The sequence below is a fragment of the Bacteroides ilei genome, from assembly GCF_900128495.1.
Classification (GTDB): domain Bacteria; phylum Bacteroidota; class Bacteroidia; order Bacteroidales; family Bacteroidaceae; genus Phocaeicola; species Phocaeicola ilei.
On sequence record NZ_LT635801.1, the window covers coordinates 1,438,014 to 1,495,684 of the forward strand.

Sequence of the window (57,671 nt, forward strand, 5' to 3'; positions counted from 1 at the left end):
ATTCACAGGATAATATTCCTTACGGTTATTCCAGTACACCGCAGAATACATATAACGCTTCTATCGGTTTCGAATGGAAAGGATTCAGTGCATTTGTACAGTTCTATGGAGTAACGAATGTGACCCGTGATGTTACATTGACCAGTTTTGCCAACCGTTTGAATACCGTATACGATCAAGGTACATGGTGGTCGAAGGATAATACCAATCCGGATGTCGTGGTACCACGTTTTACAACTACTCCAAGTTATAACACGGGTACACAGAACCTGTATGACGGTTCATATATCCGTCTGAAAAATGCGGAAATAGCCTATACATTTGATGGCGGATGGGTTAAGAAACTGGGGATCCGTAATTTGAGAGTGTTCTTGAACGGCAATAACTTGTGGGTATGGACCCGTATGCCTGATGACCGTGAATCCAATTTCTCCGGAGCCAGCAATCAAGGTGCCTATCCTACAATGAAACGTTTCAATTTGGGTATTAAATTCACATTATAATATAGAAGGCCATGAAAAATATATATAAGACATTGTTGTACAGTAGCCTGTTTGTATTTGCCTTGGGTATGTCGTCTTGTGAAGATTATCTGGACAAAGATCCGGACACCGTTGTGGCTGAAGGTGATGCATTCAAGACTTTTACGAACTTCCAGGGGTTTGTAGAAGAAATATACAACTGTATTCCAGACAAGACCAATTGTTACTGGACAACTTCTTTTAACTGGGGAGATGATGAAATCATGAATACTGAAGCCGACTGGCACATGGTTCATCAAGTTGATATAGGTAATTTCTGGGCATGGCAAGGTGGAATGATGGGACAGGACGGATGCTGGCTGGATGCGGCACGTACTTGTAATCCTACATCAAGTGACCGTATGGACCATCGCTTGTGGGCGCATGCCTGGTATTGCATACGTAAAGCCAATATGGGACTGGCGAACCTGAATCAGTTGACCGATGGAACTCAGGAAGAACGTGACCTGATAGCCGGACAACTTTATTTCTTCCGTGCATGGTGGCATTTTGAAGTGATGCAGTATCTGGGAGGAATGCCATATATAGACCAGGTGCTGGAATCTGACGGTTTGAATCTGCCTCGCCTGAGCTTTCAGGAGGCTGCCGTAAAAGCTGCCGCCGATTTTCGTCAGGCTGCTGATTTGTTGCCTATAAATTGGGATAATACGACGGTAGGTGCACAGACATCCGGACAGAATGACTTGCGTATCAATAAGATAATGGCTCTTGGCTATTTGGGAAAATGCTATTTGTGGGCAGGTAGCCCGTTGATGGAGAACGGTGCCCAGACGGGTGGTTCAAATACATATAACTATAATAATGAATATTGTAAGGAAGCGGCAGAAGCTTTCGGCGAATTGCTGACATTGGTGGAAAGCGGCCAGACACAATATGGATTGGCCGAATTCAAGTATGACGATGTCTATGACCATAAACGTTCCAGCAGTGCTTCCTCCTGCTATAGCGATATTTTCTATACATCCGGACAGGGATGGTTACAGCCGGGATCTATTGAAGCCATATTCCGTGGGCCGGCATTCGGAATCAACATAAGCCCGTATCAGGCTGCGAAAACTTACGGACCTAAAATGAATAATGTTGTGCCGGATGATAATGTGATTCATCAGCCGACTGCCAATTATGTGAATCTTTATGGTATGGCTAACGGTTACCGTCTGGATGATCCGAGGGGCGGTTTTGACAACACTCATCCTTTCCGTGACCGTGACCCGCGTTTTTATCATGATATCGTTTTTGACGGGTTTGAATACATCAACGCTTCTGTAGGTAATGATATGAGTGCCTATAAGTACAGCCAACTTTATACAGGAGGTAATGTCAGGGCTGAACTGAATGGTAGCCGTACCGGATATTTTACCCAGAAACTGGCACCTCATACGGTAAACAGTTATGATAAGCTTCAGGACTACAGCAATAACCTGCAGATGTATGTACCCTATATGCGTTTGGCTGATATCTATCTGATGTATGCTGAAGCATGCGCTGCGTTCGGAGGGGCTACCGGTAAGGCATCGAATTTCCCGAAGACAGCAGAAGATGCTATCAATACATTACGCGACCGCGTCGGTATGTCGCATGTACCCGCTGATTATACCGGCAATAGAGAAACCTTTATGGATGAAGTACGTCGTGAACGGGCGGTGGAGCTGGCTTTTGAAGGCTTCCGCTTCAATGACCTGCAGCGCTGGCTGCTCTTGACAGAAGCTCCTTATACAGTGAAGACATCCCAGGAGTTTGACCGTGTATATGACGACGCATGGTACGAAACCAACGATCCTAAAGATGCTGAGGTAAGAAACTGGAGGGAAGAGGTTATACTGACCCGTGAGTTCCAGGCTAAGCATTACTGGTTCCCGCTGAAAACATCTGATACATATCTGTATGAAGGTTTTGATCAGAATCCGGGATGGTAAGCGAAAGCAGAAAATGTATAATTTAAAAGATTGGAGAAATGAAACATATACATATAAGATTCATCCTTTCGGCAGCCATTGTAGCTTTTTCCCAAAATTATATGGGAGCACAGGAGGTTGCTGAACTGGAAACGGATTCGTTGAATGCTGCAGACCCGTCGGTTCAGATTGCTTTTCGCAAAGTAGCAGAAAGTGATTTGACAGGTGGTGTTTCGGTAATCAATATGCAGGAATTGAATGATAAGAATTACAGCACTTACAGCCTTGATAATCTGCAAGGATATGTAGGAGGATGGAATGGAAACTCTTTGTGGGGTATGGACGGTGACAATGCCGGATATCTGGTACTGGTAGACGGGGTTCCCCGTGATGCGGACAATGTACTTCCAAGCGAAATAGAACAGATAACTTTCCTGAAAAGTGCCTCTGCCGTAGTGCTTTACGGAAGCCGGGCTTCAAAGGGGGTTATCTATATTACTACCAAACGGGGCAAGGAGCAGGAAAAGCTGCAGATTGACGTACGTGCCAATACCGGTTTTTATGTACCGAAAAGTTATCCGAAGTATTTGGGATCGGCCGAATATATGACTCTTTATAATGAGGCTCTGGCAAATGACGGACTGGACCCGCTGTACAGTGATACTGAGATCTATAATTATGCTTCCGGTGCCAATCCGTACCGTTATCCGAATGTAGACTATTATTCTTCCGATTATTTGAAGAAGGCTTATAACCGCAGTGACGTTACAGCAGAATTTTCGGGTGGGAACAAGAGGGCACGTTTCTATTCGAATATCGGCTATTATCGTCAGAGTGATATCTTTAATTTCGGAGAAGTAGCCAATAATTATACAGGACGTCTGAACATACGTGGTAATGTGGATGTGACAATCAATGATGATATCACAGCTTTTGCCAATGCAAATGCCACTTTTTATGATACCCGGTCGGGAAGAACTACCTATGAAACGGAAGATGGTGAGACATATGATTATTGGACAGAAGCAGCCAGTATGCGACCTAACCGTTTCGCTCCTCTGATCCCGTTGAGCTATATTGATCCGAATTCATTGGCAGCACAGACTTTGATGGGGACGAACAGCAATATTTTTAATGGGTATTTCCTGGGAGGAAGTCAGGTAGACCAACGTAATATCTTTGCCGATTATTATGCTGCCGGTTATAATAAATATACCAGCCGTCAATTCCAGTTCGATACCGGACTTGATTTTAAGTTGGACAAGTTATTGAAAGGGTTGTCTTTCCACTTCCTGTTTGCTGTCGACTATGCAACATCCTATAATACATCATATGATAATGAGTATAGGATATATACTCCGACGTGGTCGAATTATAACGGTTCCGATTTGATTACAGATTTTACTTATGAAGGGACGGATAAGAAAACCGGTCAGCAGACTATCAGTGGAAGTACGGATAACCAGACTATAGCCTTGTCGGCGTATTTTGATTATAAGACAACGGTCAACAAGGTTCATAACTTGTCGGCTATGTTTATTGTGAACGGATTCCAACAAACCTATTCCGGCGTTTATCACCGTACAAGTAATGCCAATCTGGGTATTCAGTTAGGGTATAATTATAAAGGAAAGTATTATGCCGACTTCAGCGGTGCCGCCGTTCATTCGGCAAAGCTGGCTGAAGGACATCGTAACGCTTTCTCTCCGGCATTGACTTTGGCTTGGAAATTACATGAAGAAGATTTTTTGAAAGATTCTCCGGTAGTGGATGAATTGATGCTGAATGTTTCCGGAAGTATCCTGCATCAGGATATCGACCTTTCGGATTATTATATGTACGCTGCCAATTATACACAGGCCGATGGTGCCTGGTGGGGATGGCATGATGGAACTTCATTGCAATCAACCAATTCCATACATGGTGCCAATGAGGATCTGACTTTTGTAAAGCGTAAAGAATTTACTGCAGGTCTCAGAACATCTTTGTGGAACCGGCTGGTAACTGCTGATGCGAACTTCTTTATCAATTCGGTTGAGGGATTACCTATTCAGTCAACTTCTTTGTTTCCAAGCTATTTCTCTACTTATTATCCGGAAGCGTCGTTTGTTCCTTATGTAAACTATAACAACAACAAACGTATAGGTTTTGATTTTGCCGTAAACTTCAATAAAAAAGTGGGTGAAGCTGATCTGTCGCTTGGCGTTACAGGGACATATTATAATACGGAAATCACCCAACGGGACGAAAACAATGAATACGAATACCAGAATCGGGTTGGAAAACCGATTGACGGAATTTGGGGATTGGAGTGTCTGGGCTTTTTTGAAAGTGATGAAGACGTAGCCAATTCACCTACACAAAATTTCGGAGGTACGGTCCGTAAGGGAGATCTGAAATATAAGGATCAGAATGGAGACGGTGTAATCGACAGTAAGGATGAGGTTTATCTGGGTCGTGGGGCCTGGTATGGTTCTCCATTTACTTTGGGCCTTAATTTCACTGCAAAATGGAAGAATTTCACTTTCTTTGCACTTGGAACAGGTGGTTTCGGAGGGTATGGAATGAAGAGTAGTTCTTATTACTGGGTTTATGGTGACGGTAAATATTCGGAAGTGGTACGTGGCCGATGGACTGAAGAAACGGCTGCTACGGCTACTTATCCACGGTTGACCACACAGACCGGTGACAATAACTTCCGTAATTCAACCTTCTGGCTGTATAAGACCAATCGTTTCGATCTTGCGAAAGTACAACTGACTTATGATTTTCCGAAGAGACTGCTTCAAAAGACATTCTTGAAAGAAGCGGCTGTGTATGTGAGCGGTTCTAATCTGTTGACTATTGCGAAAGAACGTGAATTACTGGAAATGAATGTAGGTTCTGCACCACAGACACGTTTCTACAATTTGGGTGTTAAGATAGCTTTCTAATCATAATAAAGGAATGTAATATGAAAAATATAATCAGACTATTCATGTTTCTATTGTTGTTTACCGCCTGTGACGATTTGTTCGAACCGGCGATAGAGAACAACCGGGATTTGGATGCAATGTATGGTGAACCGGATTATGCGCAAGGAATCATAGCGAATGCCTATATATTGCTTCCGTATAATACGTCGCCTACCAGTGACGTCGCTACCGATGATGCTGTATCCAATGACAATACCAATACGTGGCGCAGTATGGCTACCGGTTCATGGACTGCCCAGAACGATCCTACTTCACAGTGGAAGAACTGTTTTAATGCGATTCAGTATCTGAATATGTTTCTTGAAAGAGTTGACAGAGTAGAGTGGTCGAGTGTGGAAAATGTCCAGACCTTGTTTGTAGACCGCTTTAAAGGAGAAGCTTACGGATTACGCGCCATTTATATGTACTATCTTCTGAGAGCGCATGGTGGTTGGTCGGCCGACGGGCAGTTGCTTGGAGTTCCCATCAAGACCGTATCTGAAGATGCCAGTTCGGATTTCTCTTTGCCGCGCGATACTTATGCAGATTGTATGCAGCAGATTCTGGATGATTGTGCAATGGCCATTGATCTGCTTCCATTGGATTACAAGTCGCACGCTGACAGTGAAATTCCTCAGAAATATATAGCAATGGGGGTGACCGCTACACAGTATGATCGTGTGAACGGAAGTTTTATGGCTGGTCGTCTAAGCGGACGTATTGTAGAAGCTGTCCGTGCACAGGCTACTTTGATGGCTGCCAGTCCGGCCTTTAACGAAGCTTCTTCCGTTTCATGGGAAAATGCTGCCAACTATGCGGCTACCGTATTGGACCGTATCGGTGGAGTCAGTGGTCTGGATGCTGACGGATATACCTGGTATACCAATACTACAGAAATCGCAAGCCTGAGCGGTGGTGCAGTTCCTGCTGAGATTATCTGGAGAGGTGACATCGACGAAACGAATACCTTGGAGAGTGATAATTATCCTCCTTCTTTGTATGGAAACGGACGTATTAATCCGACGCAGAATCTGGTGGATGCATTCCCGATGGCAAACGGTTATCCGATTACCGATACGAATTCCGGATATGATGCTGCCAATCCGTACGCAGACCGTGACCCGCGTTTGGGTACCTATATTCTATATAATGAAGGTGTTCAAGGGCCGAATAATACGGAAATCATTACTGGTTCCTATGGAACGAATAACGATGCCTTGAACCGTGAATCGGGATATTCAACCCGAACTGGTTATTATTTGCGTAAGCTTTTGCGCAGTGACTGTAATCCGAACCCTGTTTATAATACCGAGCAAAAACATTATACAGCCCGTATCCGTTATACGGAAATATTCTTGTCCTATGCCGAAGCTGCGAATGAAGCTTGGGGCCCACAGGGAAAGGGTAACCATGCATACAGTGCGTACGAGGTTATCAAGGCTATCCGTGCCAGAGCGGGAGTAGGGGCCGATAATGGTGATGCTTATCTGGAAAGTATCAAGAATGACCAGGCTAGAATGCGCGAACTGATCCGTAATGAACGCCGTTTGGAACTTTGTTTCGAAAATATCCGTTTCTATGATTTACGTCGTTGGGAAAGTAATCTGACTGAGAGCGCTAAAGGGGTGAATATTACGCAATCCAATAATGTACAGCAGTATACTCCGATTGAAGTGGAAGAACGCGCTTATCAGCCTTTTATGAACTATGGACCTATTCCTTATGATCAGGTATTGAATTTCGGTTTTGTGCAGAATCAGGGATGGTAAAATGTTTGATTGATTAAATGATTGAAATATGAGAAAAGCTAATTTACTTTCTATACTTGTAGCGGGAGCTTCTGCTTTTTTAGTCTCATCTTGCCATAATGGAGATGTGGAGTTCTCGAATTACGATTATTCTACCGTTTATTTTGCTTATCAGTCGCCTGTGCGTACCTTGGTGATGGGAGAAGATACCTACGATACCTCGCTTGACAACGAGCATAAATGTAAGATTTATGCTACAATGGGAGGTGCTTATAGCGGAACCGGTTCTACGGTGATTGATGTTATGGTCGATGAATCGTTATGTGATAACCTTTATTTCGAGGATGGAACAACGCCGGTCATGCCCATGCCTTCAAACTATTATTCATTGGCTTCTGAACAGATTGTACTGAATGAAAATGAAAATCTGATGGGAGGGGTGGAAGTGCAGTTTACCGATGCCTTCTTCAATGATGAGAAGGCTTTGGATAATACATATGTCATTCCACTCCGTATGACAGGTGTAGTCAATGCCGATTCAATTCTGTCGGGAGTTCCGAAAGTCAGTGGTGCACCTTGGACTAACTCGGAAATGTGGGATACCGCTCCGAAGAACTATGTGCTTTATTGTGTGAAATACATTAACAAATGGGATGCAGAATATCTGCGTCGTGGAGTTGATGTGATAACTGAAGGAGGAACGACTACCACAGTCAATCGTCATGAGGAATATGTAGAGGATGATGAGATATGTAGTGTCTCTACCCGTAATCTGACCACTGCTGTTTTTCCTGTATCGACAACGGTAGGTACAAACACGTTGACTTGTGATTTGTTGCTGACATTCAATGATGCTGATGAATGTACCATTACTTCGGGTACCGATGGATATATGGCTAGCGGTTCCGGTAAGTTTGTAGAGAAAGGAGAGAAGAACAGCTGGGGAAATAAGGACCGGAATGCATTGTACCTGGAATATACAATTGATTTCGGAACAAAACAGTATCAGACAAAAGATACTTTAGTTGTCCAGACACGTGGCGTTGCGTTCGAGACTTTTTCACCTGTATATAAATAACCTAAATCTAACTGATTGAACTATGAAACATTATAATAAGTTATTGTTGGGAGCGGTTGCTCTAGGCATGCTGACGGCTTGCGCAGACGAAAGTCTGCTGCAACCCGGAGCGATACAGATGCCTGAGGAAATGGCTCAGTTGGCATATCTGAATGATTATGGAGTGCTGAAGAGTTATGTGGACCGTGGAAACAATCCCGATTTCAAGTTAGGCATTGCATTGGCGGTAGACGATTATTTGAAACAGAGTATGGTTTATGGCTTGGCTGTATCCAATTTTGATGAAATGACGGCCGGAAATGCAATGAAGTATGCTTCGATTGTGGCAAACGACGGTACAATGGACTTTTCGAAGGTTACTGATTTTGTACAGACTGCGAAAGAGGCGGGAATGACTGTCTATGGTCATACGTTGTGTTGGCATTCACAGCAGAACAAGACCTATCTGGAGAGCTTGATTGCTCCGACGGTTATTCCGGGTGAGGCTACCGATGGAGGATATTGTCTTAAGCTGAAAAACTTGGCGGCTTCGGCCAATGTCTGGGATGCCCAGACCTGGTATCAGTTGAGTACCCCTTTGCAGGCCGGACAGACTTATACCCTGAAGTTTATGGCAAAGGCTTCGGAAGCTTATTCTCCTGAAATCTATCTGCAGTGTTCCGATGGCGGTAACCAGGAATATCCGGGAGGATTTTCTGTGGGGACTGCTTGGCAGGAATGTACTGTATCCTTGACTCCTTCGGGAAGTAGTGTGGATAAGATTGCCTTTAATTTCGGTACTTTTGCCGGTGAAATTTATATTGATGATGTTTCACTTACAGTATCCGGTTCAGATGCGAATCTTATTCCAAACGGTGATTTTGAAGATGAGACGATTACGGGATGGACTGGTTGGACTCCGGGTGCTTATGAAACCATTTCGGAAGATGGAGAAGGATATGTGTCTGGGTCGGCAGTATCCGGTGGAGCCGGATATAGTCTGGTTCTGAAGAATTCGGCCGTTTCGGCTAATATCTGGGATGCACAGACCTGGTATCAGTTGAGTACGCCTTTGCAGGCCGGACAGACTTATACCTTGAATTTTATGGTGAAAGCCTCTGCAGCTTATTCTCCTGAAATTTACCTGCAATGTTCCGATGGTGGTAACCAGGAATATCCGGGAGGATTTTCGGCTGAGACAACATGGCAGGAACGTACTGTCTCGTTGACTCCTTCGGGAAGCAGTGTGGATAAGATTGCCTTCAATTTCGGAACATTTGCCGGTGAAATCTATATTGACAATGTTTCACTTGTTGCTTCCGGTTCGGAAACCAATCTGATTCCAAACGGTGATTTTGAAGACGGTACGATAACGGGATGGACAGGTTGGACTCCGGGGGCTTTTGAATCAATTTCTGAAGAAGGTGAAGGCTATTCCAAAAATGCAGGTGGAGGTCAGATTATAGAAAAGACTCCTGAAGAGAAGGAAGCTATATTGACTGACGCTTTGGAAAGATGGATTGAAGGTATGATGAAAGCCTGCAAGGAGAATCCGACTGCCGCTGAAGGAGAAGATGCCGGAGCTACGTTAGTGAAGGCATGGGATGCTGTAAATGAACCGATGGATGATTCCGGATCTCCAAGCTTGAAATATTCATGGACACAAGGTGATACTGAAAATTTCTATTGGCAGGATTATTTGGGTGAAAATTATGTGAGGAAAGTGGTTGAGTTCGCCCGTAAATATGGTGGGGAAGATCTCAAACTGTTCATCAATGACTATAACCTGGAAGCTGCTTATAACAATAATGCAAAATGCAAGGCCTTGATTGACTGGATTGCCAAATGGGAATCAGACGGTGTGACCAGAATTGATGGTATCGGAACCCAGATGCACGTATCCTATTCATTGAATGCTGAAACTCAGAAAAAGAATGAAGAATGTGTTGTTCAGATGTTTGAGATGCTGGCTGCAAGCGGTAAATTAGTCAAGATTTCAGAACTTGATATGGGAATTCTGGATGAAAATGGAGAAGAGATGGAGACTGAAAAGGTTACATTCGAACAGCAGGAACTGATGGCTGACTATTATCGGTTTATCATTTCGAAGTACTTTGAAATTATTCCTGCCGCCCAGCGTTATGGTATTACGCAATGGAGTGCAACGGATAGTCCGACCGGTTCGGGCTGGCGTGCCGGAATGCCTATCGGCTTGTGGGACTTGAATTATAATCGTAAACCTACTTATGCCGGATTTGCTGATGGACTGGCTGGAAAAACCAGTTCCACATCGCAAGTGACAGAGTGATAGATGAACCTGTATAGAGATATTCAATAAATATCCTTACAACCTAAGATGGCATATGAAGATGGTGGCTTATCATCATCTCATATGCCATTTTTATGTTATCACAAAACATTGTATTCCGGAACATGTATGGTGGGGCCGTTAAAAACGAAAGTAGGAGATAAATACCTATAATATTTATCTCCTACTCGCTTGTAAATGTAGTCAAGAATCCGAATATTATTCTCGTTAAAAAAGATTCTTGACGAACATTTTGTCTGACAAAGTTTTTTTTATTTAAGTTTTATATCGTTGGCACTGGTTGCATAAAGTCCAATCATATTTCCTGTAAATCCTCCGGCAACGTTAGTTGACAGAATGTCTCCGGAAACAGTTCCACCCAAATTCTGGAACTTTTTATTTCCTATGGCATAATTAAACTGGAACTGGTCTCCTTTTGCTTGAACTTGCAGTTTGATTGCTTTTTTTGTATCAACTGGAGTGTTTGCTATCATCTTGGAGGTGCCTTTTTCTGTACGTTGCAGAATGAGATAGTCTTTACCATCTATTCGGGTAATACCGAATACATAATTGAATCTTTCACTTTGGTAACATACGATACCCGCCAAATCTTTTTCTGATTGAGGTTGATATTTCAATGTGGTTGTAGCTGTAAAGTTCAGATGTTGCTGGCGATAGAATAAGGTTGATGTAGGAGCAACGGCCTTGATTGTTTCGTTATAAGGAGTGATTTCCAATCCCTTTTTAGTAGTTGTTGCAAATCCTTCTTTTGCACCTCTTATACCTACCCAACGTTGGTCCAAGGTTCCTTTGAATGAATCTGTAAATGTAAAGTTTCCATTAGGAAGGAAGCCGTTCTTGCCTGTTTGGTTCTGGACTCCTTCCGGCATTTTCAACTTGGCTTTCAATGGTTCCATGCCGCCTTCAAATACCGGAAATTCACCTGTCCAGTCTACTGGAAGGATAAAGGTCTCACGGCCGGTAATTACTTGATTCTTTTCATTCGGGCGGATTGCCAGAAATACGCCATAGTATTTGTTGTCGGGACCTTTTACAAGATCGGCATGTCCAGCCCAATCCACTTTGTCCGCACGGTCTGATGGTAAATGTCTCTGTGATAGTATAGGGTTTACTGGAGCAGGTTTGAAAGGACCTTTAGGGCTCTTGCTGATGAATATCACTTCCGAGTGGTTGCCTCCAGTACCGCCTTCGGCACACATCAAATAGTAGTTCCCGTCTTTTTTGTATAAGTGAGGAGCCTCGATCCATACAGGTTTTTTGGTAATGTCAACGCCACCTGTTACTAGAACTTTGTCAGTTCCCGGAATAACTTGATCTTTTTCTACATCATAATCCCATATCTTGATGACACGGTGTCCTTCATAAAGTGCGTATTCCGGAGCATCATTATGTACGATATAGGCTTTTCCGTTTTCATCAAAGAAAATGGACGGATCTATTCCTTCAAAGTTCAGTTTGATAGGATCACTCCATCCTTTTGCCGGATCTTTAGTCTTTACGATAATGTTTCCGAATCCACCGGAAAACTGAGTGGTGATCATATAAAATGTATCATTGTGTGGGTTATAACGGATAACAGGTGCGTATACTCCGGCACTGATACCGCAATCTTCCACTTTGAGCTGACTTGGACGTTCTAATACATGTCCGATCTGCTTCCAGTTTACCAGATCGGTTGAATGAAAGATAGGCACACCCGGATAGATAGCGAAGGAAGAGCATACCAGATAGTAGTCATTCCCTTTCCGGCAGATACTTGGGTCCGGGTAACATCCTTGTAATATCGGAGTATAGAATTCATCTTTATCCAAAGGATATTTATTATATATGTCGTCATTCCCTACATAGGTGAAGTTGGTGAACAATGGCTTTTCCGGCGAGGCTCCTTGCATAGACAGACTTCCCAGAAAACAGCAGGCGGTCAGAGCAAATGTCTTAATTGTATTTTTCATGATAATAAATTGATTAGTTAATTAATTTTTTCTTTATCTATGCAAATTTATAGGTTATTTGATATATTGGTTTGCTTAAATGTTTCAGGTATATTCGGTTTTGTTACAAAGTGGAATTTACATATTAATTTGTCTGAAAACATATATATAAAGGAATAATGTATCATTTGTGATAACGGATGTACGTTTCTTGGAATGTAAGGAGAAATGCTGTAACCTTTTTGAATAAAAACGATTCGTTGAGGCTTGGTGATAAATATAGTGTATATTAATTTTGTTGAGAACTTAAAAATACTTATATTATGAGAAACCGATTTGTCGTATTCCTGCTAGGAATATTTTGTCTGATGTCGGCAGATGCCATTAATGTCGGCGATAAAACAGGCGATAATGGTGACGGGACTTTTACCAATCCGATGTTATGGACCGATGTCCCTGATCCGGATGTTATCCGTGTTGGTGACTATTATTATATGGTGACAACTACTATGCATCTGATGCCGGGAGCTCCCATTATGCGTTCAAAAGATTTGGTGAATTGGGAAATTGTAAGTTACCTGTTTGACCGTCTGAACGAGACTCCCAATTATGATTTGAAGGGTGGTACCGTTTATGGACGTGGCCAGTGGGCTACTTCCTTAAGATATCATGACGGTCGTTTCTATGCTTATTTCTCTCCTAATGACCAACCTTATAAAGGTTTTGTCTATACGACAACCGACCCTTCCCAAGGATGGACTTTATGGAGCCGTCTTCCTCATTTCCATGATGCATCCTTATTTTTCGATGATGATAACAAAGCTTATGTCTTTTATGGTACCGGACAGTTGCGTGAACTGAAACCTGATTTGAGTGATGTGCAACCGGGGGGAATCGATATGCGTATTTTTGAACGTGACAGTACGGAAACGGGACTTTTGGAAGGGAGTCGTTTCATTAAATACAAAGGTAAATACTATTTGCTTATGATTTCCTGGCCTGCAGGTGGAAAACGTCGTCAGGTTTGTTACCGTGCCGACCATATAACTGGGCCATATGAAAAGAAAGTCATTCTGGAAGATAGTTTCGGTGGTTTTGGCTATGTGGGACAAGGAACTATTGTAAATGACCCGCAAGACAACTGGTATGGTATTATTTTTCAGGATAGGGGTGGAGTAGGCCGTGTGCTTACGTTGATGCCTTGTCGTTGGATTGACGGATGGCCTATGCTGGGGGATTCGGAAGGTAGAGTCCCGACTGTCATGAAAAAGCCGGTTGATGGTGAAACTGCCACTTCTTTGGTTGTAAGTGATGACTTTTCTGAAAGTAAATTGAAGTTGAATTGGCAGTGGAACCATAATCCGATTGATGATGCCTGGTCGTTGACAGAACGTCCCGGTTATCTGCGCTTGAAGACAAATCGGATTGTCGATAATATTTATGCGGCTCCCAATACAATAACCCAGCGTACGACCGGTCCTTCGTGTTCGGGTATTGTATCAATGGATATTTCGGCTATGAAGGACGGTGATGTAGCTGGGTTGAGTGCCTTCAATGGTAATTCAGGAATACTGTCGGTTAATTGCAATGCAGGGAAATATAGTTTGTGTATGTCTACGAATATAGTTGAGTTGGCCGATTCCAATAAGGCGATTCTGTCGGTTCAAAAGAACACGCTGGAACAAGTGGATATACCGGCTGGAATTACTAGCATATTTTTACGTCTGGATTGTGATTTCCGTGTCGGTCGGGATATTGCAAAATTTTATTATAGTTTTGATAAGGAGAATTGGACTCGTCTCGGTTCTGATTACAAGATGATTTTTGATTATCGTAAACTTTTTATGGGAACAAAGTTTGCAATATTCAATTATGCTACTAAGAGTATTGGCGGTTACATTGATGTAGATGAATTTTCCTATTCTTCCAAGTCATTAGGGGAATAATTCCTCTAGGCTGATAATTGTCGTTAATGTGAAATGTATAGAATCTTATATTTAGTTGTAAGAATCAGCCGGGTTTCCCGGCTGATTTTGTATATACAAAATTACAGAATCAACGGACGTTTTTATGGTGTAAATTTTGGATTCATATGATTGTATAGAGTTCAGATATTTAAAATGGCTTAACATTCCATTCCTTTTTTATTATGGCCTTACACATATTATAATAAGGGCTATGTACGTTTATTGTATATGTTATGTAATATTTTTATAGGCTTTGCGTAACATGAATTTAAATATGAGAAACGTTACTTAACCATTTCTTTATAAAATTTGAATATTTTTGTCATGATGTTTTGGGTTGGCCTTAAGTCTGGTCTATTCATTAATGTCGGTGAGTAAATAAAAAATAATTTGAGTGAAACGATCAAGCAAGGTGATAAAGATGTAAAGCGTCTGAAAGAAGAAAATTATGAGGCTTACGCCGATCATCTGATCCGTTATATCGAATTCATGAAGCAGAACGGTGTCAACCTGTATGCCATTTCCATGCAGAATGAACCTGATATGGATTTTACCTACTGGACTCCTCAGGAAGTTGTGAATTTCATGAAGCAGTGTGGTAGCAAGATTCGTCAGACGGGAGTTAAACTGATGTCGCCGGAATCATGTGGTATGAGCCCTGACTATACCGACCTTGTGCTGAATGATGCGGAAGCATTTGCTCAGACAGATATTGTTGCAGGACATCTGTACCAGGGATTCATTGATTTGAGCTCCAGCTATGCTAAAGATCGTCATGATTATATATGTGGACTTTATCCCCGCCTTCAAGGCAAGACATGGTGGATGACAGAACATTTGTTCAATGACGGAGAATCTTCGGAAAATCCGGATGAATGGGAGTTCAGGGATTGGACTTATTGTTTGAACCACCTTGGAAAGGAAATCCACATGTGTATGGAAGGATACTGCAGTGCTTATGTATATTGGTATTTGAAGCGTTTCTATGGATTGATGGGCGATAACGACCAGCGTAGTCCGGTGGCTGAAGGGGAAATTGCGAAGAATGGATATATCATGGCTCATTATGCGCAGTATGCAACCGGTATGACCCGGATCAATGCGGGTACAGACAATGCGGATGTATATGCAACAGCTTATATCAATGAGGCTGGAAATGAAGTGACTGTTGTTTTGTTGAACTTGGGTAAATCTACCCAATGCGTAGAAATTCCTGTAGGTCATGATGCAACTGCAGTTATCACAGACGCCGACAGAAATCTGGAGCCGCTAACGACGGAACCTGTCGAATCTGGAACAGGAGCTTATGTTCTGCTGTCGGGTAACAGTATCGTTTCTGTCCGTCTGTCTCTGTAAAAGTGACTGATGTTTTATAATCTGATAAATGAAAAACTCATGGTGAGAAAGAGATTTATATTACTTGCTTCTTTTGTCGCGCTTTTTGCAAACTCGTTTGCACAGGATAAACTGTATCATAACGAGTTTCCGCTTGGTGACGTGAAGTTACTCGACGGACCGTTCAAGCATGCGCAGGATTTGAATGTCAATGTTTTGTTGCAGTATGATGTAGACCGTCTGCTGGCTCCTTATCTGAAGCAGGCCGGACTGCCTCCTAAAGCAGAAAGTTTTGAGAACTGGATTGATCTGGACGGCCATGTGGGCGGACATTACCTTTCGGCACTTGCCATCCATTATGCCTCTACCGGTAATGAGGAATGTAAAAAACGCATGGAATACATGATTTCGGAGCTGAAACGCTGCCAGGACAAGAACGGTGACGGCTATGTAGGCGGAGCACCGGGAAGCAGGACACTCTGGAATGAAATCCGTAAGGGAAACGTAGGCATTATCTGGAAATACTGGGTGCCATGGTATAACGTGCATAAGATGTATGCCGGTTTGCGTGACGCCTGGTTGTATGCCGGTAATGAAGATGCGAAGAATATGTTCCTGAAGTTCTGTGACTGGGGGATGGGGGTAATATCTTCACTCTCTGATGAACAGATGGAACAGATGTTGGGGAATGAGTTCGGCGGGATGGATGAGGTCTTTGCCGACGCTTACCAGATGACAGGTGATGTGAAGTATCTGGATACGGCCAAGCGCTTCTCTCACCATTGGCTCCTGGACAGCATGGCGAAGAGAGTCGACAATCTAGACAACAAGCATGCCAATACACAGGTCCCTAAGGTAGTCGGTTACCAGCGTATTGCCGAAAACAGTCTGGCTGCCGGACGTGATGCAGATGCTGCCCTCTACGAGGGAGCAGCCGATTTCTTCTGGCATACGGTGACCGGAAACCGTACATTGGCTTTCGGAGGCAACAGCCGTCGTGAGCATTTTGCTCCGGCAGATGACTGCAAGAGTTATGTGGATGACCGTGAAGGACCTGAGTCTTGTAATACCAATAACATGCTCAAACTTACGGAAGGTCTGTTCCGTATGAATACGGATGCCCATTACGCCGATTTCTACGAACGCGCCCTGTATAACCATATTCTGTCCACACAGCATCCGCAGCATGGAGGATATGTGTATTTTACTTCAGCACGTCCGGCACATTACCGTGTCTATTCGGCTCCGAACAGTGCCATGTGGTGCTGTGTAGGAACAGGTATGGAGAATCATGGTAAATATGGAGAGTTTATCTATACCCATCATTCCGACAGCTTGTTTGTCAATCTTTTCATTGCATCCGAACTGAATTGGAAGGAAAAAGGGATGATTATCCGGCAGGAAACCAGTTTCCCTGATGAGGAAACGGTCCGCCTGACAGTCCATACCAAGAAAAAAGTCAGGGCACAGCTGATGATCCGTCATCCGTGGTGGTGCAAGGAGGGTAAGATGAAGGTCTTGTGTAACGGAAAAGATTATGCGGCAGGTTCTGCCCCGTCTTCATATATTGCTGTGGACCGTACATGGAAAGACGGTGACCGCATTGAAATCACCATGCCTATGGATGTTACGGTTGAAGAACTTCCTAATGTTCCTGAATACGTGGCTATTCTCCGTGGTCCGATTGTTCTGAGTGCCCGGATGGGGACAGAGCATTTGGACGGGCTGGTAGCCGATAACAGCCGTTGGGGCCACATTGCTCACGGGCCGTTGGTTTCTGTATTCGATACTCCGTTGCTTATAGGTACACGTGCGGAAATTCAGGCGAAACTGGATGCCATGCAACCGGTTCCCGGAAAACCGATGTGTTATACCGTGCCTGGATTGTTTAAGGCACCTTATGAGAATCTGCAACTGGAGCCCTTCTTCCGTATACACGACTGTCGTTATATGATGTATTGGCTTTCCATGACTCCCGACGAGTTTGCCGATTACCAGAAGGCCGCCAAAGAAGAAGAGGAACAGAAACTCCTGCTTGACAAGCGGACTGTGGATGCGATAGCACCCGGTGAACAGCAACCCGAAGCCGATCATGGTATGAAGTTCGAGAACTCCCAGAAAGGAAACTTCCAAGGTGAAAACTGGCGCGATGCCCGTAACGGCGGTTATTTCGAGTATGAAATGGACACAAAAGGTGAAACGGGACTTTCCTTGATGCTCCGTTATTGGGGAAATGAAACGGGTAACCGTACTTTTGATATCCTGATAGACGGAAAGGTGCTTGCTACAGAGAATCTTGCTGGCAAATGGAATAGTCAGAAGATGGTCAATGTAACTTACCCGATTCCGGCAGCTATGCTGGAAGGCAAGACTTCCGTAAAGGTGACTTTCAAAAGTAAACCCGAATCTGTGGCCGGAGGCATATTCTATATCCGACTGTTGAAGAATGAATGACGGATTGTAAGACATCAGTAAGTATTCGGCCAACTACAGGTATTAAACCTTTATATACAACAATAGCGACTGTCACTATGAACCTAATAGTATCAGCCGCTATTGTTTTGTTGAACCCATATGTTACAATTTATATCAGTTACAAGATTCCTCCTTTTGCCTTGTCAGTACACATTCCGGATGTTTCAACTTCCATTTATGTGGAAGTAGATTCAAAAGTTCTTCTTGGGTTGCCTTTTTGTGATAAGGCATTTGTGCGATAACATCGTTCAGGTATACCCTGGGATTTACCCCGTGCGCCTTACATGTGGCCAGCAGAGAACATATGACAGACATATTAACCGCAGCTTCGTGATTACCACAGAAGAGAAAATTTTTTCTGCTCAGAGTGATGGGCCGTTGGACATTTTCCGCCAGATTGTTGTCCCAGTACAGGCGGCCATCGTCCAGACATCTCATAATATTATCCCATTTGGTATAGGCATATGTTATGGCCTTGCCTGTCAAAGAACTTGGACTGTATTTAATTCCTTCTGTCTCCATCCATACCTTCATTGCCTCCATGATTGGCCTGGACAGTTCCTGACGCGTCTGTCTGCGCTCATCATATGACAGGCCGGCTTCGTCACACTGGCGTTCTATTTTATAGATATGCTGTATCTGAGTCAGTGCATGTTGCGCCATCTCCCTGTTTTCATCCAAAGCCTGCTCAAAATGACGGCGTATATGCACCAGGCAGTTGAGTAGCCGCACGTCGGGGTTGGTCTTGAAGGCTGTTTCATAACCTGCAAAACCGTCACATTGAAGATATCCCTTGAAGTGATAGTGATTTGCCAGGGATTCGATGACCGCTCCGGCCCGTGATCCCCCGTCGTAATGGAAGATGACCAGTTTCTCCATGACTGATCTTACCATCCAGAGATATTCCTTGTCGGCTCTGTGTTTTTCTCTGTTAATGACCGGAACTGTAGTTTCATCCGCCTGTACATAGTCACAGGAGAAGACTTCCCATTTGAGTTCTTCATACAGAGGCTTAAGCAGTTCCACGGTTTTCTTGAACCAGCCGTCCAGTGTACTTTCGGTAAGGCCTTTCATTCCAAGATGGCGGTATTGCTGTATCTGACGGTAGAACGGGACATGATATTCATACTTCTGAAGCAGTATCTCGGCAAGCAGGCTGGTGTCAGCAATGCACTTGTCGACCGGCATCAGCGGCATGGGAGCTATCTCTACGCCTTTCTGTCCGGCCGGAGGAAGCAGGGTACTATCCTTGAGAGCATATTTGGGACGGATGATCACCTTGACGTAAAGCATTCCCGGCTTGTGTTTGACGACTTTTGTTATCTCTTCGCCTATTCTACGGTATAAAGACAAGTCTACGCCTTTCGGTTCTATTGTATCGGTTTCCAATACGGGCAAGTCCTCTATCATTTTGCGGTTCTGACGATTTCGTTTTACGTCTTCCACCGATTCCTTCTCAATCTTTTCCACAGCCTCGTCCCGCTTTTCTTCCGCCTGCTGCCGGAGTCCGGAAAACTCGTCGGCAAAGAGATCTGGCATATTAGGATCATATACGCGAAGTTTCTCCGATTTACGACCAAAGAGCTGACGGTTCAGCCATGCGACCTGAGCCGTCAACTCCTTGATACGTTCCTGCAGATTTTTTATCTGTTCGGATTGATTCTTATTAGTAGTAGACAATGAGGCTATAGAGGCATTCAGCCCTTCTATCGTCTTGAGTAAAATTTCTTTTTCTTCCATTGTCTATACTTCTTTTAATGATGTAAATATACTAATTAACAGTGAATTATGCAACAATATCCAAAGTTTACTCACATAAAAACATGTTATACATGGTATTCCTTACGTTCGGCTCTTAACCGCCGGAGCCTCTGTTCCGGGTTTTCCTGTATTCCTTCAACCATCATCACCAGATCGCGCCACTCCATGGGATAGCTGTTTGATTTGGGATCATACTCCGGCAACTTGAAGCGACCGGCCTCCAGACGTTTTACATACATTACCATACCTCCGTCTTCGGCATGAAGGAGTTTCATTAGCCTGCGGCTGGAACCGATGAAGATGAAGACATCACCGTTCCTCACTTCACTGTTCATTTTCTCATGTACCACTCCGCATAGCGAACTGATACCCTTGCGCATATCTGTCCTGCCAGGACACAGGAAGTAGCGCATCGTGTCGTTCAGGTTAAACATGACCGTTTCGAAGACTTTGGGTAAATATTTCCTTCAGCAAATCTTCAGAACCGCTCCCGAAGTGGGCACGAAGTCCATTGGGAAACAGCAGCGCAACACCATGCGGCAATTGTTCTTCTTGGGAAGACTCCGTAAATGCCTGTTTAAAACTGATAGGAGCCAACTCGTGTTTGATACTGCTCCTGTCAACGGAACATTTTCTACGCCAGTAGTGATAGGTTGAATAACTTACACCTATCTGTTGAAGGTACGACTTCAACGGCAGCTCGCTTTGTTGCACCTGCAATTCTAATTCTTCAAATTCTTGTCTGTTCATAATAATTGAGGTTTGATTGTATTCACTGCCGCAAAGCTACAACCAAACCTCAAAATGTAAAAGGTGCATTTCTTCGAATGCTTACAATCTTTGTATCACCTTAATATAAACGAACTATGAGTCTCGAAAAAACATTAGTGATTCTAAAACCAAGTACCGTACAACGCGGACTTATTGGAGAAATAACCCATAGATTTGAACGTAAAGGCTTGCGTCTGGCGGGCATGAAAATGATGCAGCTTACCGAAGACCTGCTCAACGAACATTATGCACACCTGGCCGGGAAACCGTTCTTTTCTCGTGTAAAAGCGTCCATGATGGCCTGCCCGGTTATCGTATGCTGTTATGAAGGAGTCGATGCCATTCAAGTGGTACGTTCCATGACAGGAGCTACCAATGGGCGTGTAGCAGTTCCGGGGACTATTCGAGGTGACTATTGTGTAAGTTCACAGGAAAACATCATCCACACCTCCGATTCACCCAAAACGGCTATCGAAGAAATAGAGCGATTCTTCAAGCCTGAAGAACTGTTTGAATACGAAAGAGCTGTTATCGACTTTGTTTACTATCCGGATGAATATAAACTAACATAATTTTAAAAAGAGGCCATCTCAAAATTATATTTCAATTTGAAACAGCCTCTATTATTGTATACAAAGATTTAATACCTATTAATTTACCGAATGCTTACAGTTAGCATACGGCCTTCATTGCTCTGATTTTCTCGAACGCACATTATGTTAGGAAGAGACATTTCTACCGAAGGATGTTTTCATTTTTAGACACATCCATTTCAGAACTTCCTATTTCTACTCTGTCAGGAGAGAACACAAGTGAGTACAGATTTTCAAGTTGCATTCTTTATTGTAAACGCTGTCCACTTCTGCTAGAACGTTTACTTCCATATTCTGCTCGGATACCACAAGTGTGATGATATATATTCCATGACGAAAGATAACGATATCTTTGAATCTTACTACTATATATCCCAGAAAATACGCTCCCCGCATACCAGTGGGAATCCTTTCCACCTCCTGCATCTTACTCATATGGCGATTACATTTTCTTCTCCATAACAGATAAAGTCTGTAGTTTCTCTTTCAATAGTTAAATAACCATAATCGATTCTAGTTATTTTCTATCCGTTCACCCAAACATCTCCTGTGAAGGAATACCCAATTCATATATTTGATGCATCCTCATTCTAAATCAGAGCCAATATAGTATCCCGTATGTGTTGATTGATTATAATCGATATTTTGGTGAGTTGCACTCATCTTATATATATGATCATACATTAGCGGACGGAATCGGTATTGTGTTTCTATATTTGTCGTGAAGATACGTAATTCTGTTGAACCACATGAGTTGCCATCTTTATCACTTATGCCATCATCTACAACATAAATCATTTCTTCTCGCCAGTCTCCCCAAATATCTCCATAGAAACACGGCATATTTTTAGAACCGTTAATAGTTGTTACTCCATAATAATCGCATGTAAACAAACGGTTTGATGCATCGCCGTCTTCGCTGTATTGGAATACGACTTCATCGTCCATTGTTTGCCGATTTAATATACCACTCCACCAGATGCCTACATTAGCTACGTATACGCCAGGTTTGAGTTGCGAAAACAGTTATAAATTAAAACAACAAGTAAGTATTTAAAAATATTTTTATATTAAGCACAAAGTATTAATATTGTATCATGTTGTGATTAACTGTAAATAATGCGAATCAGTAGTTGAAAACATCTTCTGATTCGCATTATTTTTATTAGTTTGTAGTTAATACGATAGAAGCATCTTTTATACCCGGAACAGAGGCTTTAACTTGAATCTTCCCACTTTTACATGTAGAACGAAGAATAAGCAAAGCACTTCCACGATACAGTGAAGTAGTGGTATTTTCCAAATTCCGGTCAGTAAAGTGATCTCCATTATCAAGAGCTAACAACTTCGCTTCACCTATAAGATTTACCGTAAGGTCGCCCTCATAATTTTCCACTGGAATACCTTTGCTGTCTACGACTGTTATACGAACGAATTGCAAATCCATACCATCAGCATTCCAATCATTAGGAGTTTCAACGTCTATACGCAACCGTTTAGCTTTCCCAGGAGATTGTAGCTCATGACATGCAACTTCTTTACCATTGTTTTTAGCGATAGCTACTATTTTGCCCGGTTGCCACGGTATTTTTCTCCATAAAAACTTATTTTGAGCCTTATCATTAGTATAATCATTTTTTTTGATGCCCAAGCTCTTCCCATTTTGTATTAATTCTACTTCGTTACAATTCGAAGAGACTTCAAGAGTTATACTATCTCCACAATTGGGTTTCCAATAAAAATGACTCATTTCAGCACGTCCAGACAATACATCATTCCAAATAATACTTTTCTGCTCACCATCCAGTACTCCTATATGCACTTGAGGTTCATTTTCTACAAAACACGAACGTAACAACCAAGCACGAGGATAAGGCTTAAGTGTATGATCAAAAAAGGAGTAATTCCAACCCTTTTTAGGCCAACCATCACTTTCACCCCAATATTCAATAGCTCCCCAATAGCATAACCCAACCGTTGAAGACTTATCCATTCTTAAAAATGGCGTAATCAAATCATTTACACTAGCTTCACTTTGAAAGATAATCAAATTTGGATTACACGCTTTATAACGACGATAATCCGCATATTCGTAATTGTAAGAGGCAATCTCTGTGATACAAGATAGTTCCGGCGGAATGATTTTAGACTTCTCGCGAAATCCCGGATCTGCACGTCGGATACCGTTGGCACGAGCAGGGTACATAGCTGCTGTTGATGGACGTGTTTTATCGTAACGTTTCAAATATGTATCAAGAATGCGAAACGTAGTAACCCCCCAATCTCCTGTCATGTAACCAGAAGCATTTTCACGATGCTGCATCTCATTTCCTAAACTCCACATAATCACACAAGGATGATTTCTATCTCGTTTAACCCATTCAGTAAGCAACTCCGGCCACAAATGCATAAAAGACTCACGTCCCCCCCAACAATTCCCATCATTACTCCATTTGTCTACAAATTCGTCTATAACGACAAATCCCATTTCGTCACACAAATCATAAAAAACTTCAGGATAAGGGTTATGAGAACAACGGACAGCATTAAATCCAAACGATTTCAACAGTTTAAGCTGTCTTTCTATTGCTCTGCGATAAGTAGCTACTCCTACCCCACCAAAATCAGTGTGATTGGCAATACCTTGAATAAATACTTTCTTTCCGTTAAGCCGAAAACCAAAATCAGAGCCGAACTCAATGGTACGAAAGCCGAAGCGTTCACTCACTTTGTCAGTTACTCTACCATCTACATACATAGTCACTTCACAAGTATATAAATTACGAGTCTGGTCATCGTTATAAGGAGTCACAATATCCCATAAACGAGGTGATGTTACAGTTATTGAATCTATCGACACTTCACATAAATGAAGTCGGGACTTGGAAGGAGCCAACGTCTTATCCGAAGAAGCTACTTTCTTTCCATCAGCATCATATATATCAGCAATAAATTCTATTTTTCCCTTTTCAAGTAGATTCCCACGAAGTTCTGCCTGTGCATGCACAGTCCAAGTATTAGCATTGTTTTTCACAGTAGTGACATATACACCGTGACGCGATAGCGACATCGGATTTTTTACAATGATTCGTACATCCCGATTAATTCCACCTCCTGTATACCAACGTGAACCGCCGGCAACACCGGTATTGGTATATACAGCAAGAAGATTATCCTGACCATATTTCAATTTCTTTGTTACATCACATTCAAATCCACAATATCCATACTCAGTAGAACCTATTTTTTCGCCATTAAGATAGACATCACCATAATACATCATTCCTTCAAAATCAATAAGTACTTGACGATCTTTCCACGCCTCGTCTGGATGGAATGTCTTACGGAACCATGCACCAGACATATCTTTGAAAGCCCGGGAACGGTTTGCCGTTTTTTCCCATGGCATATTCAATTGATAATCATACGGCAAATCAAGCTGTCTCCATTGACTATCGTCCAATTGCGGTTTTTCTCCGTTCTCCACTTCTCCTAATTGAAACTTCCACCCGAAGTTCATAAGAATCACTTCCCTTTCTGTTGCTGCTATTGTTTGCATAATAAACAACAGCATTGTACAAACAATTGTACTTTTTTTCATAAATATCACTTTTTATTTTTATTGTGCAATAATAAATAGGCTTCCGTAAGGCTTTAAACTAAGTGTGCCATTAAAAGGCTTACGTTCCAAAGACAATGGATTCCACTGTTCCATAGTCTTGTATCTAGAACGTAATATAATATTTTGAACGTAGTCATGATTACTATGGTTATACACAAAATAAATGTCTGCGCCCTTTACCTGACGATGATAAAAATACGTTTTGTCTGTTGGTTTGTCAGCACTTTTTATAGTTATATCAGGTTCTATTCCTGCCCTATTCAAGCCATCAGCAATCGTTTCCCCTTTGTCACAGCGTATGATGGTCATACCATGCCTCCGTAGTTTTACAAACCATTCCTCGGCCTCTGGAGAAAGATAAGTGCGATCCTGCACTATCAGCGCTTTATATTGTGGACAACAAGATGATCCACTAAATAATGAAGACTCTTTTAATGAGCGCAACGTACATACATCATACTGATAACCTTCCGGAATAAGTGGAAGTTTATAAGTCATGGTCTTCAACGGAACATCTTCCCCGATATAGATAAGAAGATCGACAATAGGGCGTCCTGCTTGTAACAATTCGGAACAACGGGCTTGGTATTCCCAAAAATGGTCACGACTTACCGGCCATGCCGGATTGAAACGGTGAAAAATATAAGGATGTTTACTCTTTGAATCATCATACTTCCTGTCCAACCAGGGCTGATAGCTCCCAGAACAAGCTACAAACTCATTAATGCCTTTACAATATGCAAGATTTGCAATTCGTAACAGCTTGTGCCAGCCGCTGATACAGTTCTCTTGAGATGCAGTTTCATCATTAACAAAATAGGGAGAGTCCGAAAATGCCTCGGCAGAAGAGACACGTTTACCATAAAGATGGGCAGAGGAAGAACAATCAAGACAGTCGTAATTGCCATTCACCTGATACCCCCAAAACTCTCCTTGTGGCTTGTCTGCATGTCCACGCGAAGCAATATTGTCATTTACGCATCCCAACATAGCTTGACAAGTAAAAGTTACACTATCACGTTTACAAAGGCGTGCAAATGTTCCATAAAACTGGTCACTAATTGTTGCAGAAATTGTTTGACGAAAATCATGCAAGAATTGCTCCGTTCTTTCACGGTTATCAATGATGTATCCACACAGCGCCACCAGCCACGGTCTGATGTCATAACCTGCTACACGCTTGAAATGAGTTGGCATTTCTGGAGTCCAATTGGCAATTCCAGCTTCATGACTATCCATGTGCATTCCTTGTGGCGGACACCCGATGACACAAAGTGTATCATAAATAGCTTTAAAATAGCTGTTATAGTGCAATTCAGCAGCCTTCGCATTCATCACATCTGCTTCCAACCATGTTTTAGCATACAATTCCTTGCCATTCCACACCACACGGCTACGCCCATGTTTGGTATGTCCACCTGTATGAATGTAACCAATACGTATCATACGGTACTTCCCTTCTTTAATATGTCTCAACCCATTTATGTCTATATGGCCTTCATCATCAACCAAAGATGTAATATCTATGATATCGTCCGCTTTTAATGCTCCTCGATTATTACCAGTTGCATGAGGATAAGTAACCTCTGAACGTAAACCGGTCTTGACTTCCCAGTTATCAATCATATCACGTCCACTAAGCCATACATCCCCGATTTCCAATTTACAGAACTTAGACGCCGCATCAGTCCAATCATGTAAACGCACACGAAAATAACGTGCCTTTACTGCAGGAAAGTTAATAGTACGACGATTGCTTTTGTGACCGATAATATTCTCAACAGTCAATAATCGTGCAGCCGATTTCCACGTCTTGCCATCATTACTATATTCAAGATCACCAATAGGTGGAAAATCAACATATCCAGCACCCCAAAAACGTTCTTGTGGTTTACCCGGTAAATTCATCGAGCCATACGAACCCTTCCCACGAGGATTTGTCCGATAAGTGATAGTACTCATGACAACGGTTTTTCCGGCATCATACTCAATAATAAGTTCAGCACAATCTTCCACAATTAACCGCTCTTTCTGTATACAAACAGGAGTATATGATGCAGGAGAAGGTATCAAGAACGTAGCAATATCCTTGAAACCTTCACGATAAAATGAAGGTAAAGAAAGTACCTCTCCTTCCTCCAATGGAAGTTCCAAAGGAACTTCAGCGCTCACCACTTGCTGCATTCCCATATCAGGTGTTATCCATGGGCCACCGGCCACATATCCGTTAGAAGCAGCTAACTCAAAGCTCAATCCTAATTCCTTGGCACGACGTGCCGCATACTTCAACATATCCCACCATTCTGGTGACATAGAAGCAAAAGCTCCTTCCTCTGAACCATGAGTCTGGTCATAATAGACTACGCCGCCCAGACCAGCCTCCTTGAACGCCCTCAAATCAGCATCTATACCTTCTTTTGTAGTAGTTGTCTCACCATGAAACCACCACACTTTTGTGCGTGCACCGTGGTGCGGATTGCAGAACTGTTCCCATAAAGTCTCTTGCGCCTCTACTTTCGACATAGAAAAAACTGAAAGAAGCATAAATATAAAAAATTTCATCATTTATAATTTTTTTGAGTTTTAAGTTTTTGGCAAAAATAGACTTATCTATTACCAACACAAGTCCAATTTCATCCATTTACCAACATTTTTGTCTCATACACTATAGTAGCAACAAAATTAAAGGTACACTTTTGTCTCATTATAAACTCTTTTATTCCATTTTACACATTTCCACCCTTTTACTGGATGATAACTTATAAAAATCTTTATCTTTGTGACAGAATCTATCAAGCTGTCATAAAATGAGAATAATTCGCTCAATGCAACTATTACGAACTTGTTTTTTATTGATATTCTCTGTGCTGTACACAAAAGGATATGGCATGGAAAAACTGGAAATTATATCTCATCAACTGAACAAGATAAACGCTTTGCCCAATAATAATATCAGATGCATAACACAAGACGAAGATGGATATTTATGGCTAGGAACACTAAATGGTCTCTACCGCTTTGATGGATACCGAGTACAGAAGTTCACAAGAACTTCCACAGGCAACAGGTCACTAATGAAAAACAATCGAATTAGCAGATTGGCACGATGGAAAGACGGGCAAATAGCAGTAACTTTTCCACGCCAAGAGGTCATTGGGCTCAACACACGATACGGTCTATTCGAACCATTAAAAGATTCATTAGCATATGCCCAGAATTTCTGTTTAAAACAGAATATAATAATTGATAACCGTGGAAATTACATCACAGTAATTAGCAATAAGGAAGACATAGTGTATCAGAATGTAAAAACGAACAACACATTAATATTAAAAGCTATTCCTTTATTCTTATGGAAGCTAAGTTCGGATATAAAGCTGAAAGTGGTAACGGACAGGAGAGGTCTGATATGGATTTCAACAGCAGGTGGAGGTATTACTGTATATGATAGTAATGGCAATATGCTAAAACGCATTACAGCCAACACATCAGGACACCTGATTCCATCAAATTATATAACAGATATGATTGAAGACAGAAATGGACGTATACTAGTATGTGAGCAATGGCACGGAATAACTATATTGTCAATTAAGGAGCAGAATATGAATGTAGTTACTCTCGGTAATCAAAAAGATATAACTAACGCAAAAGAAGTAAAAGTCCTGACCAATACACCTAAAGGGGACATCATTGTTGCCAACGACCTAGGCAAAGTATTTACAATGAACACTAACGGAGAGTTAGAAACAGCAATGTCACTACCCACAGGAGTAGAATATCTGTGTATAACGACAGACGAAAATGGACGTTTTATAGCTGGAACAAGAGACAACGGACTCTATATCGAAAAAGAATTTCTAACCCACTCTTCCAACTCGCCTTCAATAGCAAGTAACCGCATAGACTGTATTCTTACAGACCAAAAGGGAAGAATATGGATATGCAACGTTTATGGCATGGTCGATATGTTGGAACGTAGGGGGGGAGGATGGATGTTCAAACATTTCTTTACCCAATTTCACGGATTGGAAGTAAAATCAATGATTTGCGACCATAATGGCAAAATATGGATGGCAACGAACATTGGAATATTCTGTTTTAATCCAGAACACCTTATTAAAGACAGTGAATCTTATACAAGGTATCCTTTGAGTATAGATGATGAAGAAATAAGGGTAACTTGTCTGATGGAAGACTCAAAGAAGGCTATATGGGCTGGGACATCTGGATGGGGCGTGTTCGTACGAGCTGATAGCAAAGACTTCGCACCATTTAGTAAACAAAGCGGAGTGACCCGTACTATCAATGCCATCATTGAAGATACAGAACATAATATATGGCTAGCGGGCGATGAAGGGGCATTATGTTATTCACTTGATTGCGGCTCAACATTCAAGCTATATTCACAAACCACTCCACTCAGGAATATCTTTAATTCACATTGTGCTGCAACAATGAACGATGGACGAGTTGTACTGGGTTCACTCGACGGTGCATTGATAACCAGTAAAAAAATGATTCAGCAGACAGGTGTAGAACAAACATTGCGAATTTCAGAGATAAAGGTCAATGATACACCATTACAATATAGTGATAAAATAAAACTAAAGCATAACCAAAACGCTCTAACATTTTTCTTTTCCGACTTATCGTTTAACGCTAATCGCTCAACATACTATTCCTACCTGTTGGAAGGATTGGCTATGCAATGGAGTGAACCGTCAACGGCAAATTTTGCAAATTTCAATGCTTTGCAACCAGGACATTACATTTTCCGTGTGAAGATAGTCGATAGTAATGCAAAGATACATGAGCAATCGATAGCATTTACAATCCTTTTACCATGGTGGCAGACATGGTGGTTTCGTTTATTTATATTGCTAATTCTAATAGCAATAGCTACGCAATTCTATGCACATTACCGCCGTGAAGTCAAGTTGAAACAAACAGTCCACGATGAGCGGCTACTGACGGAATACAGGGTAAAGTTTTTTACAAACATTTCGCATGAATTTCGCACTCCACTAACATTGATTCAGGGAGCAATGGACAAAATAATATTATCAGAAAAAAAGTCTGAACAACTACAACCGTCGTTATATGTGATGCAACGTAACGTTGTACGAATGAAAAGACTGATAGACCAGTTCCTAGAATTCAGAAAGATGGAAACAGGTAACATGGAACTGCATTTAGAACAAGTAGAAATAGTGGAGATGTTGAAAGATATATTCTTGTCATTTCATGAATTCAGCGATCGTCGACGTATCAACTACAAATTCTTTACTACACACAAACAATTGATAATGTATGCAGACCGAAGCTATATAGACAAAATAGCCTATAATCTGTTAAGCAATGCCTTCAAATATACCCCTGTAGGAGGAGAAATCTCCATGAAGCTATCCGTAGAAGGGAAAACATTAGTAGTAACCGTACAAGATACAGGCATCGGCGTACCCGAAAAGAGGCGTGAAAAACTCTTTGAAAGATATAACTGTTCAAAGGTGAATGCCAATTCTATTGGAATTGGGTTAAACCTAACTGCCGAGTTGGTAAAGAAACATCAGGGCACGATAATTTACAAGCCGGGAGAAGAAGGCGGTTCTGTGTTCCAATTCACATTACCTATAGACAAAACAAAATACAAAGCAGACGATTTCTTACAATATTCAGAATTAATGTTACAACAAGAACGTCTAAATAGTTCTAAAATACAAATATCACACCCTATGCCAGCACGGCCAATGAATAACAAGACGGTTCTTATTGTAGAAGATGACTATGATATACAAGATTTCTTACAACAAGAACTTTTGAACTATTTCCATGTGGAGGTAGCAAATGATGGTGCAGAAGCTATTGAACTAATTGAAGAAAACATGCCTGACCTTATGATAACAGACATTCGCATGCCACATATGAATGGGTTCCAGCTGTTAACACATATACGAAAAAGCAATTACCGATATCTGCCAGTAATAATGCTTACGGCTGTCGACACAGCAGAAACTGAACTAAAAAGTATAAAATATGGAGCTGACATTTATCTGTCCAAACCTTTCGATATGCGTATTCTTGTTGCCCACTGTGCAGCATTAATGCAAAAATTTAATGATATCAAAAAAACTTCTACAATAAAACAAGCCACACCAAAATTACAGCAAAACACAAATATAACAAAGGAGGTACCCCCAACAACAAAAATGATAATAATAAACGAACATGACCGTAAATTCCTCGACCACTTCAATGCATACATTCAAAACCACATTGATGATAAAAATCTAAACATTGATTGCATATCTGAAACTATGGGTTACGGACGTTCTAGTTTCTATCGCAAAGTGACCACGCTCATCGGATGTTCACCTAAAGAGTATATACGTAAACTACGTATAGAACGTGCAGCAGAGTTATTACGTTCATCGGACACAATAACAGTCGCAGAAGTAGCATATATGACAGGCTTTAATACCCCACAATATTTCAGCACCGTCTTCCGAGCTTACTATAATATGCTTCCTTCTGAATATCAAAAGTCAGCAGAATCATACTGTTCAATATCGACAACAGAGTAAATCCAAAAGAAAACACAAGAAAAAGAAGAAGTAGACAATTAGTATTAAACAAATTTACTTAAAAGCCATTAACCTTGGAATAATCCCACTGGATTCGAAATAAAAATCTACCCGTTTTTAGGGCTCATATTCTTTTTTTCGTATATTTGAGCGCAATGAATCTTTGGTAAGTATTCGGCCAACTACAGGTATTAAACCTTTATATACAACAATAGCGACTGTCACTATGAACCTAATAGTATCAGCCGCTATTGTTTTGTTGAACCCATATGTTACAATTTATATCAGTTACAAGATTCCTCCTTTTGCCTTGTCAGTACACATTCCGGATGTTTCAACTTCCATTTATGTGGAAGTAGATTCAAAAGTTCTTCTTGGGTTGCCTTTTTGTGATAAGGCATTTGTGCGATAACATCGTTCAGGTATACCCTGGGATTTACCCCGTGCGCCTTACATGTGGCCAGCAGAGAACATATGACAGACATATTAACCGCAGCTTCGTGATTACCACAGAAGAGAAAATTTTTTCTGCTCAGAGTGATGGGCCGTTGGACATTTTCCGCCAGATTGTTGTCCCAGTACAGGCGGCCATCGTCCAGACATCTCATAATATTATCCCATTTGGTATAGGCATATGTTATGGCCTTGCCTGTCAAAGAACTTGGACTGTATTTAATTCCTTCTGTCTCCATCCATACCTTCATTGCCTCCATGATTGGCCTGGACAGTTCCTGACGCGTCTGTCTGCGCTCATCATATGACAGGCCGGCTTCGTCACACTGGCGTTCTATTTTATAGATATGCTGTATCTGAGTCAGTGCATGTTGCGCCATCTCCCTGTTTTCATCCAAAGCCTGCTCAAAATGACGGCGTATATGCACCAGGCAGTTGAGTAGCCGCACGTCGGGGTTGGTCTTGAAGGCTGTTTCATAACCTGCAAAACCGTCACATTGAAGATATCCCTTGAAGTGATAGTGATTTGCCAGGGATTCGATGACCGCTCCGGCCCGTGATCCCCCGTCGTAATGGAAGATGACCAGTTTCTCCATGACTGATCTTACCATCCAGAGATATTCCTTGTCGGCTCTGTGTTTTTCTCTGTTAATGACCGGAACTGTAGTTTCATCCGCCTGTACATAGTCACAGGAGAAGACTTCCCATTTGAGTTCTTCATACAGAGGCTTAAGCAGTTCCACGGTTTTCTTGAACCAGCCGTCCAGTGTACTTTCGGTAAGGCCTTTCATTCCAAGATGGCGGTATTGCTGTATCTGACGGTAGAACGGGACATGATATTCATACTTCTGAAGCAGTATCTCGGCAAGCAGGCTGGTGTCAGCAATGCACTTGTCGACCGGCATCAGCGGCATGGGAGCTATCTCTACGCCTTTCTGTCCGGCTGGAGGAAGCAGGGTACTATCCTTGAGAGCATATTTGGGACGGATGATCACCTTGACGTAAAGCATTCCCGGCTTGTGTTTGACGACTTTTGTTATCTCTTCGCCTATTCTACGGTATAAAGACAAGTCTACGCCTTTCGGTTCTATTGTATCGGTTTCCAATACGGGCAAGTCCTCTATCATTTTGCGGTTCTGACGATTTCGTTTTACGTCTTCCACCGATTCCTTCTCAATCTTTTCCACAGCCTCGTCCCGCTTTTCTTCCGCCTGCTGCCGGAGTCCGGAAAACTCGTCGGCAAAGAGATCTGGCATATTAGGATCATATACGCGAAGTTTCTCCGATTTATGACCAAAGAGCTGACGGTTCAGCCATGCGACCTGAGCCGTCAACTCCTTGATACGTTCCTGCAGATTTTTTATCTGTTCGGATTGATTCTTATTAGTAGTAGACAATGAGGCTATAGAGGCATTCAGCCCTTCTATCGTCTTGAGTAAAATTTCTTTTTCTTCCATTGTCTATACTTCTTTTAATGATGTAAATATACTAATTAACAGTGAATTATGCAACAATATCCAAAGTTTACTCACATAAAAAACATGTTATACATGGTATTCCTTACGTTCGGCTCTTAACCGCCGGAGCCTCTGTTCCGGGTTTTCCTGTATTCCTTCAACCATCATCACCAGATCGCGCCACTCCATGGGATAGCTGTTTGATTTGGGATCATACTCCGGCAACTTGAAGCGACCGGCCTCCAGACGTTTTACATACATTACCATACCTCCGTCTTCGGCATGAAGGAGTTTCATTAGCCTGCGGCTGGAACCGATGAAGATGAAGACATCACCGTTCCTCACTTCACTGTTCATTTTCTCATGTACCACTCCGCATAGCGAACTGATACCCTTGCGCATATCTGTCCTGCCAGGACACAGGAAGTAGCGCATCGTGTCGTTCAGGTTAAACATGACCGTTTCGAAGACTTTGGGTAAATATTTCCTTCAGCAAATCTTCAGAACCGCTCCCGAAGTGGGCACGAAGTCCATTGGGAAACAGCAGCGCAACACCATGCGGCAATTGTTCTTCTTGGGAAGACTCCGTAAATGCCTGTTTAAAACTGATAGGAGCCAACTCGTGTTTGATACTGCTCCTGTCAACGGAACATTTTCTACGCCAGTAGTGATAGGTTGAATAACTTACACCTATCTGTTGAAGGTACGACTTCAACGGCAGCTCGCTTTGTTGCACCTGCAATTCTAATTCTTCAAATTCTTGTCTGTTCATAATAATTGAGGTTTGATTGTATTCACTGCCGCAAAGCTACAACCAAACCTCAAAGTGTAAAAGGTGCATTTCTTCGAATGCTTACAGACATCAATACATTGAAAAATAAAAGCCGTTCCAGCAACGATAATTGATATGCTGGAACGGCTTTTTTGTTTGAATAGTGGCGCCTTTTTTGAAAGCCTTTGATCTTTTTGAAAAACATCTTTATCTTTCAAGGAAAACATCTTGAACTTTTGCGTAGAATGTCTTCATCTTTATGGAAAGATTCTTTCTCCTTTTATAGATATTCCTTCATCTTTTTGTGCGTCAGGATTCTTATGGGATTCATGGATTCATATGACGGCTTACAAAAGGCAGGCATTGGTAAAGTGCCGAATGCCAATATTCCCAGTCATGTGCCCCGTCGCGGACACGGAATTCGCAGGGGATACCGTTATTACGCATGGCTTGATAGAATTCAATGTTACGGTCCAGCAGGAAATCATCATCACCGCAGTCAACGAACCACGCTACGCTGCGTAACTGGTTTTTGCGGGCATCATCACCTTTCAGCACGTAATCAACACAACTGTTGTCTATAACCGATTGGGTGAGAATGGCCAGTTTCCCGTTCGGGTCATCAAATTTTGCGGCTCCTACGGCCGGGATGCTCATCAGGGCACTCATGGCATAGACGGCGGTAAATTTATCGGGATGTCTCTGTCCGTAGGAAGTGGCTCCTCCGCCTCCCATTGAAAGTCCGGCTATGGCCCGGTGCTGTTTATCGCTTATAATGCGGTAGGTCTTTTCAATAAAAGGCATGAATTCTGTGAAGAAAAAGGTTTCATATTTCCATCCGGGCATATCGAAATAGCCGTTCTGGAAGATGTTCGGATCACCTCCTCCTGCATCAGGGGTGACAATGACCATTTCTTGTGCTTCTCCACTTTTGGTAAGACGGTCCATGACATCCTTTACATGTCCGCGGTTGGCCCATAAAGAATTGTTTTCCCACATTCCATGGAGCAGATACAATATCGGATATTGCCGGTTCTTGTCGGTGTCGAAACTTTGTGGAAGGAAAATGGTATAGGCCCGTTTGGCCTTTAGCACCTCACTGTAGATGGTGTCTGTGAGGATACGGCTTTGCCCTGGCTGTTGTGCCGACAATATTGTCGGCACAATGGCTAGCAGAGCCAGAATAAGTAGAGGTTTTTTCATTTTTTATTTATGTTAGTAGATTAGATTTCTTATTTGGCAGAAGTCTTGTCGTTTTTTGCCTTAAAGAACAGTTGCACAGTTTCTGCCAGATAATCACGTGCATTCATCCATGTATGTCCTCCGGTTGTAATCTTTTTCAGGTAAGTGATACCTTTTTTGTCAAAATATTCCAGGTTACGTATGACGTCCGGATATAGGAAGTCGCTGTTGCCAACGCCGAACCAGAGCAGATCAAGTCGTTGGTTCAGTTCCTTTTTCCCGATAATTTCGTTGAAATACTTATCCATGACTTCGGGAGTGAGGTATGCGCTGTAGGAAGCAAGCCATGCAAATTTGTCGAGATGGCTGAGCGCTGTGAAAAGCGACTGCCCACCACCGCGTGAGAATCCGGCGATGGCCCGGTGTTCACGGTCGGCCAGCGTGCGGTATTCCGATTCCACGAAAGGCATGACGCAACCGGTAAGTTCATCGGCGAATGTTCCGTACATCCCGGCAGCCTCCATGGAAGAAGGCATCGGAGTTCCGTTCATCATGTAACCGTAGGGCATTACTACAATCATGGGTTCAGCTTTTCCTTGTGCGATAAGGTTGTCGAGAATGGTGTTCACACGTCCTACCTTGAACCATGTCTCTTCCGTATCGGTAGTTCCGCTTACCAGATACAGGACCGGATAGCTTTTCCCGCTGGTTTCATATCCTGCAGGTGTATAGACCAATAACGGCCGGTTCATGTGCAGTACTTCCGAGTAGTAGGTTGAATAGCTCACTTTGCCGTGAGGTACCTGGTTGACTGTGTACAATGCATCTTTTGAAGGCATTTCCAGCAGGCTCGCCTTGAAGCGTTCATTAGGGAACAATAATATATTGCTAGGATCGGATACCTGTACGCCGTCTACAATGAATGAGTAAGGATATATATCAGGTTTGTCAACCTGTACGGTGACGCTCCATATTCCTCGTTCATTTTTTTGTAAAGGCTTGTTGCCTTCCATGAATTGTCCGTTCAGTTGTACGTCTTTTGCATTCGGTGCCTCGATGGTGAAGGTAACTTTTCCGTCGGGACCTACGGTCGGTGACGTTACAGGATTGTTCCATGGATTTTGTTGTGCATGTATGCCGAAGAACGGGCATGCAGCCATCAGCATGATTGATAATACTTTGTTTTTCATATTGATTTATTTATATGTTGGTACCTATTGAATAGAAAAATCAGTCTAGCCTGATTTATATTTCTTTCTTTTGCCTGTCGAATTTCCACCAGTCAAGATTGAACAGTTTGCATCCTTTACGTCCTTTGAAGACAAGATAGATATCGTGCTTGCCTGTGACCGGAATCTTGATATCGGCTTTTAAAGTTAGCCATTTTTCCCATCCGCCGGTACATGGAACCGGTATTTCTGCTATTTTTTCCCCTTTTATGCTGTCGGTATGGATTTCCAGTGTGCCGCCCCGACGTCCGCTTGCCGCCGATATACTGAAGCTTGCCGGTGATATGGATCCGAAATCCACTTCCCGTACTTTGATATAGTCTTCTGTATGGGTGTTGCTGATGTATACACCGGTATTTTCACTCCATTCGGCCTCTATTCCTTTGGAGAAAGCCATGGTTTCGGCTTCTACCCGGTTATACGGGTTGAGCGTTCCTATCGGTCTGACCCCTTCAGCGGTGGCATTGATGAGCGGGAATGTTCCGTCCGGATTGTATGTGAACGGTTCTACAGCAACGCTCCGGCCGAAACCACCTCCGCCTGGAAGCTTGCCTGTATGGTAGAAAAAGTAGGACTGGCCTTTGTAGTCGATGACACCACAGTGATTGGTGAACGAACCGGTATCCTGGAGCGGCATGATTTCGCCCATGTATTTCCACGGGCCCAGCGGATGGTCGCTCATGGAGTAAGCGATGTGTTCGGGTACACCCCCGGCAGCATAAAGCAGGTAGTATTTATTGTTTCGCTTATAGAACCACGGTCCTTCCGTATACGTATCTTTGTATTTCTGACCTTTGACGCGTTTTTCCGGATTGGGGGCTCCGAAACTTTCTTCGGTCTGTTCGATACGTCCTACTTCTCCTTTGATGGAAATCATGTCGTCGTTAAGTCTGGCGTAGTAGATGTGAGGGTTGCCCCAGTAGAGATAAGCCTGTCCGTCGTCATCGATAAAGACGGTAGGGTCGATGTAATCCCAACTTCCGTCGCATAAGGGTTTTCCTATGGCATCTTTGAACGGTCCGGTAGGAGAGTCGCCTACGGCTACACCTATAGCCATGGCGTTGCTTAGTTTGGAGTGAAGGCATACATACCAGTAGAATTTGCCGTTCCGTTCGATACACTGGGCAGCCCATGCCCTGTCGTCGGCCCAGCTGAACGTTTCGATGGCCAGCGGTGATCCGTGGTCGGTCCAGTTTGCCATGTCGGTTGTAGAATATACTCTCCATTCCTGCATCCAGAAAAAGTCGGCATTTGCTTCATCGCGTCCGGTATATACATATAACGTATCGTTATGTATCATAGGTGCCGGATCGGTAGTGTAACATGTCTGGACAATGGGGTTTTGAGCCGACAGTTGGCTGGTGCCTGATAATCCGAATAAAGCGGCAACTGCTAGTTGTGCATAGTTATGTTTCATAAGGTAAATAGAATTAAAGTTGTTATTCAATGATCCGGTAAGAGATCTTTCGGCGGTTTATTTTTCCGTTGATACAAAGAAAAAGAATTAGTCTGAGACCCAGAATCTGAGATGTTACAAGTCCGTTTGACCGGGTTACATGGCAAAAAATAATAATGTGAGAGAATCGTTTCTTATGTCGCATAGATTTAAAAATAAGTCGTTTGTAAAGGCTTTGGCAGATTTATTGGTATTCTATGTAACATAGAGTAAAGTTTTTGTAACGGATATTGGATTTTTGTAACCTTTTGTAAAAGGTTTGAATCAATGGACAAGCACAATCTTTTTTTTCTTTCCTATTTTTGTGTTGTAGAATCGGAGCGAGAGAATATTTGTGCTTTCAGCGCTTGTCCACTCTTCTTTTCTCCGGTTCAGTTAGTGTGAAGATTAAAATATTGGATAAAAATACTATGACTACACTTCAAAACCAAAAAGTTTCCATAGCCGAGAAAGTGGGTTATGGATTAGGAGACTGCTCTGCGAACCTTGTGTTCCAGATGATGATGATTTATCAGACGAAATTTTATACCGATGTGTTCGGGTTGGAAGGAGCTATTGCCGGTACCGTTATGCTGGTTGCACGTATCGTTGATGCATTTGTCGACCCGACAGTAGGAATTCTTTCCGACAGAACCCAGACCAAATGGGGTAAATACCGCCCTTGGGTGTTGTGGACGGCATTGCCTTTCATGGTGTTCTACATACTGGCATTCTATAATCCGGGAATTGAAGACAAAGGTCTGGTTGCGCTGTACGCTACCATTTCATACACATTGTTGATGACCATGTATTCATTCAACAATACTCCTTATTCTTCTTTAGGTGGTGTCATGTCGTCCGATATAAAGGAAAGGACCAGTATAACGTCGGTACGTTTCGTGTTCTCTACGATCGGACAGTTTGTTGTACAAGGTTTGACCTTACCTTTGGTAAGCAAGTTTGCCGATGGAGGAGACAAGGCCCACGGATGGTTATGTACGATTTCTCTTTTTGCGGCAGTCGGATTTCTGTTTTTGCTGGTGGTGTTCTTCTCTACAAAAGAACGTATCACTCCTCCGGCAGGACAGAAGAATGATACCCGCCAGGATATCAAGGATGTATTCAGCAGCGTTCCCTGGCGTTCCATGTTTGTGCTGACTCTGTTCGTTTTCATTACACTGGCCATGTGGGGAAGTGCCATGAACTATTATTTTGAAAATTATGTGGACAAGGCTGCTCTTTATGCATTCCTCGATAAGATAGGGTTGGTAGCGACCGAGGCTCAGGATACGATAGGATATCATATATTGAATGCTTTCGGACTGGTAGTAAGTTCGCCCGACAAGGCTTACGAGGTAGGCTTCGGTGTATTTAATATGGTGGGTGCCTTGGTTCAGTTCTTCGGTGTGATCCTGTTGTCTGAATTTTTGGCGAACCGGTACGGAAAGAAGAGCACCTTTATCGTTTGTCTGACGCTGACAGCTGTCTTTACAGCGATGTTCTATTTCCCGGCTAAGGATAACATAGAAATGATGTTTGTCCTGAATTTCTTGAAGAGTCTGGCTTATGCTCCTACCGTTCCGTTGCTTTGGGCCATGATTGCCGATGTTGCCGACCATTCCGAATATGTACATTACCGTCGTGCTACAGGTTTTGTATTTTCGGGTGTAGTATTTGCCTTGAAGGCCGGATTGGGTGTCGGAGGAGCCATCCTTGGATTCCTGTTGTCCGGGTTCGGTTATGTTTCAGGTTCGGGAATAGCTCAGAGCGAATCAGCCATTCATGGAATAATCCTTTCTTCAAGTTTGATTCCGGCCGCCACATTCTTTATCGGAGTGATAGCCCTGTTCTTCTATCCGATAACCAAGAAATATAACGAAAAGATGCAGGCCGATCTGGCAGAAAGAAGAAAAAACAATTATTAACCTATAAATAAATTTAGTAAGATGAAAATACGACACATTACATCGATTGTTTTGGCCGGAGCATTTTTAGTGGCTTGTGGTAACCAACAGAAAGCTGTTGTAGTACAGGAACCTTCGTTGAAGGATGTTGTTGAAGGCAAATTCCTGATGGGAGCTGCTATAAATACATTCCAGTCATCGGGGAGGGATACAAATGCTGTGAAGATTTTGAAACAGCATTTCAATGCGGTGGTTGCTGAAAACTGTATGAAATGTGCGGTTATCCATCCCGAAGAAAACCGGTATGATTTTACTCAAGCCGATGAATTCGTCAATTTCGGACTGGAGAACGGCATGGTGGTGACCGGACATTGCCTGATCTGGCATTCACAGCTGGCACCTTGGTTTACAGTAGATAAAGACGGAAAACAGGTTTCGGCTGAGGTGCTGAAGCAGCGTATGAAAGATCATATTACGACAGTGATGACCCGTTACAAAGGAAAAATCAAAGGATGGGATGTGGTCAATGAAGCGATTATGGAAGACGGTTCTTACCGTAAGAGTGTTTTCTATAAGATATTGGGAGAGGAGTTTATTCCTCTGGCTTTCCAGTATGCGCATGAAGCCGATCCGGATGCTGAATTGTATTACAATGATTATTCTATGAATGTTCCGGGTAAAAGAGATGCTGTAGTGAAACTCGTTAAACAGTTGAAAGAAAGAGGGCTCCGTATTGATGCCGTAGGTATGCAGGGACATATGGGTATGGATTATCCGGATTTGAAGGAGTTTGAGGAAAGTATAGAAGCTTATGCCGGAGCTGGCGTGAAGGTTATGATTACAGAATGGGATATGTCGGCTCTGCCTACTGTGCGCCAGAGTGCCAATGTTTCGGATACGGTAGCTTTCAAGAAAGCGATGAATCCATATCCGGAAGCTTTGCCCGACTCTGTATCTAAGGTATGGAACGAACGTATGATGGCATTCTTCAATCTGTTTGAAAAACATTCTGACGTAATTACCCGTGTGACTGCATGGGGAGTATCGGACGGTGATTCCTGGAAGAACAATTTCCCGGTAAGAGGACGTAAGGATTATCCTTTGCTGTTCGACCGTAACTACCAGCCAAAACCGTTTGTTGTCGATTTGATGGAAGCTGCAACTGATTCAGTCAAGTAAAAGTTTATATCATATTCAATAAAATTTAAAATCATGAAAAAGGAAGCAAGATATTTATTTCCGAGCGACTATATGGCCGACCCTTCGGTACATGTATTCAATGACCGTATATACATTTATCCATCGCACGACTGGGAGTGTGCCAATGTAGAGAATGACAACGGTGACCAGTATGTGATGAAGGACAGCCATGTGCTTTCAACAGATGATCCGATGCATGGTGAAGTGATAGACCACGGCAAGGCTCTTGATATAGCTGATATTCCTTGGGCAGGACGTCAGTTGTGGGACAGTGACGTGGCCGAGAAAGACGGAAAATACTATTTGTATTTCCCATTGAAGGACAAAACGGATATTTTCCGTATCGGTGTTGCTGTCGGTGACCGTCCTGAAGGTCCTTTCATTCCTCAGCCGGATCCTATCCGGGGCAGTTACAGTATTGATATCGCTGTTCTGAAAGAAGGTGAAGACTATTATATGTATTTCGGTGGAATATGGGGCGGACAGCTTCAGCGTTACAAGGATAACAAAGCATTGGAAATCCCTGAACTTCCGGAAGGGGATCAGCCGGCATTACCTAGCCGTGTGGTAAAACTGAGTAAAGACATGCTGCAGTTTGCCGAAGAACCACGCCCCGTACTGGTAGTCGATGAGAACGGAGAACCGCTTAAGGCCAATAATCCCCATCGTTTCTTTGAAGCCAGCTGGGTACATAAATATAACGGTAAATATTATTTCTCTTATTCTACTGGTGACACGCACATGCTTTGCTATGCTGTTGGTGACAATCCTTATGGACCGTTCACTTATCAGGGAGTTATCCTGACTCCGGTGGTAGGATGGACTACTCATCATTCCATTGTAGAATATAAGGGCAAATGGTATCTGTTCCATCATGACAGTGTACCTTCAGGTGGAAAATCATGGCTCCGTAGTTTGAAGGTGGTTGAACTTGAATACGATGAAAATGGCAAGATCATAACCATTGACGGTGGAGGCGAATGGTAAGACAGTTATTAGTTAGTATATTATTCTGTGGATGTACTTTGGGTATGTCTGCGGAAGACGGAAGCCGTTTATGGCTCCGTCAGGTCAATTCCGGGAATGCGACAGTCAACTGCCTGTTGCATTCCCGTACTTTGGATATTGCGAAAAGTGAAATAGCCAAGGGGTGGAAAGGGGCACCTGTTTCCTTACAGCTATGTAATGGGGCGGAATATGAGTCGCTTGGAGGAGAAGGATATACAATCCGTTCTGTAGGCGGGAATATCGAAATCGGATCGGTTTCGGAAGTAGGACTGCTTTACGGGACTTATCATCTGTTGCGTCTGCAGGAAATGAAAGCGGATGTGAGTAAGCTGGATATCAAGGAAAAGCCGGCTTATTCATTGCGTATACTCAATCATTGGGATAATCTGGACGGTACCATCGAGCGGGGCTATGCCGGACATTCTTTGTGGAAATGGGAAGATTTGCCAGCTACAATTTCTCCTCGTTATGAGGAGTATGCACGTGCCAATGCTTCTGTAGGTATCAATGGTACTGTACTTAATAATGTGAACGCATCTCCCGAGATCCTTTCGGCAGATTATTTGCAGAAGGTCAAGGTACTGGCCGATATATTCCGTCCTTATGGCTTGAAGGTATATCTGTCTGTCAACTTTGCTTCACCGATGGCTTTAGGGAAGCTGGCAACAGCCGATCCGCTTAACCCGGACGTGATGGGGTGGTGGCAGAAAAAAGTGAAGGAAATATATAGTCTGATACCTGATTTCGGAGGGTTTCTGGTTAAGGCCAATTCTGAAGGACAGCCGGGACCATGTGATTATAAACGTACACATGCCCAAGGTGCCAATATGCTGGCCGAGGCGTTGAAACCTTATGGGGGTATTGTAATGTGGCGGGCTTTTGTATACAGTCCTTCCGATCATGATCGTGCCAAACAGGCATATCTTGAATTCCAGCCTCTTGACGGGCAGTTTCTTGACAATGTTATCGTACAGATCAAGAATGGTCCGATCGATTTTCAGCCCCGTGAGCCGTATAGTCCGTTATTCACGTCAATGAAGCATACTTCGATGATGGTAGAATTCCAGATAACCCAGGAATATCTGGGACATTCCAATCATCTGGCTTATCTGGCACCTATGTGGAAAGAGTTTTTCGGTTATGTGCAGCCTAATTCTCTGAGAGCGATGGCCGGCGTTGCCAATGTGGGTGATGAGGTGAACTGGTGCGGACATGATTTTGCCCAATCCAACTGGTATGCATTCGGCCGTCTGGCCTGGAATCCGGCATTGACATCCGAAGAGATTGCCGATGAATGGTTGAAACAGACATTCACGACCGACAGCAGGTTCGTTGGACCGATGGAGCAGGTCATGTGTGACAGCCGAGAAGCTGTGGTTGATTATATGATGCCTTTGGGATTGCATCACATCTTTGCCTGGGGACATCATTATGGTCCTGAGCCATGGTGCTCGGTTCCGGGAGCACGTCCTGACTGGCTGCCTCCATATTACCATCAGGCCGATAAGGTGGGATTGGGTTTTGACAGAAGCCATACAGGAAGTAATGCTGTGGCCCAATATCCGGATTCATTAAACAGGATATTCGACAGTCTGGATACATGTCCCGAGGAATTTCTTCTCTGGTTCCATCATGTGCCATGGAAGTACCGGATGAAGAGTGGAAAAACGTTGTGGGAAGAACTTTGTTATTCTTATGATGAAGGAGTAAAGAAAGTTCGTGGTTTCCAGAATGTGTGGGAGAAGATGAAGCCATATGTAGATGAAGAACGCTATGGAAATGTAGCCGGACGTCTGGATATCCAGATGCATGATGCAATCTGGTGGAAAGATGCTTGCCTGCTCTATTTTCAGAAATTCTCAAAAATGAAATTGCCGGCAGATGTAGAAAAGCCGGTCTATAAACTGAAAGAATTGGAAAAGGTAAAGTTACCTATCAGTAACTTTGAACGTCCTACTAAGGATATGTTGCCTAACCCATAAAGACTTTTATTTTGTTACTGAAATATGTCTGTTTTGTGCGGCCCCTCAAAAGTGAAAATCTTTTGAGGGGTTCGTTTTATTTTTCAGAAGAGAGAAATATACATTTCCTTTAACTAATCAGAAGTTCCGTTAGTTTCGTTTTCCTCCTTATGGTCTGTCAAATTAGCTTGCATGTATTCTTTTGGTGACATTCCGAAATATTCCTTGAAGGTATTGGAAAAATGAGACAGATTATTATATCCTACGGCGTAGGCGACTTCCGAAATGCTCAGCTTCTTTTCTTTGAGCAGTTTGGCAGCCTGTTGCATGCGTATATTGCGGATAAAGTCGCGGGACGACAAATTGGTCAGTTCCTTAAGTTTTCTGTGCAGATGTACACGGCTGAGGCCTACCTCATTAGCTAACATTTCCACACTTAATGAAGGCTCCGACAAATTGTCGTTTATGATTTTCATAATCTTGTTCATCAGTACTTCGTCAGACGATTTGAGTTGGATCTTCTGAACTTTATCAGCCTGTTCCTGTGCACCGCTGAACTTGTTCTTCAGCAGGCGTCGATTGTTGATAAGATTGGTTATGATACCTTGTAGCATTTCAATGTGGAATGGTTTTACAAGGTAGCTGTCGGCACCCAGACCGATTCCTTCAAGCTGTTCTTCGGCACGCCCTTTGGCGGTTAGCAGAATTACCGGGATATGGTTGATATTTGCGTTCTGTTTGATTTTCTTACAGAGAGTGAATCCGTCCATTTCCGGCATCATTACGTCACTGACAACCAGGTCGACATGATTGTTCAGAATGTACTCATATGCTTCTCGTCCGTTGTTGCAGGTCTGTACCTTGTATTCGGATGAAAGTTCATTTTTCAGATATTCCAGGATTTTTTTCTCGTCATCAACGACCAAAATGTGCAGATTACTTTTTGCCTTGACCTTTTTGCCTTCTTCCTTTTCATTTCCTTCCAGACTTTCCAATTCAGACTGTTTATACTTTTGCAGAAATTGATTTTTATTCTCAAATTCAGTAGGTTGTTCCATTTCTTCCAGCATCAGATGGTTCCCTCCTGCAGGAATACGTACTATAAATTCGCTACCTTGCACATCTTTCCGGTTGCGGGCAATGATTATTCCATGATGCAGTTCAACCAATGAACGGGTCAGATGTAATCCTACTCCTGTGCCTGCCTGATTGCGGGTTATATCATTGTTGATTTGGTAAAAACGGTCGAATATCCGTTCAATCTGGCTGTCGTCGAGTCCTATACCGGTATCGGCGACTTTGATTTCTATGTATTTCCGTAACGGCATCTTGTATTCTTCACTTTCTCCGGTGCTCAGTGTAATGGTGACAGTTCCTCCTTCCGGAGTGTACTTGAATGCGTTCGATAACAGATTCATTACGACTTTATCGAAATTATTCAGGTCAATCCATGCTTTCAGATGCTCTTCTGTATGATTGAATTCCGGTGTAATATGTTTTTTCTCTGCGATGAAACCAAATGCCATCACCAAGTCTTCAATGAATCCTACCATGTCAGTTTCACGAAATTTCAGATGCATTTGTCCTTTGTCTATTTTACGGATATCCATCAATTGGTTGATTAGTCGCAAGATCCGCTGGGAATTACGGTAAATCATCATATAGGTCTTTCCGAGTTCAGAATCCTTGCAATTCTGGATCAGTTTTTCCAATGGATTGATGATTAGTGTCATCGGAGTCCGGATTTCATGAGATATGTTAATGAAAAACTGCAGTTTGGCTTCATTGAGTGCTTCTGCGTGCTGCCGTTCCAGTTTCTCTCTGCGCTGATCCAGTCGTGAACGGATGAAACTTATAATAACTCCTGCCACAGACAATCCGGCAAGAAGGTATATGAGGTAAGCCCACCAGGACTGGAACCAAGGCGGGGTAATGATGATATGTATATTTTTGATTTCGGAACTCTGGCCGTGATTCAATGCATATACCTGAAAGGTATAATGTCCCGGACGCAGATTGTTGTAGGTAACGGTATTGATACCGGGGGCAGTTTGTTGCCATTCTGTCTCCAGTTCCTTGATATGGTATTTATATATGATTTGTGGAGTATCGGCAAATTGAAGTGTCGAAAAGGATATACTGAAAGTATTGTCCCGATGGCCGAGCCTGAAACGGTCGGATTCGGTAACTGCCTGTCGGGTGATGTGTTCTCCTCCCGACAAACTGTTGGTATTGATGGATTTACCGGAAACGATGAAATCGGTAATCAGAATTTCAGGCTTTTGCGGGGATATGGTAATTTTTTCCGGAACGAAAGAAGTGATGCCGTTTACTCCACCGAAAAAGATTTCTCCCTCCGGTGAACGGAAAAAGGCTCCTCGAGTGAATTCGTTACCTTGAAGTCCGTCACTTGAGTAATAGGTTGTAAAGCTGTTTTTACTCAGATCCAGGCAGCTGATACCATGAAACGTACTTACCCAGATATTGTTCAGATTATCTTCACATATACCACATACAACGTTGTTACTCAATCCATTTTCTTGGGTATAGCGTTTTATTTCTTTTGTCTGTTTGTTGAACGAATATAAGCCGTTGGATGTTCCGGCCCATATTGTTCCGTCTTTTGCTTCTATGATTGCATAGCCGATGCAGTTTCCGATGATGTAATTCTTGTTGGTAAAGTTGATGAAACTTTGTGTTTGGGGATTGAAACAGCTGATACCTTTGAAATGACCGATCCAGATAAGTCCTTCCTTGTCACAATAAAGTGAGTTGATCCAACCGTTGAGCAGTTCGTCCACTCCCGGTTTGTCGTCATTTCTTTCTTGTGCTTCATAACATTTGATAGTCTGATTTTTTTTGTCGTATACATAAAATCCGGAGCCATATGTACTGAAATACAGACGTTTGTCTTTGTCTTCTGTGATGGAGAAAACACGTTCGTTACTCATTTCCGGGATGAAGTCGCAGATCCCGGTCTGTGGATTACATCTGGCGGCCCCTTTGGTATATGTTCCCAACCATAGCTCTTTATCCGAGTCCTGGAATATTGAGAGGACCGTATTGGCTATGTCCTGGATTCCTTTTCCCGGAGTGAAATGTTTGATCTGCCGATAGTCTTTGTCAAGAATATATAACCCTTCGTTATCGGTCCCTACATATAGTCTTCCGTCATTGTCCTGTAACAGGGACATGACACAACTGTTGCCGATCGGGTTGTTGCGGAGCGATTTATAACCGTAATATTGAAACGGGTTCTTTTTCTGGGGGGCGAATACGATACCCCGTTGGAACAGTCCGAGCCAGAGATTGTTTTCACGGTCAATCAGGATGGAATGGATTTTGGCATTGTTAATATTGATTGTAAGGTCTTCCAGATCTTTATCCTGTATTTCCTTACTTCCTGGGGTGTAGATTTTCAGCCCTTCTCCGTCTGTCCCTATATAGAGATTATTCTGGATAAAGGATAAAGTCTTGATCTGCAGGTCAAATCTACCATGATATGGCAGTTGTGTTATTTGTGATGTTTGAGGATTATATACATTGACTCCCCCTTTCAGGGTTCCGATATAGATGTTTCCGGCATCGTCTTTGGTAAGTACGGATATATTGTTTTCACTGATAAATGGTTTTTGGAATAGTTTGCTCTGCCGTGTTGTGGGATTATAGCATAACAGGCCGTTGTTTTCGGCTCCCAGCCAGATATTTCCGCTGTCATCTTCCAGTATGGAACTCAGATAGATAAAATCGGGTTTGTCAAGATCTTCTACACGTATGCCTTTTTGTTCTCCCCGGCTAATTTTGAATGCACCTTCTCCCGATGAGGCTATCCATATGTCTCCGTTTTTGCTTTCAATGACTTGGCGGATGTGAGGGTGTACCCTGACAGATTTGTTGTATAGAGGAAGTTCGGAGAATGTGTTGGTCCTATAGTCATATTTCATCAGTCCACCTAACGAGCATATCCAAAAATTACCTTCTCTGTCTTCAAACAGGCTGTGTATATAGTTGTCCAAAAGGGACGTCGAGTCGTTGTCTATATGATAATAGCATGTGTATTTGTTACCGTCGAACATGTTCAGACCATATTCAGTGGCTATCCAGATAAATCCTTTGTGGTCCTGATATATGTCGTTGATCAGACTGCTGGAGATTTGGTTGTCGGTAGAATAAATTATACTGGTCTGGGATGGTACCGGAAGAGCTGCCATCCAGCAGACCAGTATAATTATCAGGTATTTCAGTGTTTTCCTTTGCATAACTGTGAAATGGTAGATTAAGTAAGTTACGCAAAGGTAACAAAAAAGGAATACGAATGTTTAAATTTTAGTAAACATTCATTCATCGTTTACTGAAATGTCTATTTTTTTTAATAAATCTGTATCAGATGTACCTCCGTACAGGATTTCGTATTCTCCGTCAATCAGTCTCATGGTATTGGTTGACGGGTCGAACCACTGGAATTTCTCTGCATCCATCGGTATCGTGACATTTACAGTTGTACCTTGGTTGACGGCTATACGTTTGAAACTGCGTAATGCATGGGTAGGTCCGTCTGTTTCTCCTTTACGTTTTAAATAGATCTGTACGACTTCCTCTCCGTCATATTTCCCGGTATTGCTTACCGGTATCGTTAAAGTTACTTGTTTTCCTTTCCCTATCGTATTTGAACTGAGTGAAGCCTCACCATAATTGAATTGAGTATAGCTCAATCCATGTCCGAAGCAGAAGAGAGGGTCTCCCGTGAAATAACGGTATGTTCGGTTCTTCATGGAGTAGTCTTCAAAATCAGGAAGTTGGCTGTCGTTCCGATAAAAAGTTACGGGGAGTCTTCCCGCCGGATTATAATCGCCGGTCAATACATCGGCTACAGCAGTACCGCCGGCTTGTCCCGGATACCAGGCTTGGATGATGGCATCACAAAGCTGGCTTTCAGGTTCCAATCCCATTGCAGAGCCGGAGTAGTTGACAAAAACTATCGGTTTTCCGAGTTTCTTCAGTTCGGTAATCATGCGGCGTTGGATAGCAGGTAATTCGATGGATGTACGGTCGCCACCTTTGAATCCGGCAGCGCTGACCGGCATTTCCTCTCCTTCCAGGGATGGAGCGATTCCTCCTGCATAGACGATGATATCGGCATCTTTGACTTTGTCAATCGAGGCTTGTAGGTTGACCGGAACATCACGTCCCATATCAAAGTCCAATTGTGCGGCACGGTCTTTGCTGTAAAAGATGAATTCGACTTTTACGTTATATGATTTCCCTTTTTCTGCCTTTAGGGTATAGACATTGGCATAATTCTGCAGATACTTCCCTTCTCCTACTTTTTCCCCGTTGATATAAAGCCGGATGATTCCATGTGTCTGGAAACGGAATCCTATTTCTCCGTCCTGTTGTGGCGTGAAGACCGATTCATAGGCTGCCGAGAAATCCTGCAGGTTGACTCCCGGAGCGAATACCGTTCCTCCGGTAGTGACAAAATGGAATGGAGTGGATGTATGTGTCACGGTTACAGGCTGGCCTTCCATTTTAATATTATTCCAATAGGTTGAACGGAAACCAGTCTTGCCGTCGATGCTGCACTGGCTGAATGTGCTTTCGAGGGTAACCTCCGAAGTGCGGTCACAGCCGAATTCATAGATGAGTCTATCGGCTGGAATGCGGTCCTTCATAGCCTTATATAAAGTTATGGTTTGGGAAGGATATCCGTTATAGTTGGCCCATTGCATGACCGAATCATTGGCATTAGGTCCGATAAGGGCTATCTTCAAGCCTTTTTTTAATGGCAGTGTATTGTTTTTGTTCTGGAGCAGGACGACACTTTCACGTGCCATTTTCAGGGCAAGTTCTTTATGTTCCTTGCTGTCGACAACAGAATAAGGAATGGAATCCCAACAAATATTTTCATCCATTTCTCCTAATTCGAAGCGGGCTTTCAGCAGGCGTTTTACTGATGTGTCGATCTGTTTTTCATCAATCAGTCCGGCTCTGACCGCATCGGGCAGTGATTTGTAATCATTTCCACATTCCAGGTCTGTCCCGCTCAGGACAGCTTCGGCACTGGCGTGCTCCTTGCTTTCATGAGTTCCATGATTCTTTTTTCTCCAGAAATCACTGATTGCTCCACAATCGGAAACCACGATACCCTGATATCCCCATTCATTGCGTAGAATCTGTGTCAAGAGTCGGTTGCTTCCGCAGCAGGGGTCTCCTTCAAACCGGTTGTAGGCGCACATCACTTCCTTTACATCGGCCTTTTGTACCAGAGCCTTGAATGCCGGAAGGTAGGTTTCCCACAAATCGCGTGGATCTACATTTTCGGCATTGAACTGATGGCGGTTCCATTCCGGTCCGGAGTGGACGGCAAAATGTTTGGCGCATGCATGAAGTTTGTCATATTTGGCGTCTGCCGGTCCTTGTAGTCCGTTGACTACGGCTATTCCCATCTGCGAAGTCAGATAGGGATCTTCTCCGTAGGTTTCCTGTCCGCGTCCCCAACGCGGGTCGCGGAAAATGTTGACATTAGGTGTCCAAAATGTCAGTCCCTGGTAACGCTTCAGTCCGCCGTTTTTGCTGAATTCAGCCGATTTGGCCCTTGCTTCGTCCGAAACGGCCGTGAATACCTGATAAAGAAGTGCATCGTCAAAAGAAGCGGCCATACCTATGGCCTGAGGAAAGACCGTTGCCAGTCCGGCACGTGCTACTCCATGCAGAGCTTCATTCCACCAGTCGTATGCCTTAATTCCCAATCGTGGAATGGCGGGAGAGGAGTTCTGCATCAGGGCGGCTTTTTCTTCCAGTGTCAGCCGCGACAGAAGATCTTCGGCACGTTGTTCCGGACTGAGTCCGGGATTCTGGTACGGAAGAGATTGTCCGGAGGTCTGTATGCTCAATAAGATTGCTCCTAACCCCAACAAAGCTTTAAGTTTCTTGTTCATGTGTTTGATAGTATTTATTTAAGTTAATACAAATAATTTTCTCAGTGTAATTTTTCTGCCAGATATTGTCCTGTATAGGAAGCCCCACATTTCGCCACTTCTTCAGGGGTTCCACAGACTACCAGATTTCCTCCTTGGTCTCCTCCTTCCGGACCGAGGTCAATTACATAATCTGCACATTTGATAACATCCATATTGTGTTCGATAATCACTACAGTGTGCCCTCTCTCGATCAAGGCGTCAAAGGCATCCAGTAGTTTCTTGATGTCATGGAAATGCAGTCCTGTTGTCGGCTCGTCAAAGACAAAGATGGTAGGCTGGGCTTTTTCTATGCTCAGGAAATAGGCCAGTTTGACACGCTGGTTTTCTCCTCCCGATAAGGTTGATGAAGACTGACCTAATTTTATATAGCCGAGGCCTACTTCCTGCAGGGGCTGCAGTTTCTTTACAATTTTCTTCTGGCCGTGTTCCGTAAAGAATTCGATAGCCTGGTTTACCGTCATCTCAAGGATGTCGTAAATGTTTTTATCCTCATATTTGATTTCCAGCGTATCACTTTTGAACCGTTTGCCGTGGCATGATTCACATTCCAATACCAGATCGGCCATGAACTGCATTTCTACGGTAATGGTCCCTTCACCCTTGCATTCTTCGCAGCGTCCTCCTTCTGTATTGAATGAGAAATATCCGGCTGTGTATCCCATTTGTTTGGCAAGTGGCTGTTCGGCAAACAGTTTGCGGATTTCGTCATAGGCTTTCACATAGGTGACCGGATTGCTCCGGGACGATTTCCCTATGGGATTCTGATCGACAAACTCAATGTCTTTTACCATTGAAAGATCGCCTTCCAGGGATACGAATTCTCCCGGGCGGTCGCTTGCTTCACTGTATTCCCGTTTCAGGGCTTTATAGAAGATGTCCCGTACCAATGTACTTTTTCCGGAACCGCTGACACCGGTTACTACCGTCATGACATTCAGCGGAAAGCGTACATCAATACCTTTCAGGTTATTTTCACGGGCACCTTTAATTTCGATGTAGTTGTTCCAGGAGCGGTGGCTTGCCGGGAGTGGTATGGTTTCTTCTCCCAGCAGGTATCTGACAGTATAGCTGTTGCTGCCGGGTTTCAGATCTTTCATGTCACCTTGGTAAACTATTTCACCACCCAGTCGTCCGGCTTTCGGACCGATGTCGATGATGTAATCGGCTGCACGGATAATTTCTTCGTCGTGTTCTACAACTACTACCGTGTTGCCCAGTTGCTGCAGCTGGCGGAGAACCTTGACGAGGCGGGCTGTATCACGGCTATGAAGTCCGATACTCGGTTCATCCAGTATATACAATGATCCTACCAGGCTGCTTCCCAAAGAAGTAGCCAGGTTGATACGTTGGCTTTCACCTCCGGAGAGTGAGTTGCTTAACCGGTTCAGAGTCAGATATCCTAAGCCTACGTCAACCAGAAAATTCAACCGGTTATTTATTTCATTCATCAGGCGGGCCGCTATGGTCTGGTCATGTTCGTCTAGTTCCAGGGAACGGAAGAATTCCTTTAGTCGGGTTACTGGCATTTCTACCAGTTCGGCTATGTTATGTCCTCCTACCTTGACATACAGAGCTTCTTTTTTCAGACGGCTTCCATGACATTCCGGACAAGTTGTTTTTCCACGGTAACGGGCCAGCATGACACGGTATTGGATTTTATACTGGTTTTCTTCCAGCATCTTGAAGAAAGAATCGATACATACCTTTTCACGCGGGCCGTGCCACAGGTAGTCTTTCTGTTCCTGAGTCAGTTCATAGTAAGGGGTAAAGATAGGAAAATCATGTGCGGGTGCTTCACGCAGGAATTCTTTGAGCCATTCACTCATCTTTTCTCCCCTCCAACACATTACAGCTCCATCATAGACACTCAGTGCACGGTTAGGGATTACCAGATGCTCGTCTATACCGATGATTTTCCCGAACCCTTCGCATGTAGGGCAGGCACCTAACGGAGAATTGAAGGAGAACATTTGGTCAGAAGGCTCATTGAACTTGATACCGTCGGCTTCGAATTTGGTACTGAAACTGTGCAGCCGGGTCGTTCCGTCCGGCAGGAAGAAACGGAGCATACAGGCTCCGTCGCCTTCATACATAGCTGTTTCGGCAGAATCGGTCAGACGACTCATGGCATCTTTGGTATCGTCACAGCTCATCCGGTCTACCAGCAGATAGACGGTATCTTTTTCATTGTAACTGTATTCCTCTATCCGGATCATTTCACCGTTTACTTCCAGACGGGTAAATCCCTCTTTCATATCCATTTCAATCTGTTCGGCTGGGGTACGTCCTTCCCGGGGAAGAATCGGGGTAAGTACAGTATATCGTGTACCTTTTGGATAGGTAAGCATACAGTTGACTATATCTTCAGGACTGTCTTTCTTGACAAGCTGCCCGCTGACAGGGGAGTAGGTCTTGCCTATACGTGCGAAAAGCAGGCGCAGGTACTCATAGATTTCGGTCGATGTACCTACTGTAGAACGGGGATTCCGGCTGATGACTTTCTGTTCGATAGCTATGGCAGGCGGTATCCCCTTGATGAAATCACATTCCGGCTTGCTCATCCTGCCCAGAAATTGTCGGGCATACGATGACAGGCTTTCCACATAGCGGCGCTGCCCTTCTGCATATAATGTGTCGAAAGCCAAAGAGGATTTCCCTGAACCGGACAATCCGGTAATGACGACCAGTTTGTTACGGGGAATGTTGACATCGATGTTTTTCAGATTATTGACCTTTGCTCCCTTTATTGATATGAAATTGCTTTCAGACATGCTTGTATGTTTAATTTTCTGTTGAGAGACAAAGATACATATATATTTTTAACCAGCTTTCATTGCATCCCTCCAAAAATAAAAACTTTGTAATGGAATTTATTTATATTTGCACTTCGATTATAAAATACGAACGAAAGCATGAAATCAAGAACTTTGCTGCTCTTGCTGGCGGTCCTTTTTATAGTGGGGAGCGTTTCGGCACAGACAGTTTATCCTAAACGGGAATTTAGAGGTGCGTGGATACAGTGTGTGAACGGTCAGTTCCAGGGAATGTCTACAGATAAGATGAAGGCGACACTTGTCGGCCAGCTGGACAATTTGAAGGAGGCGGGTATCAATGCCATTATATTCCAGGTCCGCGCCGAGTGTGATGCACTTTATGCCTCTTCATATGAACCTTGGAGCCGTTTTCTTACCGGCGTACAGGGAAAGGCGCCGCAGCCATATTGGGATCCTCTGCAGTTTATGGTGGAAGAATGTCATAAACGGGGGATGGAACTCCATGCATGGATCAATCCTTACCGTGCTCAGACAAAAGGGACCACTGCATTGTCGCCGATGCATCCGTATAACAAGCATCCCGAGCTGTTTGTACGTTATGCCGGACAGCTTTATTTTGATCCGGGATATCCTGAGTCCAGAAGGTATATCTGTAAGATTGTGAGGGATATCGTGAACCGTTATGATATAGATGCCATCCATATGGACGACTATTTCTATCCTTATCCTAATCCGGGAGAGAAATTCAATGATGATTTGAGTTATGCTGCCTACGGACGTGGATTTACCGACAGGGGTGACTGGCGCCGTGATAACGTGAATGTCCTGATCAAGGAAATCCATGAAACTGTGCGTGCCTGTAAGCCGTGGGTAAAGTTCGGTGTTTCTCCATTCGGGATTTACCGTAACAAGAAGTCCAGTCCCAACGGAAGCGATACCAACGGTTTGCAGAACTATGATGATCTTTATGCCGATATCCTGTTATGGGTAAATAACGGTTGGGTAGATTATAACATACCTCAGGTATATTGGGAAATCGGTCATCCTGCAGCCGATTATGATACGTTGGTACGTTGGTGGGCACGGAATTCTTCTGCCCGTCCGCTGTATATCGGTCAGGATGTGATCCGTACCGTATCCAAGGCCGATCCGAAAAATCCCAACCAGAGCCAGATACCGGCGAAATATAACTTGCAGCGTTCATTGCCAACCATTCAGGGAAGTTGCCAATGGTATGCGGCGGCTGTCGTCAAGAACAGGGGCCATTATCGTGACATGCTGGTGAACGTGTATCATAAGTATCCGGCATTGCTTCCCGTTTCTCCTTTTATGGATGACAAGGCTCCGGGTAAGGTGAAAAAGCTGAAGCCGGTCTGGACATCTGACGGGTATATTCTGTTCTGGACCGCTCCTAAAGCGAAGGATGTGATGGATGAGGCCGTCCAGTATGTAGTGTATCGTTTCGATAATGGGGAAAAGGTGAATCTGGATGATCCTTCGCATATCATTTCCATTACCCGCGACACCTTCTATAAACTTCCATATGAAGACGGTAAGACCAAATATAGGTATGTGGTGACCGCACTCGACAGACTGCATAACGAGTCGAAAGCCGTAAAGAAGAAAATCAAACTGTAAAATCCAGAAAAAATAGTCGGAAAGGGAACCAGGGCTTAGGAAGAGGCCTTGTTTCCCTTTTTTTTATTTTAAAATAGAGGCTTCTGGAAAATGCCTTGGAATTTGAAGGCAAAGACCTTGTCCTTTCTTTGTGAAGTTCAAGTTCTTTTTTATCAAAGAGCAAGTTCTTTTTACAGAATATCAAGTTCTTTTTCAAGTACCTGTCCGACCTTTTGTTTATGAGATTTGGTAAAGCATAAAAATATTGAAAATTAGAGGACAGGTTAAAAATTTATAATTACTAAATAAAATTTTTATTACTTTTACGAAGCATACGGTGTGCGTTTGCCGCCGTCTTTTTTTTATCTTTAATTTATTAAGTGAAAAATGAATAAGAATAGAAACATTGGTATACTTGTTTTTGCCATTCTTTCATTGCTGGCCTGCCATATAGTAACAGCCCAACCGCATTTGTTTGTTAAGCCCAACGATCCCCTCGGCCGTGGCATAGGTATTCATCCGGCACGTGTTGCGTGGATTCACAGCCCTGGGGTAGCCACCTGGGACGGTGAAACCGGATTGTGGATGGAGGACCGCTGGAACAGTCAGAGCAAAGCCGATGCTATGGTGCGTGAGGCTGTTGTGCAACTTACGGGTGAGAAAAACGCAAAGAAAGCGTGGCGTGCATTGTTTAAGGACTTCAATGCCAGACGTAATCATGGCAATCGCGGATATAGAAAAGGTGAGAAGATAGCCATAAAGCTTAATATGAACAATGCGATTACGCACCGTGACACTATCGATCTTAATTCGTCGCCTTTCGTTACTCTGGCTTTGGTGCGCAGTCTGGTGAACGATGCGGGAGTGAGTCCGGCAGACATTGTGGTCTGCGAGCCGAGTCGTGCCATTACCGACAGTATATTCAACAAGTGTCACAGGGAGTTTCCTGAGGTGGTTTTTATTGACAATATCGGTGGTGGTGGCCGTCTGAAATGTGAGTATTATGAGGACCAGATAAAGTATTCGGCTGACAACGGGCGGCTGGCCCGCGGTCTGGCCAAGTGTATAGTGGATGCTGACTACCTGATTAACAGTGCCCTGCTGAAGACCCACAAAGGGCCGGGTGTGACTCTGACTGCTAAAAACTGGTATGGTGCTACCGATATAAACCTGTTGTGGCGTAAGAACGCACACAACAATTTCAGTCCGGACAAGAAACATGGTAAGCCTGGCTACAAAACTTTTGTTGACTTCATAGGGCACAAGGACCTCGGTCAGAAATGTCTGCTGTTTCTGATTGACGGCACATACGGTTCGCGTGATGTGAACGGGAAACCGAATCCCAAGTGGAAGAAGGAGCCCTTCAATGGCGACTGGTGTTGCTCACTTATTGTGTCACAGGATCCGCTTGCATGCGACGTAGTGGGTATGGATATGCTTATCGGTGAATGGCCCGAGTTCGGTAGTTTCAATTATTGCGATGAATATCTGCGTGAAGCTGCCACCATACCGTCACCGGTGAGCGGCACTGTCTATGACCCGGAGCAGGACGGCAAGCCTCTTGAAAAACCGCTCGGACTGATGGAGCATTGGAATAATCCGCAGGAACGTAAGTATACAAAACTGGATTTGGTCTACAAAAAACTCTGAGACTTGTAAGTTTGTTCATTCCGGAGTTTTTTTATTCCCGTTGATATGGATTGATCCCTTTCCTGGGAAGGTGGAAATGGTTGTATGAAATGCCGGACTTATTATTAAGATAAAAAACATATGATACGTTACGTTTATTTGTTTCTGTTCAGTTTGTGCCTTTGGGAAGCGAAAGCACAGCAAACTGAAGTGTTTTATCTCTCGGGAAAGGATGCTGACCACACAGTGACTTGGGATTTCTGGTGTTCGTCCGGCATGAAATCGGGAAGTTGGGAAAAAATACAAGTGCCTTCATGCTGGGAACAGCAGGGCTTTGGCGGTTATACATACGGACGTTATTACATCTATAAGGAGTGGGAAAAGTATAAACAGTATAATGATTACCGGGAGCATGATTGTCATGATGAGTATGGCATCTACCGGCATCGTTTCAGTGTGCCCGGGCAATGGCGGGACAAACGGATACGCATTGTCTTCGAAGGTGT

Annotated in this window: 35 protein-coding genes (2 of these 35 cut by a window edge); 18 read left to right on the plus strand and 17 right to left on the minus strand. The window is 43.2% G+C overall.

The annotated features are described in order from the left end of the window. The 6 genes in view from BQ7489_RS06305 to BQ7489_RS06330 are tightly spaced (at most 38 nt apart) and all read left to right on the plus strand, a layout consistent with a single transcriptional unit that may run on beyond the window. Window positions 1-503, plus strand: partial view of a SusC/RagA family TonB-linked outer membrane protein gene (locus tag BQ7489_RS06305; RefSeq protein WP_072532047.1) — the 3' portion only. It extends 2,611 nt beyond the left edge of the window; the window shows 503 of its 3,114 coding nt (coding positions 2,612-3,114); the start codon falls outside the window, past its left edge; its stop codon occupies window positions 501-503. A gap of 11 nt (window positions 504-514) precedes the next feature. Further along, window positions 515-2,458 (plus strand): RagB/SusD family nutrient uptake outer membrane protein, encoded by a 1,944-nt coding sequence (locus BQ7489_RS06310; RefSeq protein WP_072530319.1) that lies wholly within the window; start codon window positions 515-517, stop codon window positions 2,456-2,458. A gap of 38 nt (window positions 2,459-2,496) precedes the next feature. Further along, window positions 2,497-5,370, plus strand: a complete 2,874-nt coding sequence (locus BQ7489_RS06315) for a SusC/RagA family TonB-linked outer membrane protein (RefSeq protein ID WP_072530320.1) — start codon at window positions 2,497-2,499, stop codon at window positions 5,368-5,370. A gap of 20 nt (window positions 5,371-5,390) precedes the next feature. Then, window positions 5,391-7,160 (plus strand): RagB/SusD family nutrient uptake outer membrane protein, encoded by a 1,770-nt coding sequence (locus BQ7489_RS06320; protein ID WP_113745239.1) that lies wholly within the window; start codon window positions 5,391-5,393, stop codon window positions 7,158-7,160. A 28-nt stretch (window positions 7,161-7,188) separates the two neighbouring features. Beyond that, window positions 7,189-8,217, plus strand: a complete 1,029-nt coding sequence (locus tag BQ7489_RS06325; RefSeq protein ID WP_072530322.1) for a DUF5627 domain-containing protein — start codon at window positions 7,189-7,191, stop codon at window positions 8,215-8,217. 22 nt (window positions 8,218-8,239) lie between these two features. Next, entirely contained in the window at window positions 8,240-10,504 is a 2,265-nt protein-coding gene (locus BQ7489_RS06330; protein WP_072530323.1) for an endo-1,4-beta-xylanase, read from the plus strand. A gap of 272 nt (window positions 10,505-10,776) precedes the next feature. Here BQ7489_RS06330 and BQ7489_RS06335 read toward each other — a convergent pair whose 3' ends face one another. Then, entirely contained in the window at window positions 10,777-12,417 is a 1,641-nt protein-coding gene (locus tag BQ7489_RS06335) for a glycoside hydrolase family 43 protein (RefSeq protein ID WP_239496978.1), read from the minus strand. Window positions 12,418-12,824: 407 nt separating this feature from the next. Between BQ7489_RS06335 and BQ7489_RS06340 the strand changes: the two genes are divergently transcribed. From BQ7489_RS06340 to BQ7489_RS06350, 3 genes are all read left to right on the plus strand, one after another. After that, window positions 12,825-14,402: a glycoside hydrolase family 43 protein gene (locus BQ7489_RS06340; protein ID WP_239496979.1), complete on the plus strand. Its 1,578-nt coding sequence runs from the start codon at window positions 12,825-12,827 to the stop codon at window positions 14,400-14,402. Between the two features lie 411 nt (window positions 14,403-14,813). Beyond that, window positions 14,814-15,779 carry a glycoside hydrolase gene (locus BQ7489_RS06345; RefSeq protein ID WP_239496924.1) on the plus strand — a complete coding sequence of 322 codons (966 nt, stop codon included), beginning with the start codon at window positions 14,814-14,816 and terminating at the stop codon, window positions 15,777-15,779. A gap of 39 nt (window positions 15,780-15,818) precedes the next feature. Then, a complete protein-coding gene (locus tag BQ7489_RS06350; protein WP_113745240.1) occupies window positions 15,819-18,212 on the plus strand; it encodes a glycoside hydrolase family 127 protein in 2,394 nt (797 codons plus the stop codon). 135 nt (window positions 18,213-18,347) lie between these two features. Here the strand turns inward: BQ7489_RS06350 and tnpC (BQ7489_RS06355) are convergent, their stop codons facing one another. The 3 genes from tnpC (BQ7489_RS06355) to tnpA (BQ7489_RS06365) all read right to left on the minus strand — a co-directional run bounded on the left by tnpC (BQ7489_RS06355) (window position 18,348) and on the right by tnpA (BQ7489_RS06365) (window position 20,744). Further along, on the minus strand, window positions 18,348-19,973 hold the full coding sequence (gene tnpC, locus BQ7489_RS06355) for an IS66 family transposase (RefSeq protein ID WP_072529846.1): 1,626 nt from the start codon (window positions 19,971-19,973) through the stop codon (window positions 18,348-18,350). Between the two features lie 86 nt (window positions 19,974-20,059). Continuing rightward, window positions 20,060-20,428: an IS66 family insertion sequence element accessory protein TnpB gene (gene tnpB, locus BQ7489_RS06360; protein ID WP_071149928.1), complete on the minus strand. Its 369-nt coding sequence runs from the start codon at window positions 20,426-20,428 to the stop codon at window positions 20,060-20,062. Beyond that, window positions 20,421-20,744, minus strand: coding sequence for an IS66 family insertion sequence element accessory protein TnpA (gene tnpA / locus BQ7489_RS06365; protein ID WP_022233666.1), 324 nt, complete (start codon window positions 20,742-20,744; stop codon window positions 20,421-20,423). The genes tnpB (BQ7489_RS06360) and tnpA (BQ7489_RS06365) overlap by 8 nt, the downstream gene beginning before the upstream one ends. Before the next feature lie 116 nt (window positions 20,745-20,860). Between tnpA (BQ7489_RS06365) and ndk the strand changes: the two genes are divergently transcribed. Continuing rightward, window positions 20,861-21,337 carry a nucleoside-diphosphate kinase gene (gene ndk, locus BQ7489_RS06370; RefSeq protein WP_022053025.1) on the plus strand — a complete coding sequence of 159 codons (477 nt, stop codon included), beginning with the start codon at window positions 20,861-20,863 and terminating at the stop codon, window positions 21,335-21,337. Window positions 21,338-21,553: 216 nt separating this feature from the next. On the opposite strand, the gene BQ7489_RS06375 is transcribed toward ndk, so the two are convergent. From BQ7489_RS06375 to BQ7489_RS06390, 4 genes are all read right to left on the minus strand, one after another. Next, complete coding sequence (locus BQ7489_RS06375) at window positions 21,554-21,793, minus strand: hypothetical protein (protein ID WP_072530327.1); 240 nt, start codon at window positions 21,791-21,793, stop codon at window positions 21,554-21,556. 150 nt (window positions 21,794-21,943) lie between these two features. Then, the gene (locus BQ7489_RS06380) at window positions 21,944-22,384 is read right to left on the minus strand and encodes a rhamnogalacturonan lyase family protein (RefSeq protein WP_449374833.1); all 441 of its coding nucleotides are present in this window, start codon (window positions 22,382-22,384) and stop codon (window positions 21,944-21,946) included. Window positions 22,385-22,523: 139 nt separating this feature from the next. After that, window positions 22,524-24,959 carry a glycoside hydrolase family 2 protein gene (locus BQ7489_RS06385; protein WP_072530329.1) on the minus strand — a complete coding sequence of 812 codons (2,436 nt, stop codon included), beginning with the start codon at window positions 24,957-24,959 and terminating at the stop codon, window positions 22,524-22,526. A gap of 18 nt (window positions 24,960-24,977) precedes the next feature. Next, the gene (locus BQ7489_RS06390; RefSeq protein WP_072530330.1) at window positions 24,978-27,545 is read right to left on the minus strand and encodes a glycosyl hydrolase; all 2,568 of its coding nucleotides are present in this window, start codon (window positions 27,543-27,545) and stop codon (window positions 24,978-24,980) included. 323 nt (window positions 27,546-27,868) lie between these two features. Here BQ7489_RS06390 and BQ7489_RS06395 point away from each other — a divergent pair, with 323 nt between their 5' ends. Beyond that, window positions 27,869-31,564 carry a hybrid sensor histidine kinase/response regulator transcription factor gene (locus BQ7489_RS06395; RefSeq protein ID WP_162617781.1) on the plus strand — a complete coding sequence of 1,232 codons (3,696 nt, stop codon included), beginning with the start codon at window positions 27,869-27,871 and terminating at the stop codon, window positions 31,562-31,564. 284 nt (window positions 31,565-31,848) lie between these two features. Here the strand turns inward: BQ7489_RS06395 and tnpC (BQ7489_RS06400) are convergent, their stop codons facing one another. From tnpC (BQ7489_RS06400) to BQ7489_RS06430, 6 genes are all read right to left on the minus strand, one after another. After that, the gene (gene tnpC, locus BQ7489_RS06400) at window positions 31,849-33,474 is read right to left on the minus strand and encodes an IS66 family transposase (protein WP_072530332.1); all 1,626 of its coding nucleotides are present in this window, start codon (window positions 33,472-33,474) and stop codon (window positions 31,849-31,851) included. An 87-nt stretch (window positions 33,475-33,561) separates the two neighbouring features. Then, entirely contained in the window at window positions 33,562-33,930 is a 369-nt protein-coding gene (gene tnpB / locus BQ7489_RS06405; RefSeq protein ID WP_071149928.1) for an IS66 family insertion sequence element accessory protein TnpB, read from the minus strand. Next, window positions 33,923-34,246, minus strand: coding sequence for an IS66 family insertion sequence element accessory protein TnpA (gene tnpA / locus BQ7489_RS06410; RefSeq protein WP_022233666.1), 324 nt, complete (start codon window positions 34,244-34,246; stop codon window positions 33,923-33,925). Before tnpA (BQ7489_RS06410) ends, tnpB (BQ7489_RS06405) begins: the two co-directional genes overlap by 8 nt. Window positions 34,247-34,573: 327 nt before the next feature. Beyond that, window positions 34,574-35,449, minus strand: a complete 876-nt coding sequence (locus BQ7489_RS06420; RefSeq protein ID WP_072530334.1) for an alpha/beta hydrolase — start codon at window positions 35,447-35,449, stop codon at window positions 34,574-34,576. Between the two features lie 29 nt (window positions 35,450-35,478). Continuing rightward, window positions 35,479-36,618: an esterase gene (locus tag BQ7489_RS06425; RefSeq protein ID WP_072530335.1), complete on the minus strand. Its 1,140-nt coding sequence runs from the start codon at window positions 36,616-36,618 to the stop codon at window positions 35,479-35,481. Between the two features lie 55 nt (window positions 36,619-36,673). Further along, entirely contained in the window at window positions 36,674-38,074 is a 1,401-nt protein-coding gene (locus BQ7489_RS06430) for a glycoside hydrolase family 43 protein (protein ID WP_072532048.1), read from the minus strand. Between the two features lie 449 nt (window positions 38,075-38,523). On the opposite strand from BQ7489_RS06430, the gene BQ7489_RS06435 reads away from it, so the two are divergent. Genes BQ7489_RS06435 through BQ7489_RS06450 form a run of 4 tightly spaced genes read left to right on the plus strand, consistent with a single transcriptional unit; the run spans window position 38,524 to window position 44,186 of the window. Then, window positions 38,524-40,017 (plus strand): MFS transporter, encoded by a 1,494-nt coding sequence (locus BQ7489_RS06435; RefSeq protein WP_072530336.1) that lies wholly within the window; start codon window positions 38,524-38,526, stop codon window positions 40,015-40,017. A gap of 21 nt (window positions 40,018-40,038) precedes the next feature. Then, window positions 40,039-41,175: an endo-1,4-beta-xylanase gene (locus BQ7489_RS06440; RefSeq protein WP_072530337.1), complete on the plus strand. Its 1,137-nt coding sequence runs from the start codon at window positions 40,039-40,041 to the stop codon at window positions 41,173-41,175. A gap of 33 nt (window positions 41,176-41,208) precedes the next feature. Beyond that, window positions 41,209-42,183 (plus strand): glycoside hydrolase family 43 protein, encoded by a 975-nt coding sequence (locus tag BQ7489_RS06445; protein ID WP_072530338.1) that lies wholly within the window; start codon window positions 41,209-41,211, stop codon window positions 42,181-42,183. Then, complete coding sequence (locus BQ7489_RS06450) at window positions 42,177-44,186, plus strand: alpha-glucuronidase (protein WP_072530339.1); 2,010 nt, start codon at window positions 42,177-42,179, stop codon at window positions 44,184-44,186. The genes BQ7489_RS06445 and BQ7489_RS06450 overlap by 7 nt, the downstream gene beginning before the upstream one ends. A 113-nt stretch (window positions 44,187-44,299) precedes the next feature. Here the strand turns inward: BQ7489_RS06450 and BQ7489_RS06455 are convergent, their stop codons facing one another. From BQ7489_RS06455 to uvrA, 3 genes are all read right to left on the minus strand, one after another. Beyond that, the gene (locus BQ7489_RS06455; RefSeq protein ID WP_072530340.1) at window positions 44,300-48,424 is read right to left on the minus strand and encodes a hybrid sensor histidine kinase/response regulator transcription factor; all 4,125 of its coding nucleotides are present in this window, start codon (window positions 48,422-48,424) and stop codon (window positions 44,300-44,302) included. A gap of 78 nt (window positions 48,425-48,502) precedes the next feature. Continuing rightward, on the minus strand, window positions 48,503-51,103 hold the full coding sequence (xyl3A, locus tag BQ7489_RS06460) for a xylan 1,4-beta-xylosidase (protein ID WP_072530341.1): 2,601 nt from the start codon (window positions 51,101-51,103) through the stop codon (window positions 48,503-48,505). A 41-nt stretch (window positions 51,104-51,144) separates the two neighbouring features. Continuing rightward, a complete protein-coding gene (gene uvrA / locus BQ7489_RS06465; RefSeq protein ID WP_072530342.1) occupies window positions 51,145-53,916 on the minus strand; it encodes an excinuclease ABC subunit UvrA in 2,772 nt (923 codons plus the stop codon). 141 nt (window positions 53,917-54,057) lie between these two features. Here uvrA and BQ7489_RS06470 point away from each other — a divergent pair, with 141 nt between their 5' ends. From BQ7489_RS06470 to BQ7489_RS06485, 3 genes are all read left to right on the plus strand, one after another. Next, a complete protein-coding gene (locus BQ7489_RS06470) occupies window positions 54,058-55,557 on the plus strand; it encodes a glycoside hydrolase family 10-like protein (protein ID WP_072530343.1) in 1,500 nt (499 codons plus the stop codon). Between the two features lie 366 nt (window positions 55,558-55,923). Then, a complete protein-coding gene (locus BQ7489_RS06480; protein WP_072530345.1) occupies window positions 55,924-57,186 on the plus strand; it encodes a DUF362 domain-containing protein in 1,263 nt (420 codons plus the stop codon). Window positions 57,187-57,306: 120 nt separating this feature from the next. Further along, on the plus strand, window positions 57,307-57,671 hold the 5' end (the start) of the coding sequence (locus BQ7489_RS06485; RefSeq protein WP_083580473.1) for a glycoside hydrolase family 2 TIM barrel-domain containing protein. Its footprint extends 2,476 nt past the window's final position; 365 of the gene's 2,841 nt are visible here — the first part of the coding sequence; the start codon lies at window positions 57,307-57,309; its stop codon lies beyond the right edge, outside the window.

Coding starts and splice junctions, on each gene's coding strand:
- BQ7489_RS06310 (WP_072530319.1), top strand. CDS start 515: ATGAAAAATATATATAAGACATTGTTGTACAGTAGCCTGTTTGTATTT.
- BQ7489_RS06315 (WP_072530320.1), top strand. CDS start 2,497: ATGAAACATATACATATAAGATTCATCCTTTCGGCAGCCATTGTAGCT.
- BQ7489_RS06320 (WP_113745239.1), top strand. CDS start 5,391: ATGAAAAATATAATCAGACTATTCATGTTTCTATTGTTGTTTACCGCC.
- BQ7489_RS06325 (WP_072530322.1), top strand. CDS start 7,189: ATGAGAAAAGCTAATTTACTTTCTATACTTGTAGCGGGAGCTTCTGCT.
- BQ7489_RS06330 (WP_072530323.1), top strand. CDS start 8,240: ATGAAACATTATAATAAGTTATTGTTGGGAGCGGTTGCTCTAGGCATG.
- BQ7489_RS06335 (WP_239496978.1), bottom strand. CDS start 12,417: ATGCAAGGAGCCTCGCCGGAAAAGCCATTGTTCACCAACTTCACCTAT.
- BQ7489_RS06340 (WP_239496979.1), top strand. CDS start 12,825: ATGTCGGCAGATGCCATTAATGTCGGCGATAAAACAGGCGATAATGGT.
- BQ7489_RS06350 (WP_113745240.1), top strand. CDS start 15,819: ATGGTGAGAAAGAGATTTATATTACTTGCTTCTTTTGTCGCGCTTTTT.
- tnpC (WP_072529846.1), bottom strand. CDS start 19,973: ATGGAAGAAAAAGAAATTTTACTCAAGACGATAGAAGGGCTGAATGCC.
- tnpB (WP_071149928.1), bottom strand. CDS start 20,428: ATGTTTAACCTGAACGACACGATGCGCTACTTCCTGTGTCCTGGCAGG.
- tnpA (WP_022233666.1), bottom strand. CDS start 20,744: ATGAACAGACAAGAATTTGAAGAATTAGAATTGCAGGTGCAACAAAGC.
- ndk (WP_022053025.1), top strand. CDS start 20,861: ATGAGTCTCGAAAAAACATTAGTGATTCTAAAACCAAGTACCGTACAA.
- BQ7489_RS06375 (WP_072530327.1), bottom strand. CDS start 21,793: ATGAGTAAGATGCAGGAGGTGGAAAGGATTCCCACTGGTATGCGGGGA.
- BQ7489_RS06385 (WP_072530329.1), bottom strand. CDS start 24,959: ATGAAAAAAAGTACAATTGTTTGTACAATGCTGTTGTTTATTATGCAA.
- BQ7489_RS06390 (WP_072530330.1), bottom strand. CDS start 27,545: ATGATGAAATTTTTTATATTTATGCTTCTTTCAGTTTTTTCTATGTCG.
- BQ7489_RS06395 (WP_162617781.1), top strand. CDS start 27,869: ATGGAAAAACTGGAAATTATATCTCATCAACTGAACAAGATAAACGCT.
- tnpC (WP_072530332.1), bottom strand. CDS start 33,474: ATGGAAGAAAAAGAAATTTTACTCAAGACGATAGAAGGGCTGAATGCC.
- tnpB (WP_071149928.1), bottom strand. CDS start 33,930: ATGTTTAACCTGAACGACACGATGCGCTACTTCCTGTGTCCTGGCAGG.
- tnpA (WP_022233666.1), bottom strand. CDS start 34,246: ATGAACAGACAAGAATTTGAAGAATTAGAATTGCAGGTGCAACAAAGC.
- BQ7489_RS06420 (WP_072530334.1), bottom strand. CDS start 35,449: ATGAAAAAACCTCTACTTATTCTGGCTCTGCTAGCCATTGTGCCGACA.
- BQ7489_RS06425 (WP_072530335.1), bottom strand. CDS start 36,618: ATGAAAAACAAAGTATTATCAATCATGCTGATGGCTGCATGCCCGTTC.
- BQ7489_RS06430 (WP_072532048.1), bottom strand. CDS start 38,074: ATGAAACATAACTATGCACAACTAGCAGTTGCCGCTTTATTCGGATTA.
- BQ7489_RS06435 (WP_072530336.1), top strand. CDS start 38,524: ATGACTACACTTCAAAACCAAAAAGTTTCCATAGCCGAGAAAGTGGGT.
- BQ7489_RS06440 (WP_072530337.1), top strand. CDS start 40,039: ATGAAAATACGACACATTACATCGATTGTTTTGGCCGGAGCATTTTTA.
- BQ7489_RS06445 (WP_072530338.1), top strand. CDS start 41,209: ATGAAAAAGGAAGCAAGATATTTATTTCCGAGCGACTATATGGCCGAC.
- BQ7489_RS06450 (WP_072530339.1), top strand. CDS start 42,177: ATGGTAAGACAGTTATTAGTTAGTATATTATTCTGTGGATGTACTTTG.
- BQ7489_RS06455 (WP_072530340.1), bottom strand. CDS start 48,424: ATGCAAAGGAAAACACTGAAATACCTGATAATTATACTGGTCTGCTGG.
- xyl3A (WP_072530341.1), bottom strand. CDS start 51,103: ATGAACAAGAAACTTAAAGCTTTGTTGGGGTTAGGAGCAATCTTATTG.
- uvrA (WP_072530342.1), bottom strand. CDS start 53,916: ATGTCTGAAAGCAATTTCATATCAATAAAGGGAGCAAAGGTCAATAAT.
- BQ7489_RS06470 (WP_072530343.1), top strand. CDS start 54,058: ATGAAATCAAGAACTTTGCTGCTCTTGCTGGCGGTCCTTTTTATAGTG.
- BQ7489_RS06480 (WP_072530345.1), top strand. CDS start 55,924: ATGAATAAGAATAGAAACATTGGTATACTTGTTTTTGCCATTCTTTCA.